The organism is Vibrio sp. TMPB1044, assembly GCF_030442075.1.
Lineage (GTDB): Bacteria > Pseudomonadota > Gammaproteobacteria > Enterobacterales > Vibrionaceae > Vibrio > Vibrio satsumensis.
The window spans coordinates 1-54,692 of sequence record NZ_JAUJED010000001.1 but is presented as its reverse complement, the minus strand read 5'-3'; the positions used below and the strand labels follow the sequence as shown (position 1 = coordinate 54,692).

Genomic DNA, 54,692 nt, shown 5'->3' with positions numbered 1-54,692 from the left:
ATGCGATACTAGCTCAGTTGGTAGAGCGCAACCTTGCCAAGGTTGAGGTCATCGGTTCGAACCCGATGTATCGCTCCAGCTTTCTTCTAAAAAGCTATTAAGACTCTTTAAACCACCGTGTTTTTCTTTAGATCACAGAGTTTAAAGGCGACCTTAAAGGTCACGCTCTTTCTTTAATGCTGCGAAGCATAATCCCCCCAAAAAGCAAATAATCCTCCATCATGGTGGATATTTTTTTGTCTTAAATTTTTCTTAGCAACTGGAATGCTAGTAAACATCAGGTCTCTGAAGCAGATACTTGAGGTTTTTCATATCTATAAACAGACTTATCCACAAAATGTTAGGTGTGGATAACTTGGTTGATAAAGTTATTTCAGGCTTAATTCTTTACCTATCCCTAAAAGATCTTTCTTGTTTTCAATATATTAGATGAATTGTGCCGATCGTAACTTGTTGTTTTTTATCAAGTTGGATGCTTGTCTTGGGTTTGATAAAAGATCGTTAACTTGTTGTTTTTTGATCTTAATCATTTATCGGTACTGTGTTTAACTTTGTGCGAGTGTCGGAAGTTTACGAGAGTTCTGAATTTTTTCCACATTGCTAGAATTGAGAACAAGGTCAAACATTGTTCTAAAATTATGTGCAACGAGTTGTCTTAAATATTGGACTGTTAGTGGGGGCTCGCTTGCCATACATTGGTATATAAAGCGTTAAGCGTCTCTTGGTAGTCCTTTTTCTACAATACGTATTAGTCGGTGCTTTTTAGTCGCGACTTTACTGTTACCTTTTGGCACCTCAATGGCACTAGGTAATTGCTGTAGTTGTTTTTCTAAAGCCCACTCAATATGGACATCTAGCATTTCGTTTTTGCCTTGATGAGATTCCAGTGTTTCAACAATGCGTTGTTGAAATGGTGCATTGCCCATCGCAACAAAGATATTGCGCAACCATTGGGTGTGGCCGATACGTCTTATTGCGGAGCCTTCCATTTTCTTTAGGAAGGTTGCTTCATCCCAACCTGAAAGTGCAACCAGATCGGCTTCTTGGAAATCTTCTCTGCGGTGAAAGTCGGTTTGTTCTGTGAGTTCGGCATGACGGTTCCATGGGCAAACTAACTGACAATCGTCGCAGCCGTAGATACGGTTACCAATCGCTTCTCTATACTCTTCAGGGATCACACCATCATATTCAATGGTTAAGTACGAGATACATTTGCGCGCATCCACCACGCCATCATCAATAATGGCACCTGTTGGGCAAGAAGTGATACATGCGGTGCATTTACCACACTCATCGACACTGGGTTCATCGACTGGAAGAGGGATGTTAACTAACAGCTCCCCTAGAAAGAACCAAGAGCCCGCGTCTTTATCAAGAATTAATGAGTGTTTACCTGTCCAGCCCAACCCTGCTTTTTGAGCGAGCGGTCTTTCCAAAATAGGTGCTGAATCGACGAAAGGGCGTGAGTCTAAACCTTCGACCTCTTTTTCAATTCTTTGTCCCAGCTTTTTCAACTGGTTACGGAACAATTTGTGATAGTCGCGGCCTAAAGAATAACGGCTGATGTAGCCTTGAGTGGTATCGCTTAGGTTAGAGGCGAACTGAGCTTCTGGTGGTAGGTAATTCATTCGAGCGCTGATCACTCGAATTGTGCCTGGGTGAAGTTCATCAGGACGTGCACGCATCATCCCATGTCGAGCCATCCAATCCATTTCGCCGTGGTGACCCGCATCTAGCCATGCTTGAAGAGGGGCTTCGTGTTCACTTAAATCAACATCGCAGATGCCAACTTTTTGAAAGCCTAACTCTTTTCCCCAAATTTTAATTTTTTCAGCAAGATGGTCTAGATTCATGGCTTCATACTTATCGATTAAAATTCGGTTAGGCAAAAATGGGGGCGGATCTTAACGGATCTTAGTGGTGTTGACCAGAACAGACGTGTTTTGAGCAGTATTTTTCATAGAACTTACACTTGAGTGCTTGTCTCCCAAAAGCATCACGGTTTACTATTCTTGTTCTTTTGATTTTTATATAGTCAACGATCGATTTTTAGAGAACGTATTCATGAGCACGAAACAATTTACTTTGAAAGATGAACAAGCAACGATTCAATTAGGAACGGAGCTTTCTAATCTTTGCTCACAGCAGACGACTATTTATCTGCATGGTGATCTTGGCGCAGGTAAAACGACCTTCAGTCGTGGCTTTGTAAAAGCACTTGGCCATCAAGGAAATGTAAAGAGCCCAACGTATACTCTAGTTGAACCTTATCAACTTGCCGATTGGCAGGTGTACCACTTTGACCTTTATCGCCTAGCCGATCCTGAAGAGTTAGAGTTCATGGGAATTCGTGACTACTTTACTCCAGATGCTATCTGCTTGGTTGAATGGCCTGAGAAAGGTTATGGGATGCTACCAGAAGCTGATTTGGATATTGATATTCGTTACCAAGACGATCACCGTATTGTTTCTTTAACCGCTAATAGTGAATACGGACAGCGCTTACTTAGTCAGTTGGAGTTATGTTGATTTCTAAACGCCTTATTTCAGCAGTGACCATGATGGCTGCTGTTTTTTCTATACTGTTTTCTTCACTTGTTTCTGCAAACTCACTGAAAAGTTTAAGGGTTTGGCCTTCTCCAGAAGAAACTCGTGTGGTTATCGACTTAAAATCAGAAGCGGATTTTAGCTATTTCACACTGAGTAGCCCGAGTCGTTTAGTGGTCGATTTAAAAAATACCAACCTTGCAACTAAGCTACCGGTCGTGGTGAAAGATAGCCCTGTTCTATCTAAGATTCGTAAGAGTTCACCGCCAGACAAAAACACCTATCGCTTGGTTTTTGAGTTAAAGAAGTCGTCTAAAGCAGAGTTGTTCAAACTGAGCCCGACTCCGGGTGGTCAGTATGGACACCGTTTGGTGATCGACTTACCTCATGGTGCGGCAAGTAAAGCGACATCGAAGCCAAGTAAACCAACGGTTAGCAAGAACATTAATCAGGTTAAACGTCAGAAAGACATTTTGATCGTGATTGACCCTGGCCACGGTGGTGAAGATCCTGGCTCAATCGGTCCATCTCGTAAATATGAGAAGAATGCGACGCTGAGTATCTCCCGCAAGCTGGCTGCACAATTAAATGCCGTACCGGGAATCAAAACGCGTTTAACGCGTAATGCTGACTACTTTGTGAACTTGAATCGACGTGTTGCGATTGCTCGAGAGAATGAAGCTCACCTGTTGATCTCTATTCACGCCGATGCATTTACCACTCCTCAACCAAGAGGTGGCTCGGTGTTTGTGCTGAATACTCGACGTGCGAATACCGAGATCTCACGCTGGATTGAGAATAAAGAGAAACAGTCAGAGCTACTTGGTGGTAGCGGTGCTGCTTTTACTGGCAATATTGATGATAAGAACGTAAATCAAACCTTGCTTGATTTGCAGTTTAGCCACTCTCAAAAAGAGGGCTACAAGCTGGCAACGGCGATTCTGTCTGAAATGGGTAAGGTTGCGAAACTGCATAACAGTAAGCCGATTAACACCAGTTTGGCGGTATTACGTTCACCACAGATCCCATCTGTATTGGTAGAAACGGGCTTTATTTCGAATCCGACGGAAGAGAAGCTGCTTTTCCAACGCTCGCATCAAGATAAATTGGCACGAGCAGTGACTAAAGCGGTCGTTAAGTATTTGAAGGCTAACCCACCTGAAGGGATTATCTTGTCTAACGCGACGTCATCAACGGGTAGCGTGAGCCAACATAAAGTCTCTCGTGGTGAGTCTCTATCTGTTATTGCGAATAAATATGGCACCTCGACACAGGCCTTGATGAAATTCAACAACCTGAAATCGAGCAGCTTAGCGATTGGCCAAGTGCTTAAGATTCCAGGCAGCGCTTCAAGCTCATCATCAAGCAGTGCTGTTAGAACTAAGACCATAACTCACACGGTTAAGTCTGGAGAGTATCTAGGCAAGATAGCCAGCCGCTATAAAGTTTCGGTGGCTGATATCAAACGTGAGAACCGCTTGAAATCAGAGACTGTGAGAGTAGGCCAAAAGTTACGTATTACAGTTGAAGTGAAAGATGTCCCTCTGCGCAAACACAAAGTCGCAAGAGGCGATTATCTTGGCAAGATAGCTTCGAAATACGGTGTGAGCGTTAACAGTATTCGCCAAGCGAACAAATTGCGCTCTGATGAATTAGCCATTGGCCAAGTGCTCATTATTCCACATAAGTAGTTGAGCCATATTTAAGTCATGTTTAGAACATAGAAGTAATCTTTAACGCGAGAAGTACTTCTATAAGTGGCAGTAAGGTAGCTATATGACGATCAAAATACTGCCAGCTCGGTTAGCGAACCAAATCGCAGCGGGTGAAGTGGTAGAAAGACCTGCTTCTGTTGTGAAAGAGTTGGTTGAGAACAGTTTGGACTCAGGTGCGACGCGTATCGATATTGATATCGAGAAAGGTGGCGCTAAGATGATCCGCGTTCGTGACAACGGTAAGGGCATCGTCAAAGATGAGCTTGCCTTGGCGCTGAGTCGTCATGCTACCTCCAAGATCCATACTCTTGACGACCTTGAGGCGATCGTCAGCCTTGGTTTCCGTGGTGAGGCGCTCGCGAGTATCAGCTCTGTTGCACGCTTAACCATGACTTCACGCCCTGCGACTCAAGATCAAGCTTGGGCAGCACACAGTGAAGGTCGTGATATGCAGGTGAAACTGCAGCCTGCAGCACATCCCATTGGTACCTCGGTTGAGGTGTTGGATCTGTTCTTCAACACACCAGCACGCCGCAAGTTCTTACGCACTGAGAAAACCGAATTCACGCATATCGATGAGTTACTCAAGCGCATTGCATTGAGTCGCTTTGATGTGACGATCAACCTTCGTCATAACGGCAAAATGATTCGTCAGTACCGCGCAGCTAAAACACAAGTTCAAGCAGAAAAGCGCATCGCTGCGGTATGTGGCAACCCTTTTGTGCGCCATATGCTTAAGATCGAGCTTGAGCATCAAGGCCTAAAACTTCATGGCTGGATCACCACGCCTGAAGGAGCAAGACAACAAAGCGATCTACAATACTGCTATGTGAACGGCCGTATGATGCGCGACAAGCTGATTAATCATGCGATTCGTCAAAGCTATGAGACCAGCCTACGCCCAGACCAATTTGCAACTTATGTGTTGTTCATTGAGCTAGACCCGCATCAAGTCGATGTGAATGTTCACCCTGCAAAGCATGAAGTACGTTTCCATCAAGCTCGCCTTGTGCACGACTTTATTTACCAAGCATTGAGTGATGGCTTAGCACAAAGCAAACAAATTGATGCAGCACCGATCAATCAATCGGCTTTTCATCAGTCAGAAGCCTCAAATTATCAGCAAGATAGTTCGATGTCTGAAACGGGGGATGTTTCGAGTTTTCCTGAGCCAGAAAGTATAACGCCGACTCATTCGGATCAAACACAGATCTCTGAGAGGCTGCGACACGCCATTGAGCAGACGCCAGCCTACCCAAGAAAAGCCGAATCTGAGCAGGTTTATGATAACCCTCAGCGCAGCGTTAATGATGGTGGGCAACATTATGGCTCAACAGCCAACCGAGGTTCATCGTCTAGCAGGGGCTCTTCAACCAACTTAGATTCGTCTACTAGCATGAGTCCAGCTAACACAGGCTCGTCGGCTCGCGAAACCAGTTTTACCGGTTCTCCTCGCCAAGAGTGGATCGAGTCTCGACCTGAACCTAAAAAAGAGAAAGAGCCAAACCAGCATCACGGTGAACCCGCGCCCTCTAAGCGAGAAGTGAAAGCCTACAAAGAGCTTCTGAAAACGCCAGATTTTGATGATCAAGTTATAGCTCCATCATCTCCTCAAGAGCATGTGGCACCAGTAGAAACCAAAGACAACATAGAAAATATAGAAGCTAAGCCTGCTCAACAGAATCCTGTTCATTCAAAGCCAAGAGTACCTGTGACGGACTTAGGCAAAGCCGTCTCGGTAGTGGAACGTCAGTATCTGGTGATGGGTAATAAGAACGGCAGTGTGTTGGTTTCTTTGGCTAAGGCTGAATTATTGCGTGTTGTTGGTCAGCTTGATACTCGAGGTGGCGCGTTAAAAAGCCAGCCACTATTGGTGCCCTTATCGATTAAGCTGGGTAGTGAACTTGTCGAAGTTGCGAAGACGCTGAGCCAAACATTGGCATTACTGGGGATTGAGCTTAAGGCGCGAAACAGTGAGGCGGTAATGGTGATGGGCGTGCCTTCTCCTTTAAGGCAGCAAAACTTACAAATTTTGATCCCAGATCTGTTATCTTACGCGGCTTCATTAAATGCTCAGATTGCTGATAATCACACGGCTAATGTTTCCAACGACCTGTTGCCATCATTGGTTAACTGGATCGGGATTCAAACGGCACAAGTAAAAAGCGACTACACTTTATCTGAAGCGGTTCAACTAGTTGGGGAACTTGAACAACTTTGGCATGGTCTACTTCCATTAGATGATCCAGAGTTTGTTAATCCTATCGACTTTTCAGCGACTATAGCCGCGTTTACGGTTTAACTTTTTCGCGACGACATTTGTCTTTTTAGCTGAATACGTCGCGACACAAAGCCCTTTGCTAAAAAGCGCTAAAACAGAGAAGCAAATACAAAATATCATGACTGAAAAATTACCTTTAGCGTTGTTTTTAATGGGCCCAACGGCATCAGGAAAAACAGATTTAGCTATCCGCTTACGTCAGAAATACCCAGTAGAGATCATCAGCGTCGATTCGGCACTTATCTACAAAGACATGGATATTGGTACCGCTAAACCGGATGCGGAAGAGCTTGCGCTCGCGCCTCATCGCTTGATTGATATTCTGGATCCAAGCGAAGCGTATTCTGCGGCAGATTTTCGTCGTGATGCGATCAATGAAATGAATAAGATTGTAGCGGAAGGCAAAATTCCGCTACTTGTTGGTGGCACAATGCTTTACTACAAAGCATTGTTGGAAGGTTTATCGCCATTACCAGCAGCGGATCAAGAGATTCGTAAGCAGATTGAAGCGGAATCTATCGAACAAGGTTGGCAGGCATTGCACGATCAATTAAGAGAGATTGATCCCGTATCCGCTGAAAGAATACACCCAAATGATCCACAAAGGCTTTCAAGGGCATTGGAAGTTTACCGAATTTCGGGTAAAACATTAACAGAGCTAACTCAAACGAAAGGCGATAGCCTGCCATTTCGTGTAAAACAATTTGCAATAGCTCCCAAGGAAAGGAAAGAACTCCATCGCCGCATTGAGCTGCGTTTCGAGAAGATGATCGAAGCGGGATTTGAAGAGGAAATGAAGGCGTTGTACGCCAGAGAAGATCTTCATCCTGAACTGCCATCGATCCGATGCGTTGGTTATAGGCAGATGTGGGATTATTTAGACGGTAATTGTGATTTAGACGAAGCGGTTTTCCGTGGTGTCTGTGCAACCCGTCAGTTGGCCAAGCGACAAATCACCTGGTTGCGCAGTTGGGATGATTTAACTTGGTTAGATAGCGAAAACATTGATCAAGCGTTAGAAACTCTTTCAGATGCAATAGCATCTGATTAGTATTGCTGTGTATAATGTGATCGCTTTTGCGTGAATATACTCTGGAAAGGATCCGTTATTGAGGCTTTTAAAAAATCACAGCCTTTCAATAACAACGGAGTTTTTTTATTCATTTAGCTCAGATGCAAAGGCCGCACCTTTTTGTGCACCACTAGCTAAATAATTACAACAAAATACAAATAAGGAAAATAAAATGGCTAAGGGGCAATCGCTACAAGACCCATTCCTAAATGCACTCCGTCGTGAGCGCATTCCAGTCTCTATCTATCTTGTTAACGGCATTAAGCTGCAAGGTCAGATCGAGTCTTTCGATCAATTCGTGATCTTATTGAAGAACACAGTAAACCAAATGGTTTACAAGCATGCGATTTCTACTGTGGTACCTGCTCGCGCAGTTAGTCACCACAGCGGCGAGCAACGCACGCCATCTGATCGTCCAGAGAAGACTGAAGATTAATCGTTCAATTGATACAGCTTGTGCTGTAATAAGGAGTTGGTTGCTTGTTTGACCGTTATGAATCCGGCGAGCGAGCCGTACTTGTTCATATCAACTTCACGCAAGAGGGAGAATGGGAAGACCTAAGCGAATGTGAAATGCTGGTCTCCTCTGCGGGGGTAGAAACGCTACAAGTGATTACTGGTAGCCGACAATCCCCACTCCCTAAATACTACGTTGGAGAAGGTAAAGCTCTAGAAATCGCACAAGCTGTTCAGCTAACCGGTGCTGAAATTGTGATTTTTAACCACTCTCTCTCTCCTGCCCAAGAGCGAAATCTCGAGCAATTGTGTAAATGTCGTGTGATTGATCGCACGGGTTTGATCTTAGATATTTTTGCACAACGTGCGCGAACTCATGAAGGTAAGCTACAAGTTGAGCTCGCTCAGCTTCGTCATATCTCTACCCGATTGATTCGTGGTTGGACTCACCTTGAAAGGCAGAAAGGTGGTATTGGTCTTCGTGGTCCAGGTGAAACTCAACTGGAAACCGATCGCCGTTTGTTGCGTGACCGTATAAAGGCAATACTGCGTCGTTTAGCGAAAGTCGCTAAGCAGCGTGAACAAGGACGACGTGCTCGTAATCGAGCTGAAATCCCAACAATTTCTTTGGTTGGTTATACCAACGCAGGGAAATCAACACTTTTCAATCGCATCACAAGTGCTGGTGTTTATGCGGCAGACCAACTGTTTGCAACCCTAGACCCAACACTGCGTAAGATTGATTTGGCAGATGTCGGGCCTGCAATTCTCGCAGATACCGTAGGTTTTATCCGTCATCTACCACACGACTTGGTCGCTGCGTTCAAGGCAACATTACAAGAGACGCAGGAAGCTGACATTTTGTTACATGTTGTTGATGCCAGTGATGACCGTTTTCGTGAGAACATTCAGGCTGTTCATGAAGTATTAGAAGAAATCGATGCTCATGAAGTGCCAACCCTTGTAGTCATGAACAAAATTGACTGCATGGAAGACCAAAAACCTCGAATTGAAAGAGACGAAGAGGGCGCACCTCGCGCTGTTTGGGTTTCTGCAATGGAAGGAGAAGGCATTGAACTGCTGTTTGAAGCTTTAACTGAGCGTTTAGCTAGCCAGATGGTTCAATTCCGGTTGTGTATTCCACATCAACATCAGGGCCGTATTCGTAGCTTATTCTTCGAGATGAAATGTATTCAACAGGAAGAGTATGATGAAAATGGTAACTTGTTGATAGATATCCGAATGCAACAAATAGATTGGTCTAAACTTGAAAAAAGAGAAGGGGCGCTCTTAGGTGACTTTATCGTTACCAAAGAGACTGCTACAGTATAACGTCATATCAAATGATGGAGCTTTCTAATGGCGTGGAATGAGCCTGGAAATAACAACAACGGCGATAATAACGGCCGCGATAATGACCCTTGGGGTAATAAAAATAATCGCGGCGGCCGAGATCAAGGACCGCCAGATCTAGACGAAGTGTTTAGTAAACTAAGTCAAAAGTTAGGTGGCAAGTTTGGTAAAAAGGGTGGCAACGGTAACGGGCCATCTATTGGTGGTGGCGGTGCAATTGGCTTTGGTGTCATTGCCGTTATTGCTGTTGCTATCTGGTTCTTCGCTGGTTTCTACACCGTTGGCGAAGCAGAAAGAGCAGTAGTACTTCGACTGGGTCAGTTCGACCGTATCGAAGAACCTGGTCTTAACTGGCACCCTCGCTTCATCGATGAAATTAAAGATGAGCAACTAGTCAACGTTCAAGCGATTCGTTCTCTGCGTGCTGCTGGCACGATGCTAACGAAAGATGAAAACGTTGTGACCGTTGAAATGGGTGTTCAATACCGTGTTTCTGACCCATACAAGTACTTGTATCGTGTAACGAATGCAGACGACAGTTTACGCCAAGCAACCGATTCTGCGCTTCGTGCAGTAATTGGTGACTCACTAATGGATAGTATCCTAACAAGTGGTCGTCAGCAGATTCGTCAAAGTACTCAAGAAACACTAAACCGCATTATCGATAGCTACGATATGGGTATTCTTATTGTTGACGTGAACTTCCAGTCAGCACGTCCACCAGAGCAAGTGAAAGATGCATTTGATGATGCTATCGCGGCTCGTGAGGATGAAGAGCGTTTCGAGCGTGAAGCTGAAGCTTACCGAAATGACATTCTTCCAAAAGCAACAGGTCGTGCTGAGCGTTTGAAGAAAGAAGCGGTGGGTTACTCAGAGCGCACAGTTAATGGTGCTCTAGGTCAAGTAGCTCAGTTCGAGAAACTGCTACCTGAATACCAAGCTGCGCCTGAAGTAACACGTAACCGTATGTACCTTGATACAATGGAAAAAGTGTACTCAAGCACATCGAAAGTCCTGATTGATTCTGAATCAAGCGGTAATTTGCTATACCTACCAATTGATAAGCTAGGCGCACAAGGTGGTTCTCAGTCGGGCACTCGCCCTGCAAAAGCATCATCAACTTACGATCAAATTGAGTTAGAAACTCAAGCTGATCCAAAGTCTAGCACTCAAACTCGTTCAGACAGTTCACGCCAAGGGAGATACTAATAATGCGTAAATTAATGATCCCTGTATTAGTTGTGACGATTGCCCTTCTATTGATGTCACTGTTTGTGATTCAAGAAGGCGAGCGTGGCATGGTAATTCGTTTTGGTCGAGTTCTCGACGACAACGGCGTATCACGAATCTATGAACCAGGCCTGCACTTTAAACTGCCACTGTTTGATCGCGTAAAAGTACTTGATGCTCGTATTCAAACGATGGATGGTCGTTCTGACCGTTTCGTAACATCAGAGAAAAAAGACGTTCTAATTGATACTTACGCAAAATGGCGTATTGCTGATTTTGGACGTTTCTATCTGAGTACTGGCGGCGGTAATATCATGACGGCAGAAGCACTTCTTGAGCGTAAGGTGACAGATGTTCTTCGTTCTGAAATTGGTTCTCGTGAAATTAAGCAGATCGTGTCAGGTCCTCGTAATAAGGACATCCTGCCAGACTCTGCTGATAGCGAAGTCGTCACAACGGTAGCGGCTGCAGAAGCACTAGAAGTTGATGGCGAACGCGATAAGATCATGGAAAACGTTTTGTCTGGAACGGCAGAAAGTGCGATGGCTGATTTAGGTGTTGAAGTTGTTGATTTCCGTATGAAGAAGATTAACCTTCCTGACGAAATTAGTGAATCTATCTACCGCCGTATGCGTGCAGAACGTGAGTCGGTTGCTCGTAGACACCGTTCTCAAGGTCGTGAGAAAGCGGAAGTTATCCGTGCTCAAGCTGAGCTAGAAGTGGCAACAGTTCTTGCTGAAGCTGACCGTACAGCTCGAATCACTCGTGGTGACGCGGATGCAGAAGCAGCGAAGATCTACTCTGATGCGTTCAGCAAAGATCCTGAGTTCTACGGCTTCATGCGTTCATTGCAAGCTTATGAGACATCATTTAGCGATAAGAGCGACATTCTAGTACTGGATCCGAAGACTGACTTCTTCCAATACATGAATCAAGCAAGCGGCGCTCCAGCGAAATAAGCTGATGCGTTAGCGAATGCTTAGCTCAATAAGCAAAATGCGTTAAAACTTAAAAGGCTCCCATTATGGGAGCCTTTTTGTTTTCTATTGTTTTCAGGTCTACGATTGGGGGCGCGAGGGAAGGCGCTCAATAGCGTTCTACTTATAGAAACCTAAACCTAGCGGTAGGTCATGAAAGCGATAACCGCTCCTGCCACCACAAGACAGCCGCCAATGCGACGCAGTTGTGTGTCTGGTTGTTCGCTCAGTTGCGCGACCATGTTTCTCCAGCCATTGGGTGCAATTAAGGGGCCGAGCCCTTCAACAATAAGTACGAGCCCAATAGCGAGCCAAATTGATTGAGACATGGTTCTGCCTTTTGTCTGTAAAAAAGCAATGATATCAGTATCTTCATACATTCGCCCTCAGTTATCACTGGTTTATTTTTGTACAGCGTTAACGTTTATGGACAAAAAGTGACTGCAAGAAGTGTGATTCAGTGCTAGACTCCATTTTTAATTAGCAACAGAAATTGGAAAGATGGGAAATAACGTAGTCGTTCTAGGCACCCAATGGGGTGATGAAGGTAAAGGTAAAATCGTTGACCTTTTAACTGAAGATGCAAAATACGTGGTTCGCTACCAAGGCGGTCACAATGCAGGTCACACACTTGTAATTGACGGTGAAAAAACCGTTCTTCACTTAATTCCATCAGGTATCCTACGCAATAACGTTAAATGTGTTATTGGTAACGGTGTAGTATTATCGCCTGACGCACTTCTAAAAGAAATGAAGCCTCTTGAAGATCGCGGTATCCCAGTACGTGAGCGTCTTTTCATCTCTGAAGCTTGTCCTCTAATTCTTCCGTACCACATTGCAATCGACAACGCGCGTGAAATCGCTCGTGGCGCTAAAGCTATCGGTACAACGGGTCGTGGTATCGGTCCAGCTTACGAAGATAAAGTTGCTCGTCGCGGTCTACGCGTTGGCGACCTTTTCGATAAAGAAGCATTTGCTGAGAAGCTAAAAGAAGTTATGGAATTCCACAACTTCCAACTAGAGCACTTCTACAAAGCTGAAACAGTAAGCTACGAAGAAGTTCTTGAGCAAGCGATGAGCTACGCAGACATGTTAACTGCGATGGTTATCGACGTAACTGACGAACTAGACGCAGCACGTAAGCGCGGCGACAAGATCATGTTCGAAGGTGCTCAAGGTACGCTACTAGATATCGACCACGGTACTTACCCATACGTAACGTCTTCTAACACGACTGCTGGTGGTGTTGCTGCAGGTTCTGGTTTCGGTCCTCGTCACATCGGTTACATCCTTGGTATTACTAAGGCTTACTGTACTCGTGTTGGTTCAGGTCCATTCCCAACTGAGCTATATGATGGCCTTGAAAAACAAGACCCAGTTGGTAAGCACCTAGGCGATGTTGGTCACGAGTTTGGCGCAACAACTGGTCGTCTACGTCGTACTGGTTGGTTCGATGCTGTTGCTATGCGTCGTGCAATCCAAATCAACTCTCTATCTGGTATGTGTCTAACTAAACTAGACGTTCTAGATGGCCTAGAAGAACTAAAAATCTGTACTGGCTACAAGATGAAAGATGGTTCTATCCTAGAAGTTTCTCCAATGGCTGCTGAGTCATTCGAAGAAGCGACGCCAATCTACGAAACAATGCCTGGTTGGTCTGAAAACACATTTGGTGCTAAATCTATCGACGCGCTTCCACAAGCTGCTCTAGATTACATTAAGCGTATCGAAGACCTAACTGGCGTTCCAATTGATATCGTATCAACTGGCCCAGATCGTAACGAAACTATCATCAAGGTTCACCCATACGGCGCGTAATGCCCGCTGAGTGATTACCACAGCACAAACATTGCTTTGATAATTAAAGTGCTCTGATAATGAAATAGTTTTCTAAAAGCCGACTTTATTAAGTCGGCTTTTTAATACCTGCAATTTAGCCACGCACTCTTTGATGGTGATCTTTTGAACGCCATCTGGCAAAATATTGCCCATTAGCGGCAAGTTTTGTCTAAAGCCGTCAGGGTTATTGCCGATACAGATATCATGGAAAGTGAAGTTCACCCTGTTTTGTGCGTGTAGAAATCCTCTGCACCCCTCAATAGATAACTTTAGCGACAGATAATAGAGTGCAGGTATGAAGCTACGAATTGTGGCAGCTTCATTAATAATGGCGCTGAGCTCACCCTTGAGTCATGCAAATTTGGCTGATGTGGGAGAGCCCGTTCCAATATATACAGAAGCTGAACTGATTAATTTAATCGAAAATAATCAACATCTAGAGCGAGTGAAAGCTGATAAGTGCCAGTTAGTTGAAGATATCGTTGCTCGTGCGACGCGTATTAGCTTGCCTTCTTATGAGTTTTTATACGGCGATATGTTGGCTTGGGGTGTGTGTGTTCCACAAGATGTAGAGCTTGGCCTTTACTATATGGAAAACGCGGCACATCAAGGTTTACCCGCTGCATTAGAGCAGTTAGGTCGTTATTACTCTCGTGGTACTTTGGTACAACAAGACAAAGAGCGTGCGATTCCGTATCTACGTGAAGCGGCCTCTATGGGTAACTTAAGTGCGAGTATCCACTTAGCTGAACTCTTGTTACGTGACTACGGTAGCCCATTAGACTATGAAGACGCTTACCGCTGGTTATACAACTCGGTGACAGCGGATCAAAGGCAGCATAAGCGTATCACCGTGCTTCGTAGCGGTCTAGAACAGAGAATGCCAGACAACATCATTGCTCGAGCAAAACGTCGAGACGTGTTCTGGTAAGATCGATTATTGAATCAGAGTAGATGATTAATGACTGCACTCGTTAATCATCTATCTTGATATAGAAATATATTGAGGTAAAAAAACTCGTATTAAAAAGGCCTCATAGATAAATTCCTATGAGGCCTTTTTTGATCTTAAGGGAAACCGTTTATCTCATTCAGTGACGTTATTGAACAACCTCACCAGACTCAATCACCGTTTCACGAACAACCTTGGTAAAATCGAGTGCTTCTTGACGAATCTTGTCTTCGTCTACCGTTAGCATGTCGCGGTCTTGCATAATGATCTTGCCATCAACGATCGTGTGGCGAACGTTACCCGAGTTAGCAGAGTAAACTAATGCTGAGTATGGGTTGTAGACCGGAACCATGTTTGGTGCCTTGGTATCGATCACTATGATGTCGGCAAGCTTACCAGCTTCAAGAGAGCCGATCTTATCTTCCATGTGGAGCGCTTTTGCTGCGCCCATTGTTGCCATGTCGATCACTTTGATCGGCGGCATCGCAGCACGATCTTTATTAACTAGCTTGTGAACCTTAGCGACTTGGTTGAACTCATCAATGGTGCTCAGTGTGTTACCAGACATTGGCCCATCTGTACCTAAACCGATACGTACGTTCTCGTCATACATCTTAAGCGCTGGTGATACGCCTTTTGCTGACTTGATATTAGCACTCATATTATGAGCTACGCCCATATCCGATTTCTTCACTAATTCGATATCGTGATCGTCTACTAGGATCATGTGTGCACCCACCAAGTTTTTGTTGAGTGCGCCAATGCTGTCCATGTATTGAACCGGGGATAACCCATCAGAACGCTCTGCGATTTTTTCTTCTTCACGATGTGATTCTGCAAGGTGAATCATTACTGGTACATCTAACTCTAGAGATAGCTTAGATATTTTCTGCAGGATCTCTGTGGTGTTGGTGTAAGGAGCATGCGGTGCAAACGCTGGTGTGATTCGCGGGTGATCTTTGTATTCTTCAATGAAGTTCAATGCGTACTTGATGCCTTCTTCGGCGTTGGCAGCATCCGCTACTGGAAACTTAATCACGGTTTCACCCAGAATGGCACGCATACCGATCTTATCGACAGTTTTCGCTACTTCATCTTCGAAGTAGTACATGTCGGCGTAAGTCGTGACACCGCCTTTTACCATTTCAACGTTACCTAGATTCGCACCAATGCGTACCATGTCTCGCGATACTAGCTTTTTCTCTAGTGGGAAGATGTAGCGGTGCAGGCGATCAGGCACATCATCGGCCAGCGAACGGAAAACCGTCATTGATACGTGAGTATGAGTATTGATGAGACCCGGCATAACGATATCGCCATCAACGTCTAACACTTGTTTCGCTTGGTACTGCTTCTCTAGTGAAGCATCACCTACCGCAATGATTTTGTTGTCTTTGACGACAACAGTACCGCTTTCATAAACCGTTTTGTCTTGGTTCATGGTTAGAACCATCGCATCGGTAATCATCAGGTCAGCTTTTTCCATTGCCGAACTCGCAAATGGAAATATAGCGAGGCTTGCCATTGCTGAAGCCAATAAAGTGCGTTTTAGTTTCATATCATACTCAGAACAGGAGTTGGTAAAGTGCGTGGATAATAGTGTATTTCATTCATGGCGCAAACGTTTGTTTTATCGTTTGCTTGAAATTTTGATGATAGTCCACGTCTATGAAGCGATGTTTCACAAAGTGAAGATATGTATCAATCTGAGGTTATTTGAGTGTTTTCCAAAGCATATCTGTAGCTTACCTCTAGCATCAGATATACTAGGGGTATATACCTTCCTTGCTTAAGCAGGCCCGCCTATGTCAAAAAACACACCAACGTCAGAAAACACGACAGCGACAACCACTGTTGATCCTTTTGCCGACCGAGAGTCGAAAAATTACGATAATCCAGTACCAAGCCGAGAGTTCATTATTTCGTTTCTAACAGACGCGAATATTCCGATGAACCGCAACGATCTATTCGAAGCTTTGGGTCTTGCTGGAGAGGAACAATATGAAGGGCTGCGTCGTCGTTTACGTGCAATGGAGCGTGATGGGCAGCTTATCTTTACTCGTCGTCAGTGCTACGCATTGCCTGAGAAGATGGAGCTGATCAAAGGCTATGTGATTGGTCATAAAGACGGTCATGGTTGGGTTCGCCCAGACGGCAGTGTGGGTAAAGACAATGATATCGTGCTGCCGCATCATCAGATGAAAACCATCATGCATGGTGATTACGTATTGGTTCAGCCTACTGATAACAGTAAGCGTGGCCGTCGTGAAGGCCGCTTGGTTCGTGTGCTTGAAGAGCGTAAAACGCCACTTGTTGGTCGCTTCTTCCTAGAGTATGGCCATTCTTACGTTGTTGCTGATGATTCGCGTATTAGTCACGACATCCAGATCCCTACTGAGCATAAAGGCGGTGCTCGAATGGGTAATGTGGTTGTGATTGAAATTACGGATCGCGGCGGTCGTTCTCGTAACATGATGGGTAAAGTGACCGAAGTTCTTGGTGAGAATATGGCGCCGGGTATGGAAACGCAGATCGCGATTCGTACTCACCAGATCCCACAAGAGTGGCCTGAAGCGGTAGATAAACAAATCGAAAACCTAGGTGAGCATGTTCCTGAAGAAGCAAAAGAAGGACGTGTAGACCTGCGTAAGCTGCCATTGGTTACGATTGATGGTGAAGATGCGCGTGACTTCGATGATGCGGTTTATTGTGAAGCGAAGAAAGGCGGCGGCTGGCGCCTATGGGTAGCGATTGCTGACGTAAGTTACTACGTTCGCCCAGATACAGCGCTAGACAAAGAGGCGATTAACCGTGGTAACTCGGTATACTTCCCGTCACAAGTTGTACCAATGCTGCCTGAAGTGCTTTCAAATGGTTTGTGTTCATTGAACCCTCAAGTAGACCGTTTATGTATGGTGTGTGAGATGACTATCTCAGACAAAGGTAAGCTGTCGGGTTACAAGCACTACGAAGCGGTAATGAACTCTCATGCTCGTCTTACTTACAACAAAGTAGGCGCGATCTTAGATGGCAATGAAGAACTTCGTGAGCGTTACGAACCAGAAGTACCGCACCTTGAAGAGCTTCATAAGATGTACAAGGTGCTTAAGAAAACGCGTGATGAGCGTGGTGCGATTGAGTTTGAAACCGTTGAAACCAAATTTATCTTCAATGCGGATCGTAAGATCGACCGTATTGAACCGGTAGTACGTAACGACGCACACAAGATCATCGAAGAGTGTATGATTCTTGCGAACATCGCATCGGCATCTTACGTAGAAAAAGCGAAAGAGCCTGCGCTGTACCGTGTTCACGAAACTCCGGGCGAAGAGCGCTTAATGGGCTTCAAGAGCTTCTTAAGTGAATTAGGTTTAACGCTGGAAGGTGGTCTTTCACCATCTCCGGTAGACTACGCGCAACTGATGCAACAGATTAACGAACGTGAAGATCGTGAGTTAATCCAAACCATGCTACTGCGCTCGATGAAGCAAGCTGTCTACAACGCGGACAACGCGGGTCACTTTGGTTTAGCTCTTAAACGCTATGCTCACTTTACCTCGCCGATTCGTCGTTACCCTGACTTGCTATTGCACCGTGCGATTAAGTACCTTATTGCGAAAGAAGGTGGTCGTAACAGCGAACGTTGGACGCCAACGGGTGGTTACCACTACACTTTCGATGATATGGATTTCTACGGCGAGCAGTGTTCAATGACTGAACGTCGTGCTGATGACGCAACGCGTGAAGTGAACGACTGGTTGAAGTGCGAATACATGCAAGACCATGTCGGTGAAGTGATGGATGGCGTGATTGCCAACGTGACTGGCTTCGGCTTCTTTGTTCGTCTAACTGAACTGCACATCGATGGCTTGGTACATATCTCAGCGCTAGCGAACGATTACTACCAATTTGATGCTGTTGGTCAGCGCCTAGTGGGTGAAAGCTCAGGTAATATCTACCGCTTGGGTGATTCGGTTAAAGTGAAGGTTTCTGCGGTTAACTTAGAAACTCGCCAAATCGACTTTGACTTAGAAGACACTGATCGTCAGCCGCGTGGTAAAGGCAAAACAGCCAAGAAGCGTGCAGCAGAAGCGATGAAAAAGGCGAAAAGCAAGAAGCGTTCAGCAGTGAAGAGCAATAAGCCGGGTGTGTCAGCGAAGCCTATGGTTGAGCCAACTAAGCGACCTGATGGCAGCAGTGAAAGCTCTGCTAAGAAGAAAAAGCCAGCGAATAAAACCGGTGCTGCTAAAGCTCGCGCAAAGAAAAAGCGTGCTGCAAGCCGTAAGCCAAAGGCAGATAAGTCTTAAGACTGATAAATCTTAAGGCTAATAAGGCGCTCTGCTAATCAGGTTTAGCGCCTAACTGATTTAATTTAATGCGAGAGTATCAGGCGCAAGACGCATACTCTCGAAATGAACAATACAGAGAGGGATGCATCGACATTGATGTTATTCTTTTCTGAGCAATAAGAGTAAGTTGAGACAATGAGTAACGAATTTATTTACGGTATTCACGCGGTGAAAGCCGTACTAGAAAAAGATCCTGCACGTTTTATTGAAGCGTATGTACTGAAAGGTCGCCAAGACGAGCGTCTTCTTCCATTACTGAACCAACTGCAACAGTTTGGTGTGTCGATTCAACAGATGGGTCGTAAGCCGCTGGATGAAAAAGCACAAGGTGCGAATCACCAAGGTCTTATTGCTAAGGTGAAGCCTGCTAAGCAGCTTAATGAAACTCACCTAGATGATATCCTAGCGCAGCACGAACAGCCTTTGCTGCTGGTTCTAGATGGCGTAACAGACCCTCATAACCTAGGCGCTTGTCTGCGTAACGCGGATGCTGCTGGTGTGGCGGCAGTTATCGTACCGAAAGACCGTTCTTCGCCGTTAACGGCAACGGTAAGCAAGGTTGCATGTGGTGCGGCTGAAACGGTTCCGCTAGTACGTGTAACTAACCTGGCTCGCACAATGCGTGCACTGCAAGAGCAGGGCGTATGGTTTGTGGGTACGGCAGGTGAAGCAACGCATGATATCTACCAAGCGAAGCTAACCGGCCCTCTTGCGGTAGTTATGGGTGCAGAAGGTGACGGTATGCGTCGTCTAACGCGTGAAACCTGTGATGACCTAATTAAGATCCCAATGGCAGGTAGCGTGTCGAGCCTAAACGTTTCGGTAGCATCAGGTATCTGTCTGTTCGAAGCGGTACGTCAGCGTTTAGCTCAGTAATCGATTGAAAAACTTCAAATATTAAACGCTCATTACTTAGGTGATGGGCGTTTGTTTTATAGACTCAAATAGGGTGGAAAATGCGATTGCTGGATGGCTAGATGGCGAAAGAGAAACTGTTTCATTATTCGCCAAATATCACTTGCTAATACCGAGCTCTTTCTATAATATTTGCCGTCCTTAAAACTCGGTCATTTATCTTTAGTTCCTTGCTTCCTCTGGACGACCGGGCCACTCGTGGAAGCTAATAATCCGTAAGGAGCAACCAAATGCGTCATTACGAAATCGTATTCATGGTTCACCCTGATCAAAGCGAGCAAGTTGCTGGCATGATCGAGCGTTACACTGGTTCTATCACTGAAGCTGGCGGTACTATCCACCGTCTAGAAGACTGGGGTCGTCGTCAAATGGCTTACCCAATCAACAAGCTTCACAAAGCTCACTACGTTCTTATGAACGTTGAAGCTGGTCAAGAAGTGATTGACGAGCTAGAAACTGCTTTCCGTTTCAACGATGCAGTTCTACGTAACATGATCATGCGCACTAAAGGCGCTGTGACTGAGCAATCTATTATGCTTAAGCAAAAAGAAGAGCGTGCAGAGCGTGCTCCTCGTCGCGAAGAGCGTACAGAAGCTAAACCAGAAGCAGCTGCTGAGTAATTCTTTTTTGGCTTAACGCCTTAAAAAATTCTCAACTTGTTTTAGGTCATTGATAGTTATTTCGATAATTGTGAAAGACCGCTTTACTAAATTTAAGATCAGGAGATAGCCCATGGCTCGTTTCTTCCGTCGTCGTAAATTCTGCCGTTTCACTGCAGAAGGCGTACAAGAGATTGACTACAAAGACGTAGCAACTCTTAAAAACTACATCACTGAAGCTGGTAAAATCGTACCTAGCCGTATCACTGGTACAAGCGCTAAGTACCAGCGTCAACTAGCTCGCGCTATCAAGCGTTCTCGTTACCTAGCTCTACTACCGTACACTGACAAGCATCAGTAATCGGTAATAGTTAATAATAGTTTAAGAGGACTAAGATAATGCAAGTTATTCTACTTGATAAGATCGGTAACCTAGGTGGCCTTGGCGACCAAGTAAACGTTAAATCTGGTTACGCTCGTAACTTCCTTATCCCACAGGGTAAAGCAGTTATGGCAACTAAAGACAACGTTGCTATGTTCGAAACTCGTCGTGCTGAACTAGAAGCTAAAGTTGCTGAGCAACTAGCTGCTGCTGAAGCTCGTGCAGAGAGCGTTAACACTCTAGAAGGCGTTACAATCGCTTCTAAAGCTGGTGACGAAGGTAAACTATTCGGTTCTATCGGTACTCGTGACATCGCTGACGCTATTACAGCGGCAGGTGTTGCAGTAGCTAAGAGCGAAGTACGCCTACCTGAAGGCGCTCTACGTAACATCGGCGAATTCGAAGTAAGCATCCAACTTCACTCTGAAGTTTTTGCTACTGCGAAAATCGCTATCGTTGCAGCTGAGTAATTTCAGTACCAAGACGAATTCTTTCTTTTGAAAGTTTTAAACACCAGCTTCGGCTGGTGTTTTTTTATGTCTGGAATATAGGAAAGTACAAGGAAGGACTCTGGTAAGTAAAAAGCTTACAGTGATCCATAAGCTGTTATTGCTGAACTGGTCGTTCTCAAGGTTAGAAGTAGTCTTAAGATTAGAATTGGAATAGCAGGTTGATAGATAGAATAGAGTCTTCTTTGCTTAATCCTTCAGGCACTTTATCGTGGTATTGGCGAGAGTGAGCGATCTTTAGTGCGATATTGTCGGTAATATCATTGATGGCTTCGAGTTCGGTATCAAACTTTAGGTTACTGTGGCCAGACACAAGCGTCACGTCTGCCTTGAGCTGTAAATTCTTCAAGACCTGCCAAGACGTATTCACGTTGCCACGAAAAATCGCTTCTTCAACAATCTCCGGAAAGATGATGTCATCGTCGTCTAGCTCATCAAGATTTGGCTCTTGGTAACGAAAACCAGGCCCAACTTCGACTTCCAGCACAAACTCTTCGGTATTCGAAAACTGGTAACCTAGACCACTAGAAACGGTGTAGTCCTTAAAGTAAGCACTGTATCGTGAGTCGACCCCCTTAAAGCTGCCGTAAAGGTAGGTTTTAGGGCTTAGCTTGTAGTCACTCTGAGCCGAGTAAGTCGATTGCCTTTTATCTTCTTCGCCATCTTTGTAAAGGTTGTAGTATTTCCATTCACCACTGGTTCTATGGCGGCCAGCCGTGTACTCACCGTTAAGGCGTGCGTTAAGCGATCGTGAATCCGAATTACCAGTATGCGACTGATATCCAAATTCGACTTCCGTTTTCAGTGGGTTCGGCAGTTCTGTGTCACTTGTATCACTCGGTGCGATATCCATATCTTTTTCTTCAGATGTCGGTGCAACGACGATCGGCTCAGCAGTAGGTTCTGGTACTACTATAGAGTCAAGGATTGCATCAACAGAGGCTTTAGTATCATCAGCTAAGGCCAACGGAGTGCTCAGGAGGCCGATGCTTAGAAGACCAGTGCTCAGAGCCAATAATTTGGACACGCATACCTCAAGTTATACAGTGAATGAATGGCAGGATCGTAATGCTACCCTTGGTTAATTCCGTCAGCAATAGGTAAATTCTTCCTGAAGAATAAAACAAACTCATAGGATCGGATTACAAACGGATGTTCTTGGGTATAATGAACGATCATTATTAGTTATTGAGTGTAGTCATAGTGGATACCAAAAGTCAGAAATCAGCCAACGATCAGGTGGACGCCATCAAGGTCCCGCCACATTCATTAGAAGCTGAGCAATCTGTTATTGGCGGTTTGTTATTGGATAACGAACGCTGGGATACGGTTGCTGAAAAGGTTGTGGCCAAAGACTTTTATAGCCGTCCTCACCGTCTGATCTTTGAAGCGGTAAAGGATATCCTTGAAGAAAGTTCTCCTCTGGATCTTATTACACTCTCTGAACATTTAGAGCTGCGTGAGCAACTTGAAGAAGTGGGTGGCTTTGCCTACCTTGCTGACCTAGCGAAAAACACCCCAAGTGCCGCAAACATCAACGCCTATGCGGATATCGTGGCGCAGCGTGCACTTGTTCGTAGCCTGATTGGTGTCGCAAATGAGATTGCTGATTCTGGTTATGATCCTCAAGGTCGTACATCGGAAGAGCTTGTTGATCTGGCTGAAAGTAAAGTCTTCGCGATTGCCGAAGGCCGTGCAAGTGAAAACGAAGGTCCACAAAACGTTGATAGCATTCTAGAGAAGACACTAGAACGTATCGAGATCTTGTATAAAACACCGCAAGATGGTGTGACCGGTGTCGATACAGGTTTCAACGACCTCAATAAGAAAACAGCAGGTCTGCAAGGTTCTGACTTAATCATCGTTGCTGCTCGTCCATCGATGGGTAAAACCACGTTTGCGATGAACTTGTGTGAAAACGCAGCGATGAAGCAAGACAAACCTGTTTTAATTTTCTCGTTAGAGATGCCAGCCGAACAGCTGATGATGCGTATGCTTGCGTCACTTTCTCGAGTTGACCAAACCAAGATTCGTACCGGTCAGTTAGACGATGAAGATTGGGCTCGTATTTCGTCGAGTATGGGTATTCTGATGGATAAGAAGAATATGTATATCGATGACAGCTCGGGCCTGACTCCAACCGAAGTACGTTCTCGTGCTCGACGTATCGCTCGTGAACACGATGGTATCTCTATGATCATGATAGATTACCTTCAATTAATGCGTGTACCTTCGTTATCTGATAACCGTACTCTTGAGATCGCCGAGATTTCTCGCTCATTGAAAGCGTTAGCAAAAGAACTGAATGTTCCGGTTGTCGCACTTTCTCAGCTTAACCGTTCCCTAGAGCAACGTGCTGATAAGCGTCCAGTAAACTCGGATTTGCGTGAATCAGGTTCGATTGAGCAAGATGCCGACTTAATCATGTTTATCTATCGTGATGAGGTTTATAACCCAGATAGTTCACTGAAAGGCATTGCTGAGATCATCCTTGGTAAGCAACGTAACGGTCCGATCGGTTCGGTTCGTCTTACGTTCCAAGGCCAACACTCCCGATTTGATAACTATGCAGGCCCTGCATTTGATGATGAGTAATCGCTAATGACTTACATGAAAGCGGCGACGGCGAGCATTGACTTAAACGCGCTCGAACATAACCTGAACCAGATAAAGTCGAAGGCTCCTCAGTGTAAGGTCATGTCTGTTGTGAAAGCCAATGGCTACGGACACGGCTTACTGCATATTGCCAAGCATTCAAAAAGCTCTGATGCATTCGGTGTGGCGCGTATTGAAGAAGCGTTACAACTTCGTGCTGGTGGCATTGTTAAACCTATTTTGTTGCTGGAAGGGTTTTACTCTTCGGGCGATTTGCCAATCTTGGTGACCAATAACATTCAAACTGTGGTGCATTGTGAAGAGCAATTAAGCGCGCTAGAGAATGCGGATTTGGAAACCCCCGTTGTGGTATGGCTAAAAGTCGACAGTGGTATGCACCGATTAGGTGTTCGCCCTGAGCAATATCAAAACTTTGTTGAGCGTTTGCATCAATGTGCGAATGTTGCCAAACCTCTACGTTACATGAGCCACTTCGGTTGTGCTGATGAACTGGATAGAGCAACCACCGTTGAACAGACCGAGCTTTTCTTGTCTCTTACCGAAGGCTGTGAAGGTGAGCGTTCACTTGCTGCCTCTGCGGGTTTACTCGCTTGGCCTGACAGCCACCTTGATTGGGTTCGTCCGGGAATCATCTCTTACGGTGTGTCACCGTTTGTGGATAAATCAGCGCAAGAGCTTGGATTTTTGCCAGTGATGACCCTGACCTCACACCTGATTGCAGTGCGCGATGTGAAAGCCGGTGAGAGTGTGGGTTATGGCGGAAACTGGACCAGTGAACGTGATACCAAAGTTGGTGTTATCGCGATTGGTTACGGTGATGGTTATCCTCGTACAGCACCTAACGGCACTCCAGTGTTCGTTAACGGTCGAAAAGTACCGATCGCAGGACGTGTTTCCATGGACATGCTAACCGTAGACCTTGGCCCTGATGCGGCAGATAAAGTCGGTGATGAAGCGACATTATGGGGTAAAGATTTGCCTTCAGAAGAAGTCGCAGAACATATCGGTACTATCGCTTACGAACTGGTCACTAAACTGACTTCACGTGTGGCGATGGAGTATGTGAAGTAGCTATGGATATTGTAAAGTAAATGATGTTCAAGCGAACGACTCGACAACTAGTGATGTCAGCAATGGCGCTACTCGGTGTCAGCTTTTCTTCTTCAGCCCTTAGCGAAGAAAAAGACTCGGCCTTTGTCCCTTTCTACTTCAGCACCGAAACCATGGGTAATACTTTTGGGGTTGCTGGTGTCGCAAAGGGTGTTTGGCAACCTCAAGCTGCCCTGTTTGGTATGGCGCTTTATTCAGATAAAGACAGTTATGTCGGTTTCTTATCTGCCTTTAACTACGCTTTGTCTGAGAATGTTTTATTCAGCACTCAGATGTATCAAGCTCGCTTCAACGACAACCCGTATTACCTTGGTTCCCAAGGCGATAATGACTCATCTATTGATGACAAAACCATTGCCGATGGCTTAGAAGAAAACTATCAGTTTGAGTTTAAGTATCTGCTGCCTTGGGGCAATGTTGCAGAGCATGGCTTGTTAGGGGCATTTCAACCCATCAAAGACGTGAGCTTTGCTTCTCCATTAGAGTCGGGTGTCAGTTCGATTGTCTTTACGCCTTTTTATACCTCCCGAGAGTTAGAAGGCTTAAACAATTCTGAAGAGGCGACAGGCTTTAGCTTAGCGTTTGATTGGGATAACCGGGATAGCACACGTAACCCAACCACGGGCTCTCATACTAACCTTGAATTCACCACTGGCGCAGAAAGCTGGTCTAACGACGATTTATGGTTGAAGTGGACGTTCCAAAACAGTCAGTACTTCGCATTAGGCCCTTTAGGTGACCTGTTCGACCAACAAGTCGTGGCGCTCGATTTCTATACTGTTGATACACCAACCTGGGATAACTGCTCTGGGCAAGATTGTGCTCGCCCACCGGAAACTGAACAAGCTCGATTGGGTGGTTTGTATCGATTACGAGGTTATACCGGAGGTCGCTACCACGGACGTTCTGCGGTTCATTACTCTGCTGAGTACCGAGTGATTCCTGACTGGCAACCTTTGGGTGATATCCCGCTGATTAACTATTACGATTTGCCTTGGTGGCAATGGGTAGCGTTTGCCGAAGCCGGGCGCGTTGCGGATGAGTACGATATAAAAACACTGCACTCGGATATGAAATGGAGCTTAGGTGGCGCGGTTCGTTTCCAAGTGGAAGGCATTGTTGTACGTGCTGAGTTGGCGCGAGGTGGTGACGAAGGGACCTTTAGGGTCATGATAAATCAGCCCTTCTAAAGCTTTCGGCCTGCAGTAGGCCAAATACTATTTTTATAAGAGTGGTTGTGGAAACACACCACTCTTTTTTATTAAGAAGATCTAGCTTTCAAACCGTCTACTCACCTTGAATCGTAGCAACAACCGTACGGCTGCCACCACAATCTCGATGCTCACCTAAGTAAATGCCCTGCCATGTTCCTAAAGCTAAACGACCATTGCTAATTGGTATTGTCACACTGGTGCCAAGTGTCGATGCTTTAATGTGGGCTGGCATGTCATCATCGCCTTCATAGGTGTGTCTGTAGTAGGGTGCTCGCTCAGGTACAAACTTATTAAAGTGTGATTCCATATCGGTACGGACGGTAGGATCAGCGTTCTCGTTTAGCGTGAGGCTGGCAGAGGTATGTTGGATAAAAAGATGTAATAAACCAACAGATAGAGAATTGATATCGTGTATCTGTTGTTCAATTTCATCAGTAATGAGATGGAATCCACGCTTTCGTGCATTTAGGTGTATAGTCTTCTGAATCCACATACGCCATCCTTTATAATGTATTTGGAAAAAAAGTGGTTTAACGCTATCTTTTGAACTTGAATTTATCAGGTATCGCTCACATTTAATTATGTTAGAGCTAGAGTCTGTACCGATTCTTCTATCAGGAAATCGAATCCTGATTTATCTCAAGGTACAGCTCTTCATATGCGGCATAATACGTCGTGAAAAAAAATTACAAAGAATCTTTCAGTGGTGACGCGGTTTGGTCATCACAGAAAAATATAAACTTTCGCCTAATCGGGGGTTCTATTCATCACCTAGGTGACGTTTAGAATAAAACCTACAGTAACATCGGGATAGATACCATGTTGAAAAATATCAACCCAACGCAAACACAAGCGTGGAAAGCTCTAACTGCACATTTTGAGTCTGCTCAAGATATGGATATGAAAGAGCTGTTTGCTCAAGATGCAAAGCGTTTCGAGAGCTTTTCTACTCGTTTCGGTTCTGACATCTTAGTAGATTACTCTAAGAACCTTATCGATGCTGAAACGATGCAGCACCTATTTGCTCTTGCAAACGAGACTGAAGTTAAGTCTGCAATCGAAGCAATGTTCGGTGGTGATGCAATCAACAAGACTGAAGGTCGTTCAGTGCTTCACACTGCTCTACGTAACCGTAGTGATAAGCCAGTAATGGTTGATGGCAAGGACGTAATGCCAGCAGTAAATGCAGTACTAGCAAAAATGGAGCTGTTCACACACCGTATCGTTTCTGGTGAGTGGAAAGGTTACACAGGTAAAGAGATCACTGATGTAGTTAACATCGGTATCGGCGGTTCGGACCTTGGTCCATACATGGTGACTGAAGCGCTAACGCCATACAAAACTCGTCTAAACATGCACTTCGTTTCTAACGTAGATGGTACGCACATCGTTGAGACACTTAAGCCTCTAAACCCAGAAACGACACTATTCTTAGTGGCATCTAAAACATTCACTACTCAAGAAACAATGACTAACGCGCACTCTGCTCGTGATTGGTTCTTGGCTGAAGCGGGTGATAACGCACACGTAGCTAAACACTTCGCAGCACTATCAACAAACGCAGCTTCAGTGGCTGAGTTTGGTATTGATACTGACAACATGTTCGAATTCTGGGACTGGGTTGGTGGTCGTTACTCACTATGGTCTGCAATCGGCCTTTCTATCTCACTATCTGTTGGCTTCGATAACTTCGTAGAGCTATTAGATGGCGCTCACGAGATGGATAACCACTTTGCTTCAACTGAGTTTGAAAGCAACATCCCAGTTATCCTTGCGCTTATCGGCATTTGGTACAACAACTTCCACGGCGCTGAGTCAGAAGCAATCCTACCTTACGATCAATACATGCACCGTTTTGCTGCTTACTTCCAGCAAGGTAACATGGAATCGAACGGTAAGTTTGTAGACCGCGAAGGCAACCCGGTAGAGTACCAAACAGGTCCTATCATCTGGGGTGAACCTGGTACAAACGGCCAGCACGCTTTCTACCAACTGATTCACCAAGGTACTAAGCTGATCCCATCAGATTTCATTGCGCCTGCTATCAGTCACAACCCAGCATCTGATCACCACCAGAAGCTGATGTCTAACTTCTTTGCTCAAACTGAAGCACTAGCATTCGGTAAGACAAAAGAAACTGTGGAAGCTGAATTCCTAGCTGCTGGCAAAACAGCTGAAGAAGTTGCTGAGCTAGTACCTTTCAAAGTGTTTGAAGGTAACCGCCCAACGAACTCTATTCTTGTTAAGCAAATTACACCTCGCTCTTTAGGTAACCTAATCGCGATGTACGAGCACAAGATCTTCGTTCAAGGTGTTATCTGGAATATCTTCAGCTTCGACCAATGGGGCGTAGAACTTGGTAAGCAACTAGCAAACCAAATTCTTCCAGAGCTTGCTGATGATGCTCAAGTAACGTCTCACGACAGCTCAACGAATGGTCTAATCAACGCATTTAAAGCGCTTAAAGCTTAATTGAGTTGATAACCTAAAAAGAAACGCCAACCTTCGGGTTGGCGTTTTTGTATCTGTAGAGTAAGCAATGGTTAAATCGCAGGTAATAAAAAAGGCTGACATATCTGTCAGCCTCTTAAATACAGCGTCAGCCTTCTAAATATTCGTAGTGGCGACTTTTATTCGAAACAGATCTCGATGAAGGCATTACCCCATTGAGATGAGAAAGGCATGATGATGATTGCCCCATCACACTTGTGACGAATAGTGTGGCCTTTACCTGAAACCACGATTGGAGTTGCCATGTCGAAGTCGAAGCCGCTTTCAGCAAGAATACGTTTTGCACCGCCAGTCACCATGTTAGTGATTTCACCCACCATATCGGTTACTTCTTCGTTGAGGCCGTTTGGTCGTTCACCGAGCATGTTTTCCATGATTTCGAGGGCGAGACCTTCATCAAAGGTGATCGACATTGAGCCACGAGATTGTGTACCCACCATACCAATTAGGCCGGATACATCACCACGAGCGATTTCATCTTTCTTAACTCTCGGTTTTTGTGGCTTCAATTCTAGAGAAGCCATCGTTTTTAATACGTTCATCAAAGAAGCTAAAAACGGGTTTACAAATTCAGCGCGCATAATGTTCTTCTATAATCTTATTCTTTCATCTCGGAGGAGCAAGATTGGCAAATGCCATGCGATTCAATGACATGATTAGTCAATTGAAAGCCATGCTTCTCAGCGTTACTGGCGAGTAGGGTGACAAGCGCATCGTCTTGCAGTTCTATCACAGTGCCACATTTATCGCAGATCAGTAGTTGGGAGAAATGTTTGTTGGCATTACAAGAACAGCAGCATATAAAGCTATTGGTTGACTCAACTCTGTGAATGAAACCTTGCTCCAACAAGAAATCCAAAGCGCGATATACTGTAGGTGGCTTGGCTTGCGGCTCACTGACTTTCAATTGCTCTAATAATTCATAAGCACTAGAGGCTTTCTTATTAGAGAGGATGAGCTCAAACACTCGCTTTCTTTGAGGCGTTAATCTCACGCCACGAGATGCGCATATCCCTTCAACTTGCTCTATTAATGTGTGGTCCAAATTCTTCACCATTCAATCGGACATCCTTAAACAAACCCTATTTTCAGGTTATTTCGGCTAAGGAGCCATTGATTTCTATTAAAGTCAGGTACAGAGCGTATTGTGACCCACGACTTTGAATAAGACAAGGTAACTCAAAATGACAGTGTGACTCAAGGCATAACTGATTAGTGAGGCTGAATTAGAGATCTGGTGAATGATTTATAAATAATGTTTGCATATTGGGAGTGCTCAAAATGGCTCGAGACACCATGTTTTGGTGGGCTCTTTATTTGAATACGTATTTATAGGTCATATGAGACTATTTTATATGAACGCATTCAACGTAGCCTACAACTAAGCAAATTTAAATCTCAAGTTATTGAGTGAAATATTTTGCAACATCATAGTTGCTAAGTTGTATATTGGTATTGTTGACTATGAGGCGTCAGATACCTACTATGCGCCCATATTTTTACAGGAGAAATATTATGGAAAACGACAGTCGAAGGTGGATTACTAGCTCAAGAGCGAGGATCCTATTGGAGTAATATGGACTAAACATTGTTTCCCCCTTCAATTCTTCTCTCCCTCTTATAATGACGTTGGTTTCTTTCTCTGAAACTCAAACGTTATCTTGTTAGTAACCACCTGAAAATGAAGTGTTTTTCTATTGCTCGAATGGGGCAAGGGATCGTCATATCTAATAAAAAGGTGCGTTATCATGACCATTATTAACACAGTAAACGAATACAACCATCATCAAACCGTTAGCTTCGAGTCTGGTGCGACTCAGGTAGATTTCACTCTTTTTAATCATTGGATTGAAATGCGTGAGATACAAAAGCTTAACCAACATTTTAACGCTGAATACATTCAGCAAGCGCTTTGTTTTACTCATCAGTTATCGGCAGAGTCGCTTCAACGTCTTTGTTCACTTGAGGGGTTCGACTATCAGCAAGATGTAGAGCTGTTTCTTCAAGCAAGGCATCCAGTTATCCATGCTGTTAATTCCGCAGCAATGACAGTGCTCTATCATGATATGTCCGTAGAGCAGGCGAAAAAAGCATTGAACAGTCTGTATGTTGAGTTTGCCTGTCTTACTATCGTCGACGATATGGGACGGTTTGCTGGCCTAATCAAACTGGATATGTTGTTTAAGTCTCAACCTAATTTAAAACTATCTGAGATTGTACAGCATGCCATTAGCTGTCATTTTAGCGCATCACAAGAACATGCGGTGGCGCTACTCAAACAAAGTCGTTTTGACGTTGTTCCAATCTTAAATAGTCAGGGACTTCCTGTCGGTTTGCTATCGGCTAAATCGGCGATAGATATCGTTACCGAAGAGCAAACTGAAGACATGGAACGATTGATGGGCATTCAGCAAGATGGTCATGTCGGCGACTATATGAGCTTGTCTGTTATGGATCATGTGAGTAAGCGTATTGTCTGGGTGATAGGCCTAGCCATATTGGGTTTGCTATCCGGTATGGTGATCCATAGTTATGAAGATGCAATTGAAGCGTTTACGGTTTTGGCCTTGTACATGCCAATGATAGCGGACTCTGGCGGCAATGCTGGTACGCAGTCTGCGACTGTTATGGTGCGCTCTCTGGCGTTAGGAAGCATCAAGCTGCGTGACTGGCTGTCTGTGTTGTGGAAGGAAACACGCATTGCCATTGTTATTGGTGGTGCACTGGCTGTTATTACCTTAGGGAAAGTGAGTTTATTGTCTTATGGTGTTGAGTTGCCGGCGAATCTGACATTAACCATGTTGGGCTGTGCAATTGGCTTAGCACTCTTCTTCCAAATAGTATCTTCTACCGTTATTGGCGCTATGCTGCCTATGATGACTAAACGACTCAACCTTGACCCTGCCGTTGTCGCTAGTCCAGCGATAACCACCATCGTTGATATTGGTGGGCTGCTAATCTATTTCTTCTGTACTACTCGATTACTCGGTTTGTCTTAACCTCAGAGTAGGAGCTGTCACCATGAATATAGAATGGAGAGTGAGCAACGCTATAGTGGTGTCCCAGATGCTACGAGGTGGTGAGGTTGGAACCATAGATATCAAGATCTATATGGATGGCCAACGTTATTCAGTTGCAGATTTCAGTGAGGAGGCAACTGATGATCTGTACCGTTCAATATTCCTTTATCACAACACTGATAGTCTATTAACTGAAGAAGCTCGACTGGAGTTCATCGCTCTGGAAATGGGTCACTGGTGTCCTGCAACTGAAAGTAGACTAGTGGAATGGTTAACGTCGTTCCATACTGCGATACGTGCACGGTGTCTTTCGGTTTGTTGTGAGCCTGGATACCCTGGCGTGCCATCTTTGTGTTGGCAGGTGGAGAGGGTAAATTATAAGTTTGCTCTTTTGTTTGAGCGTTGCCCATCGGCGCGCTCATTACATCAACGCTTATTAGTCATCGCATGCCAAGAGCTGTTAAAACTCTATGAAAGGTTGAGAGACAATCATGCAGAGTCGTCATCGCAATCTGTGTTGAGCTGTTTGTCTCGACTTTTGTTTGAACGCAACCATATTGCAGGTTGGCGTCCATACGAGCAGAGAAAGAAAGCATATCGCGGAACGGGTTACCGTGATGAAATCGAGGAGTTTGCCTCTAGTTGGCCGGCATATCGGCATGAGTACTTGTGCAGCCAGCGCCGTGCATCCGTAAACCACCTGATAACCATTGCTTTAAGCAGCATGCTCGCTATGTCAGTTGTGTTAATGTTCAATATTCATTTGATGAAACAGGATGGACATTTGACTTTGAGTCTACTTGTATTGATCTGCTTGCTTTATGGTGGGCGTGATGTGGTCAAAGAAATTCTCAAAGTAAAAATAACCAAGCAGCTTAACAAATTTAATTTCTATCGAAGATATAAATTGATTCGACCTGGAAGTTTTCGAAGTATTGGTAAACGAAAAACTCGGATGCGATCTCAATTTAGTCCGCAAAAAGCATCATCTAAGATGTGTTTGCAAAAGGCTGAGAGTATCTCTATTGCTAAAAGACTTGGTACACATGCAGTATCAGTGTATTGCGAGACTCAAATATCACTAAGCAACTTAGATAAATATCGTAAGGCACAGTATTTTAGAGTGTTGAATCAGCAAGGAGAAAGTGAACGTACACCAATACGAGATAATCGTGATTTGCATATTTGCATCCAAATCACCCAATCAAATAGAAACACCATAACAAAATCGTTTCGCTGTAATAATGAGGACCATAGTCGTTGGTTTGAAATAAAGCCGGTAAGCTAGAATGAGGTGGCTGGTGGTCTTTGAAGCGCAATTGTTGGTCCGGAGGAGTGACGGTATCCGCGTTGGTTCGATTATTAGCCACTTCGCTTTCTTTTTGAAACTCCTCCGCTCTCTGTGTATTATTGGCTGTTTTTTTGATCACGATAACCGCTTTATTACGGAGTGTGTGAAACTCCACGATATTCAAAGCGGATTTGATGGGTAAAATTATTAGGTAAAACAATGACCAAGCCAGATAACATGAGTAAATTCCAATCAAACCGCTTATCCGTTGCACCCATGCTCGATTGGATTGATTAAGCAGCCTTAGCAAGGGCTGAGCTAGTTTGAGGGGGACTATAGGAGTACTAAGCTAATACTACCTCCCAGATAGACAAAACCCCCGCCTAAGCGAGGGTTATTCAGCAGCGCCACATTGGCTTGTCATCGCCGTATTGTGGGCTGGCTACATTCCAAGAATGCAGTCTTAGTGCTCCGTTTTGGCGAACCAAAGAAGCTGTTACAGGTTGATCATATGTGGTGAGACCACAGAATGCAAATACGTTTCTGCGATATCAAAGTAATTAAAAGTAATTAAAAGTAATTATAGGTGCTCAGCCAAAAAACCAAGATTGAGGCCATGGAGGGTGCAGCTATAGACATTTCTCATGGTTTCTCTACCAAGTCGGTTTTGAAAGTAGATTCTTTTCCCTTTCTCGCTGCCCAGCGAGATATAACTTAGCCTGTCAAAGCTGACCGTATAAAGCATATCTCCTTTTACCCAAGTCGGGGCCCCTTGAAAGAATCGGTGCCTGGGAAGATTATTATCATCCAATTTTAAGTGATACGGCTGAGGAGGTTTAGGTGGCGTTGTACTTAAACCGACAATAGAAACCAGCCGGTGTCCATTGGGACGTGTATTTATGACAAGAACAGGGCGATTTTTGATCAGCTCAGGGGCTTTAAAGCCACTAAAGTCACACATGAGTATTTGCCCAATTTTGGGGGAATATCTGATGGTCAATGATGACTCCTCTTCTTTTCTTCTTTTTGTCGGGGAAGTAACCTAGAGCGCTGACACGTTAGTCGAAAAGGTGGGAGGTGATAAAATAATTGAGGGGTAATTAATGAGTCACAAGGGACATTTTGAACTTGGATGCTATTTCATACTTGAGGTGGTCTATCTTTGAACTGCTTTTTAAGCACTACAACCCGTTATTACCGTAAAAGTACGGTATTTACTGGCCTTCATTTTATCTATCATCAGATTCGACCCTTCTTAAGCCGGGGGTCACCTAGCCAACTGACGTTGTTTTGTGAACGTTTTTTGTTCACATTTATTATCTTTACCAGTTACCATATTTGGTAACTGGTTTTTTTACATCCTCTGCCCAGACCAAACCACCTCACCAATGATTTGAAAGTCTTTGTGCTCTAAATCTTTCTTGATGATTTCCCAAGTTTTATAGGTTGGGTTATCGCTTACTACTTCGATTTTTTCCGGTAAGAATTGCAGACGCTTAACCAACAGTGCACCTTCAAACCGAAAGACATAAACCCCGTCTGAAGCAAAATCATCAATTTTATTGACCATCACAATGCTCTGGTTCTTGAGCGTTGGCGCCATACTGTCACCCCGAACGGACAACAGAAAAATGTTTTCAGGTTTGTAGCCGAGATCTTTACGTAGGTACTTTTCGCTGAATAAGAGAGCGGTGGAGGGGTCTTCGTTTTCGACAAGTGATCCTGAACCAGCACTGGCTTCGACTTCATAGAGTTTGACTGATACATATCCTCTATTAGTCGGAGCAAGATTGCCGTGCAAGGAGATTTCTTCAGCTTTAGCGATGATGTGTTTAGGTATTTTTCCACGAGCACGCCAGTTCTGAATGGTAGACGTTGAAACCCCTAAGATTTCTGCCAGCTCGATATTACGAATCGTGCCGGTCATCTTTTTTAATTCTAATAATTTATCATCAATTATGGCCATGCTCCCTCCCTTTTGAGTCGATAAGGTGCTTATATAAAAATCAATATGAGCGCTTTAGTTGCCTAATGAGCTCATTGGTCGCTCATTTATGAGTGAGCAATTTTAGAGCTACTCAATTGCTCTAGATTGTCTTGAACAAACCAGAGTATCACAGGTGACCAGATGAATATGCACTTCGCATTGTTGGCTCGTTTCGCGAGTCCGACAGTTGAATTAAAGGCTGTAAGTCAGGAGTTTTTTGGGATTACGCCGAAAACCGCAGAACAGAAAGCTAAGGCGTGTGACTTTCCTGTTCCTACTTTCAAACTACGCGACTCTGAACGGAGTCCGACGCTGATCAAGGTGGAAGATCTGGCTATGTATATCGAGAAACGATATGAGCTAGCAAAAACCGATTGGCAATCAGTGAATGGGTGAGGGGGGACTTATGGAAACTCCGATGCATTCCATCAACATAGATTTTACTCATTCCAGTCAAGCTAAGCTGTTACATCGAGTAATTGAAAGTCAGTTGAACCCATCTATTGACTCCGATGAGGATAGCTATCTTGCTGTCGTCTTGGGGCAATTAGAAGAGGCCATTGAATTACTTGAAAGTCTGGAGGTGTAGATATGCAAACACCAACAGAGATTCGATTCTATGAACTGAAATTGATGATTAAACGCTATCAATATCGTCATGCAAAATCGCCGCGTCAACGCGAGTTGATTGAGCAACAAGCTAAATTGATAAGTAAGCGAGTATCGAGCTATGCAAGACACAACTCTTAATGTAGAGGAGCAGCTTAAAGAGCAGGCCAGTCGTGATGAAGCGATTCGTTTTTCTCTAGAGACATCGATTGGTCATCATTTTTTTAAGCTGCTCCCCCGTGTTGTTCAGGAGGATATTGAACATCAACTTATTAAGCGTAAACAGCGTAAGAATCCTGATAGAAAAAATCTCGAACTCTTTACTGTTGATGTGTTCAGTCATGCCCTAAAACTTTCCCCCATCATTGAAGATAAGTTTCCCTTTGCAGATGCTCGTAAAGAAGCCAAACCCAAACCAGTCGTGTGCTCAGAGCAGCGACCGTATATTCAACTTGATCACTTTACGCTGACCAATGACGAGGCGTTAGAGCGTTTGGCGCTAAACCTGACTGAAGTCTTTCACGATGAGATTCGCCAAGTGGAGTTAAAGGAAAGCTACTTATCTGCTTTAGATATGGCTTATCAAGCGATTGAAACCCAGATGAAGGAAATCCACCTTGAGCCACCGAAGTTATATATAACCGGACAGATGCCGCTTGAGGATTGTGAGCGTGAATACGAAAGTGCAATTCGTCGTTGTTTGGATGTTCGATATTTAGTGCGAAAGATCATTTATCTACGGAACCAATATCTTGAGTTCGCACAAATAGCACTTGAGCGGGTTGGGGGTGAGAAAGCGCAAAGAAGTTACGTATCGAGTCGTTCATTTGCACTGTGGCGCCGTAAACAAGTGGAAGCTGAAAATTATGTTCAGTCGATGGTTGTCGTCAGTGAAGATACCGACACCGTTTTTGATTTAAGTGAAGTGGTGAAGCGAACGACGGCGAATCATGAAAATCGTCGTATTGAGCTGGTGGTACGCTCTCGTGGTGATGAAGAAAGAGCCATCGATTTAGGTTATGAAGGGGTATTTATTACTTGGACTTTACCGGGAAAGTATCACCGAAGCTCAAAGCAGTGGATTGGGTGTACACCGAAGGAAGCCCATATAAATTTGATGGCTCAGTGGAAAAGAGCGAGAGCTCTCTTCAAAAAACATCAAGTTGATTGGTTTGGTCTTCGGGTGGCGGAACCACATAAAGATGGGACACCTCACGCACATTTGTTTTTGTATTGCCCTAAACAGCAGCTTGAGCAATTAGTGGATATATGTCGTCAGATCGCTATAGAGGAAGATAACGAAGAGCTTAAAACAAAGGAACTTCAGGAAAAACGTTTCTTGGCTAAGCAATGTGATCCGTCGAAAGGAACTGCAACAGGCTACATCATTAAATACATTTCCAAAAACATTAATGGTGCTCATATGCCAGAGAAAGAAGCGGATGAAAATGCTTTATCAGCTCGCGCATGGGCATCAATTCATAGAATTAAGCAATTTTCTCAATCGGGCTCTCCGGCCGTTGGCCTGTGGCGACAACTCCGAAGAGCTAAACCATTAGATACCGCATTCGATGAGGAACTTGATTCACTTCGTGATCACGCTGATAACTCTAGATGGAAGGGTTTTTGTGAATTAGGTGCCAAAGCCAAATTAGCTTATGAAGAGCAGTTTAATAAGTACGGGGAGAAGACTAAACGTGTGGTTGGTTTTCGTTGGTTAGGAAAACTTATTGAGACATGCAGCGAGCACTTTCGATTGGTTAAAAAATCGGATCTGAAGCAAGTGCAAGAAGCGCGGAGCGCTTTACCTTGGAGCACTGAAAATAAGTGTAACCCACCGCCGGAAATGGAGATATCCCCGCTCGAAAAAGCGTTGATGGACGTGACGGGTTGGAGCGTAAAAGGGGTTCAATGCTTGCTTAAACCGTTATCGATGGGGGCGAAAATCCCCATTGATAAGCACACCACTCTCAGCCTGATAAATGGACGGTTGGGAGTGACTTAACCCACGCCAACGATGTGAATCAGGGGCCTTTATCCAATACCAACGTCGAGAGACAGGGGGAAGACAATGAAAAGACTATCGCTTGAGGAGTGTCAACGAGATTTAGCCGCCCTCGATGCGGCTGATAAGCTGACCGCCAGCCTAAAAGTGGAAATTGACCGTTTTAAAGAAATGGACACCGGCGCACTCATGAAAAAAGCCATGGGCATGTTGATGAGCGGCAATCTTTCACTGGAGGCGTTAGGCCTTCCCGTTAACTTGTTTGAGCAGCTTGAACACCTCGAAAAGCTCAATGGGGTGGCTCGCCTGAAATACCGCTCAGTCGTAGAGGCTCAAAAGCAGCAGCTTGATGAGATTGAAAGTGCAGAGGTGGATCATGGCTGAACATAAAAACCCAACCCGTGGGTATATATCTTGTCCAGTTTGTCAGTCAGTCGCCAGCGCCCATCAAGTGGGGGAAGGGAAGCTCATCGCTACAGGGGAGCCGCCTAAAAACAGCCGCAACATTGGATTGATGTATTACCGTTGCCCGAAGTGCGGTAACAGCTCACATAGCCATGAAGTGACTAAGTTCATTAAAGCGAATCTTGTCGCTGACTCAACCGAACTTCAACCGACGGTCACCGAGAAACCGTTGGTGGTTGATCCGGTTTTGATAACCGAACCTAACCGAACAGAGGTAACCGAGCTAACCGAGGGGTTAACCGAACAGGAAGAAACACAGGAAACCAGTAAAGACGCGGTTTCCAACCGAGAGGTAACCGAAACCGCCGACGATGAAGAAGCAGAAAACATCCAAAGCACGTTTTCCTTTAAACGAGTCATAGCAGCGTTGGTGTCGGTTATCTTCCTCATCTGGGCATTTTCTCAACTGCTACCCAAACCGAAAGCCACAACCGAACAAGCGCAAGGAGGGGAGCATGGAGCAAACGAATGAGGTCTTGTTGGATGAGCCTGCGGCGGTGGATGATTGGGGGGATTTTGGGGCGGTCATTGATCAGCTTGAACAACAAGAGCAAGGTGAGGCCGATTCGGTTCACCTAACCGATTCAACTGAAACCGTCACCGAAGATAAAACCGAAGCCATGGCGGGGTTACTGGATATTGTGTTCGCCTTGACCGAACAAGCCACGTCCATTATTTCAGGAGTTGAGTTTGAATTTGACGGTAAAGGTAAACAAGCCGTCATTGATGCCGCGCAACCGGTCTTTGCAAAGCATGGTTCAACCTTGATGGGAGTGTTTGGGGACTACATCGAAGAGGCCACGCTACTGCTTGCTGTTTTGGGCTTGATCTACTCGTCTAAACAACAAATGGTCGTATTGATGCAAGCCAAGGAGGTCGAGAGTGAACAAACCAACCCCCCTAGCCCTACCGAATCCCATTAACGCTAACCCATCCTTTGATGCTGAACACACCCTTTATGTAGCGGGAACGGGAGGGGGAAAAACCTCAGCCGTTAAGTATTTAGGGTTAATCCCTAAAACCGCACAAGCGGTCTTTTTTGACCCCTACACCAACTACGCGGGGAGTAAATTTCAAGGGCAAATGTGCCACGGCACGAAGTCACGTCTAGCGTTTGTGAAATCGCTGGTGATGGCGCGTCGTCGTGGCGGCTCGTTTAAGTTGGCGTACATTCCAGCCAATGGGGCAACCTATGAAGAGTTGGAATTTTTCGCGTCAGTGGTGTGGTCGGTCGGTAACGGCCGCGGAAGCCGGCTCTATACGGTGATTGAAGAGTTAGCCTCCTGCGTAGAAACCTCTGGCAAACTTCGAGGTCGTGCGGGTGAGCTGTTGCGTGGCGGGCGTCAGTATGGCCTTGTGGTGCACTCCATATTTCAACGAGGTCAAGAGGTACCGAAAACCGTGACCGAGCAATCCAGCGTTTGGTGGGTGGGCGCGGTGAATTCTATGAGTGATGCTCAATGGATCGCGGATAAACGCGGGTTGGATGTGAATACCATTGCGACGTTGAAATCCGCTAAGGTCAACAAGCAACGTATTGGAAAACCGATCGCGGAATACCTCTTGATCCGTGATGGTATCGGTAATATTGAGCATAAGGCGCTGAACTGTCAGTCAGGCTCAAGACTCAATTTGAACTATCGATAATCAGCCTTTTTAACCTATAGGTTACCCGTCCAACCTATAGGTTAACTCCCCTTTCTTTTTAAACGCAACTCCACTTCTATTAAAGACTCAATGTATCTGTTCGAAATCCAACGTCGAGAGACAGGGGAGTTTATGAAAGCTCAGCATAAAAACATCTTGATTGCTGTTGTACTGACCTTACTGATGATTGCCATCATTAATAACGTCTCAACGTTAGAAGCAGTCAAACAACTCATCAACGGCAAACGTGGCTGGTTTTAAGGGGAGACAAACATGTCAGTAAAACCAATCAAACTGAATTCAATGGTCGGGGCCGCTTGGGGACAAAAAGGCACGCTGCCTATTCCTGTTGGGCCGACTTACCATGAGTTAGTGCTAGAGACGAATGCCGAGGCCGCCGAGATTGAACGCTTGTCGATTACGCTGAATGCAGAGGAAATCTATGTCTTAACGGGCAGTGAAATCCTGATGTTAGAGCGCTACAAGCAACGTGCTCATACGAATGGCCATTACGTGATCCCATTCAGTGACATTACCGCTCGCACTAAAAATGGGGTTCGCTACACAGGACTCGTGACGGAGGCGGGCGATAACATTCATTTGGATGTTCAGTTCAAAGCGAAAGCCAGCGGTGAGCCATTGTCTATCCAGGTTCATGCTTGGGTCACCAATGCGCAACCTGCCCGTATCTTGGTTCCAATGATAAAGCGTGAAACCATGCCAGCGAACGCCGCAGGGGTAAACGAGTTTACGAGCTTAGTATCAAGTCCGTTAATCAGTTTGCGCCGTGCACACTTTATGCACGCGGGGATCACCAAGCTCGAAATTGAACGTGACTTTGTGAAAGAGTACGAAGCCAACAAGTTCATCAATAATGCGAACGCCAAACGGAACGAACGTACGCCACAAGCGGGCTATTTTCATTTTGATCCGATTGTGCGTGGCTTTTCTATTGATGAGCTCTTCCCAACACAGCACAGCTCTAATCTGAAGTTTTCAGTGACCACGAGTGACGTCGCCGGCTCAATTCCTATTTTGGTTGAATCGGTCAAAGTGGTTCGCCCTGAAATGCTCGCAGGTAAATACTAAGGAGCACGCATGAGCTTTTTTGATGACCTGTTGGAGTTTGGTGAAGGGGCACTCGATAGCGTGGGAGAAAATGCCGATTGGTTATTTGGTCACAACGCGAATTCGTCCAATCCCAACACCACGCAGCAGCCAAACACCCCAGTGGTCGACAATAACGGCAATGCCGTGACGAGCCCACAAGGTAGCTCTGCCGTAGTGAAAGATAACACCTTGCTTTATGTCGGTGGCGGGATAGCGGCGCTCTTGGTGGTGGTTCTTCTCATTGTTCTCTTCAAGGATTAGCGCATGCCATTACTTTTTATCGGTTTAGGCGGTCTTGGGCTTGGAACAGCACTCGGGTTTGGTGTGAGCCAGGGGCTTAACAAAACCCTAACCGCGACTGCGGTGATGGCTTTGCTCTACCTTGCCTATAAATTGGGAGTATTTCGCTAATGCTAGGCTCACTCACCTCTTTAACGGGGGGCGGAGGCTTGACGGGTGGGTCATCGGGACCTGCAACGTCTGGGAACACCTCCAATACCACCAATAACAGCGGCTTTACGGCCGGCGCAATGAACTTTGGCAGTCATAACGGCATACCGTGGTGGGGGATCGCACTCGTCGCGCTTTTTGCGCTGTATGTTTTTACTCGAAAGTAACTTAATTCCTGAAACGTGGGGAAACGCCAAGCCGAAGTTAAGTAAAGCGCTTGGTGACTACCTCAAGCAAGCTGAAATTGAAGTGAAAGCGGGGCGAGAGTCTCTCTATCGAGTCGAAGACACGTTCATGTTGTTACGCGGAGAGCAATCCCCCTCTGGCGCTAAGGAGTTGGTTGTGGTGGCTTTAGCGGGTGACATGGCCATCGGGACGCTCAGTGCTCTCAATCACGGAGTGGCGAATGGGTTTGATTCTATTCGCGCTCACTTTAATCAGCGCGGCGCTTATCGCTATATTCAGCGTAAATTGCAATTGCCCGTGCGAGAGATTGAGACCTACAAGAATGAGCACGTATTACAAATAAGGTTTGATGACATGGGTGGACGGAGTAAATCAAATAGCAATGCGAAAACCATCACCACGACCACCAACAAGAACAACAGTCTGGGTATTGGTGGTGATAACAACGGCTTTGCTCTGTCAGGGATAGAAAACTCTGACATTAATTTAAGCATGACTGACCACGGTGCCATGGCGGTGGCGGGTAAGACCGCAGAAGAGGCGTTTAACTTTGGCAATAACGCCTTAGATTTGGCGTCAGATAGCGTGGATGCGTCGCTAAATTTTGGTGAAAGCGCACTGGATGGAGCGTTTAGTTTTGGTGAGAGTGCATTAGGGGCCAACGCTGATCTTAGTGAATACGCGATAGGGGCAAACTCGAACCTGAGTGAGCACGCGATAGATTCGATTAAATCCATGGCAGGTCAACAAACGGAAACCACCAAAGCTGCCATTGCCATGGCGAATGCATCCAAAGCAAGAGAGCAGACGGGTGAGAACGAAAGCAATAATGAGCTGTTGAAAAACGTGTCTCTTATAGTGGGGATCCTCTGCACGTTAATGACCATGGCCTATTTAGTATCGGGGCGTAAGAAATGAAACAACTCCATACCTTAAGCGCTGGCGAAAGCATTCAGTTTAACGCGGGTCAGGCAGGTAAATACCTCATCCTTCGTGAAGCCAGTCATTCCCTGATGCTTCGCGGAGACGCGTTACGTCCTACAGAAATCGGGCGGGGCGATACGGTGGATATCACTCGTTTTGATGAGCTTGAACTTTTTAACCATCAAGAGGAATCGGTCACGGTTGAATATCAAGTGGCAGACATTCCCATCAGCACCAAATCTCAAAACATCGATATTAATAATTCCGTCGCGATTAGCGAAATCTTAACCCCCATCACTGTCAGTGCCGTTCAAGCAGAAGTGAAGACGCGCATTCAAAATGACACGCTAACTGTGGAGAAGCTCGCTGACCTTTACACCTTGCAAAAGGTCGATACGGGCCATCTGGATTTAACGGGAGATGAGCAAAACATTGCGGGAAATGAAGAGCGAAAAGGACTCTTTATTCAAGCCTCTCAAGATAATGAGTGCTCTGTTTTGGTTCAAGGGTTTATTGAGGTTGTCGCCGGTGGTCATGTGCTGATTAAAAGTAACAAGGCCCTGATGCTAGAAGGTGTTGCTGGTGACAAGGTTCGCGTAGGTGAGTTCGTATGATTGACATTTATAACCCATCTTACAGCCCTCGATTAGGCGGCGAAGGTTTGTCTGTTGATGTAGATAGCACTCTTTCAGTCGCATACACAGACAGTGCTTTGAGTATCTATAGTGTGGAATTTCCTTTGCAACCCTGTGAGCTCTCATTGGTGACTTTAAACGTTGCGCCTTCAAGACGATCTACGATTGAAGCGTTTAGAGCCTATCTAAGGTATAGCATTGAGGCTCTCAATGATGAGAATGACATTCTAATGTATCAGCAATGCACTTATCAGTTAGGCGAATCGACCACCAGAACCTCCCCAATACACACGATTGTTGTCCCCAAGGGAGCAACAAAAATGCAAGTTCGAATGGGCTCAGGAGTCGATTTAAGGGTAAGCAAAGAGAATGAGGCTTCATTCAATGAAAGTACAAGTTAATCGCATGGGACTCATTGTCTCCGTTAATGCACCGCAGCCTAGAGAGGATTGTGAGACGCTTGATATTGAGTTAACCGACGACGTATTAAGCAATTTGGGTGGCTACCTTGTTCAAGACGGAGAGGTGGTGCTTAACGAGACGATGGTGCGGGAAAGCATGAGCTACGCTCGACGACAGCTCGCTAAGCAATACCTTGAAGCCACAGATTTTTACTTAGTACGCCAAGTAGAAACCGGTGCTGACGTCCCTCAAGAGGTTCTCTCCAAGCGAGCAACAGCCAGAGCGTTACTGGTGACTCAGTTACCGGACTTCGAATAATGGTCATTCAAAAGTTGAGTGCGCTCGTTGTGCTCTTCACTTTACTAGGAGTGTATTTCATGAACAAAAAAACCGTGGATAAGGCACTTAGTCAGTTTGCGTTATCAGCAAGAAGTGAGTCACGCATGATTGGGGTTCATGGCGATCTCAAGCGCGTGGTTCGCAGGGCGATTGAGTTAACCCCTTTTGATTTTGGGATTACCTCGGGAAAGCGAACGGCCAAAGAGCAAAATGCACTCTTCAAAAAAGGCGCCAGCCAATTGGACGGCTACAGCAAAAAAAGCCGGCACCAAACGGGGCATGCCATCGACTTTGTCGTGTATGACGAAAACAGCAAAGTCACATGGGGTTTTAGTTATTACGAACAAGTGAGTTGGGCGTTTAAACAAGCAGCGCAAGAGTTGAATGTGCCTATTGTCTGGGGTGGGGATTGGGTCAGCTTTAAAGATGGGCCTCATGTGGAGCTCGATAAACGGGTTTATGCATGATAGGCGCCATCGCAAACCTCATCACTGGCGGCATTGATGCCTATAAGCAGCACGGCCTCAATAAAGCGAATGCCCTCAAGCGACAAGATGAGCTTGAGCAAGAGCGTCACCGAGCTCAAGTGAAGCGTTTACAGTCTGGAGATGAAAAGGCCGCCGATTTAGATAGGGTGAGTCTCAAAGATCGCGGTCTGAAAGACGAGTTCATTCTCTTGGTGGTGTTTGTTCCTCTAATCTTATCGTTTATTCCAGACTATGCCGAGTATGTGCAAGAAGGATTCAAAGCGTTGGAATTTGTGCCCGAGTACTATTGGTACATAGTGGGCGCAGTGGTCATCGACACGTTTGGGTTTCGCTCTATGGTGCGTTACTTACTGGAGTTCTTTTCATTTAAATTCAGGGGTAAGTAATGGAGCTACTCATCTCACTGAACAGCATGGGCTTATCGCCGACCTGGATAGCGTTACTCGTTGTGTTATGGAAGCAAGATAAACGCTTGACCATCATTGAAACAATTTTAGAAGGTAAAAAGAATGACTAAGACAGAGGGCAAAAGAAACGGTACGTTAAAAAGGGGTATCGCTTCGCCAAAGGTGGGCGTGTTGTGAAAGCAAAACTCACCTCATAAATCACACTGAAATTATAATTATTTATTATTTTATCTTATTTACGCTTGCTAGTTTTTGCTCGAGCTTTTGTAAATAAGGATAATTGAGATGAAAGGATCAACAGTATTTTTAGTTACGTCTGTATTACTTTTAGTAGGAGGTTGTGGCGGCGGCGGTGAGGACAGTTCGACCTCAGCAAGCAATGATTCATTTTCAAGCAATGGAATTTATTTTAATAGTACAGATTTTGCGGTGCTGTTAGTTGATTCTTCACGTTCTGAAAATAATTTGATTGTGGGGGATTTCGGAAGTGATAGCGTCTATTTTACCGATAGCGCGACTACAACCAAGAATCAGATGAAGACCGTAGGTGTAACGTATGCTGACGAGGTTGATTTCTTGAAAGATAGCAGCCAAGAAATAACAGCAGACTTTAATGACACCTCTGTGGAGCTAAAAGCTACTTTTAACGGTAGGAACTTAGCGTACTCGATGAACAAAGTTTCAGATTCTTTGCCGTTGCCTGAAATTGTAGGAACGCATACTGATACTGATGGTACTACTTGGGAAATCTTTGCTGACGGTTCATTTATTGTTAATGGTATTTGTACTGTTACTGGAAATTTAGTGCGTAAGGGAGCGTATTTCAATGTAGAAAAAGCAAGTGCTACATCATGTGCTTTAACGCAAATGAATGGGGCATATAGTGGGGTACTCCTCACTGTGCAGCATCAGGGAATTGACTACCTTGCAGGACTTTTAGGAAGTGAGACAGCTTTACTTTGGGGGAGTGCTCCAAAGAGTTGATAGAAAGATAATAAAAAGCCATTTTACTACTTGATATAGTGTTTAATTAGCAAAATCGATACCAATAGACCATTCAGGTGCTCACATCTATTTTGTTTTTGGGTGTGAGACCCATAATAGCTTTACGGGTTTAAATTTTATTTATTATGCAGTTTATGTGGAAATAGCTGAGTATAAACCTGCCATAGTATATTCAAGTTCCTATGCCCTGTTACTTGAGCGACCTCTTCTATTGAATAGCCCTTTTCAAACAACCGACTTGCACCTTCTCTTCGTAAGTCGTGATATCTCAAGTCCTCAATACCCAATTCGTTCCTTACTCGCTGAAAGCCTGCGCTCACACTTCGTGAGTTGTACGGGAAAATAAGATCACCTTTGTTTGGTTGCTTTAGTGCGATCTCAAATGACTCGCCAAGCAACGGCACAATCATGTGGTTACCTTCTTTCTTCCTTGGGTCTTTTCTATCTCTAACCAGTATCGTCTTATGTTCTTGGTTGAGGTCTTCCCAACGCAGTTTGCAGACTTCGCCAATTCGCATACAAGTAAGAATGCTGAACTCTAGAATGTCAGTGAATGGGATTCGAGTTGTGCCATTTGGCCGGAAAGACTCTCGTTGTTCTAATCCAAGCTTTAATAGTTTCAGCTCTTCAGAAGTCGGGCGGCGTGTTCGTTTCTGACTCTTACCGACTAACCCCATATCAATTAGAACGGGTACGGCTTCATCAAATATCTGGTGATTGGTGTTGATGTTGAAGACAGGCTTAGACTTTTTCATTACAGAACGCAGGTAAGCAATATCATGATAAATCGTTGCGGGTTTGGCTCCTGCGCCTCTTCTATTTTTACAGTGCTCGATTAAGTCGCTAGTTCGTAGCTGATTACTTTCAACTTGGGCGATGTCGCAATCCCTAAGCATTTTAATAACGTAGCGTTTTGTTCGGCCTGTATTGTCCCAGAGATCTCGTTCTGCCATGAACAAATCGAGGAGTACCGAAAGGGGGACTGTTTTTGGCTGATTGAGTACCCCTTGAGCTTCTAGTTCAGCTACCCTTTTTTTACCGAAAGCTTTAGCGAGTGCTTTCTTTTTTAGAGTTTTGCTTTCCCTGTGTATAATGCGCGAATTCTTTTTAACGATGATTGTTACCTTGAACCTTGGTTCACCGCTTTTTAGCTTTCTGGTCTCGATGGTATAACTTGCCATTGTCCAACTCCTAAAGGGGTACTTGAGGGGTACTACAGGAAGTAATTCCGTTTAATTCTAGGTAATTCACTGTATGTTTGTACAGTATTAATTGAGACTGAATCATGACAAACACTAATAAAACCAGTAAATACGCTAGTAACCGACTTTCTGTTGCACCCATGCTCGATTGGACTGACCGCCACTGTCGTTACTTTCACCGTTTGCTATCTCAGCAGACTCTTCTGTACACGGAAATGGTAACAACAGGCGCGATCTTACACGGTAAGGGCGACTTCCTAGAATACAGTGAGCAAGAGCACCCACTGGCTCTTCAACTTGGTGGTTCAAATCCAGTCGATCTTGCTGCTTGTGCCAAACTGGCTGGTGAGCGCGGATATGATGAAGTTAACCTTAACGTAGGTTGCCCTTCAGACCGAGTTCAAAACGGTCGCTTTGGTGCGTGCTTAATGGCTGAACCAGAGCTGGTAGCAGACTGTGTATCAGCGATGAAAGAAGTCACTGATATTCCAATCACGGTGAAAACTCGCATTGGTATCGATGACCAAGACTCATATGAGTTTCTGACGAAGTTCATCTCAACGGTTTCTGAAAAGGGCGGCTGTGAACAATTCACTATTCACGCACGTAAAGCGTGGTTGAGTGGTCTTAGCCCGAAAGAGAACCGTGAGATCCCACCTCTAGACTACGATCGTGCATACCAAATCAAGAAAGATTTCTCTGATCTTGTGATTGCCGTGAATGGTGGCGTGACTACTCTTGAGCAAACTAAAGAGCACTTGCAACACCTTGATGGTGTGATGATCGGTCGTGAGGCTTACCATAGCCCGTTTATCTTGGCTGAAGTTGATCTGCAGATCTTTGGTTTAGACACGCCAATCAAGAAGCGCTCACAAGTGGTTGAAGAAATGTACCCGTACATTGAGCGTGAGCTTTCAAATGGTGCAAGCTTAGGACACATCTCTCGTCATATGCTTGGTTTGTTCCAAAGCATGCCGGGCGCAAGACAATGGCGTCGTTACATCAGTGAAAACGCACATAAGAAAGGTGCAGGTATCGAAGTGATGCAGACAGCATTGGCTAAGATCCCTAAAGAGCTAAACGTATAACCTCCCTCGAGGTTAAAGTTCGAGCTTAAAAGCCCAAGGTTAGAAACTTAAGCTTAAAAACCTAAGCTTAAAACTTAAGGTTAAATTCGCCACTAGAGGCTAAATTTGCCATTGATAGTTTCTTTAAAAGCCACGCATTTAGATGTGTGGCTTTTATTTGCCTGATAAGTAAGGGTTTTATTGTTTTTACTAACTTGGTATGGAAGCTGCAATGTTAGAAATTAGGAAAGATAGGTCATTAACTCATTAGGGAGACCATTATGTTTGAATTAATCTTTGTTCTTATTTTCGTCGCAACTCTACTTGTCACTGGTATCACGTTTATGACGGTATTGGCTGCAACCGGAATCGCGTTAGCAGTTATGTTGGTCTTGGGTATGATGGGGGTTGTGTTTAAGTTGCTGCCTTGGTTGATCGTGATTGCAATCGGTGTGTGGTTTTTCAAAAACTTTGTACACAGTTCTAACCAGAGACGTTACTAAGGTCATAGTGCCGTCAAATCTTTGATCGTCAGCGGTTTATCGTTTGAGAATTTAAGATGTGTGATAGAATTTTCCCCAATAATCTATGAATGTGCATACAATTAGCACAACGATATGGAATTGGAGCTATCTCAAATGAATAAAATGCCATTAATTGCTTTAGTGGGAATGCTATCTTTAAGCTCGGCAGTGTCTGCTGAAGAAGAGTTTTCTTACACGGCTAAAGTCGGTGCCGATATGTGGTGGGGAAGTACAAAGCTAAACGAAGTTAGACAAGATGATGACTCTAACTCACCTTCGTTGTATTTCGCATTTGAGCATAATGCCCCGATGCTACCAAACGCTAGCTTTCGCTATACTTCTGTTGATGCAGATTCATTGGCTTTCGATAAGTACGATTACACCTTCTATTACACGTTGTTAGATCACAAGCTGATGAACTTCGATGCGGGTGTGACGTTTACTCAGTATTCAAACTCGAATTACATCGAACCGAAAACGGGGGGCGCTCAAACAAGCTTTGATGAATTCACTTGGAGCTTCTACGGCAACGCAGAGATCAACGTTCCTGAGACCAATTTCGATATTATCGGTACGATGGAGTTCGGTGATAGCAGTGGTATTAAGAGCACTGATTTGATGGCGGGTGTTCAGTACCGAATTCCTGTAGCAGAAACTGAAGTAGCACTACGTGGTGGTTACCGCGTGATCGACCTTGATTCGGAAGAGTTCTTCTCTTCAGAGGTTGGCAAAGAGTTTGTCATGGTTGATGGCTGGTTTGCTGGCGCTGAAGTGCGCTTCTAGGCCATATAAAGCAAATTTAGAACGAATTTTGAGAACGCCACTTTATTAAGTGGCGTTTTTTTATATCTATTGGTTATATCCTTCTGGAATTAGTTAGCACATTCATCACTTTCGACCATCCTTTATACAGAGAGCTAATTAGCGTCTATTCTTATAAGGTCTATGTTGTGAGGTCAAAGCAAGGGATGGAATATGACACTCAATGAATTACGAAATTTATATAGAGAAAACCTGTTAGTTGAAGCGATCATAGAGCCCTCAATTCAAGAAGGGTCTTGGGTTGTGGAGTTTCGCCATATGAGAGGCGGCTTCGTTCTGCTTACTGATGTCCATGGTGAGGAGTGCCATTATGCGGATTTAGACCTAGCATCTAAGTCGGCAATGGCGGTTGGCTTTCAGCAAGTGCGTATTGAAAACCAGTAAGTCAATTTACGTTTCAATCGGTTTTTACTTCCAAAAAGTTATAAAACATACTTTTCTATTCTTTCTTGTTATTAAAAGGAGTGGTTAATCTATCGTCACGCAATGATTAGGGATGTCGTGACCATGTCTTTAAATAAGAAAGAGTCTTCACAAAATAATAATGCACAGTCTGGGGTTAATGAACTACCTGGGCTAGCAGCACCACTTAATGACCAACAATTGGGTCATCTTCAACACACTGTTTCTGAGTTATCTTCACAACAACTGGCATGGGTCAGTGGTTACCTTTGGGGTGTGAGCCAAGCTCAGCCTGTAGGTGCAGCTGCGCCAATCGCTCAAGCGGCTGCTGCAGTCGCGGCTAAACCGGCGGGTAAGCTCAGCATTATCTTCGCATCTCAAACAGGTAATGCTAAAGGCGTCGCTGAATCGCTTGAGGCAGAAGCTAAAGCCTTGGGTATTGCTGTCGAGCTTTTCGATGCCAGTGATTATAAAGGTAAGAATCTAGCCAAAGAGACACACGTCATTTTTGTGGCTTCAACCAATGGTGAGGGCGAAGCCCCTGATAACGCGATTGAGTTGCATGAATTCCTACAATCGAAGAAAGCGCCAAAATTATCAAACCTACAATACGGTGTGATTGGTTTAGGTGACTCAAGCTATGAGTTCTTCTGCCAAACGGCTAAAGACTTCGATAACTTCCTCGCTAAGCTTGGTGCTAAATCGTTTGTCGACCGTCTTGATTGTGATGTTGATTACGAAGAATCAGCAACGGAATGGCGCGCTAAAGCATTAGAGCAAGTAAAAGAGACACTATCGACAGGCACTGAAGCCGATGTGGTTCAATTACCAGTAGGTCAAGCGGCCGCTGGTCATTCGCAATACACCAAACAAAACCCATACACCGCGACACTATTGACGAGCCAAAAGATCACCGGTCGTGATTCGGGTAAAGATGTTCGTCATATCGAGATTGATCTTGATGAGTCGGGTATTACTTACCAACCGGGTGATGCGCTAGGCGTATGGTTTGAAAACAGTTCAGAACTCGCAAATCAGATCCTTTCTAAGGTTGGGTTATCTGGTATCGAAAGTGTTGATGTCGATGGTGACAACTTATCTATCCACAGCGCACTCGTCAGTAAATTCGAAATTACATCTTCAAATCCTCAACTAGTGACTAAGTTTGCTGAGCTTTCGGGCAGCAAGAAGTTAATCAAGCTGGTGGAAGATAAAGACAAGCTTCGTGAATATGCAGGCAACACTCAAATTGTTGATGTACTAGCTGAAAAGAAAACCAAGCTATCGGCTGATGAGTTAATTGGCCTACTACGTAAGCTGACTCCACGCCTCTATTCTATTGCATCAAGCCAAGCAGAAGTAGATGAAGAAGTTCACTTAACGGTTGGCCTCGTTGAATATCAAAAAGGCGAAGAGTCTCGTTTAGGCGGAGCTTCTAGCTTCTTAGCTCAACGACTTGAAGAAGGTGGTGAAGTGAAGGTGTTTGTTGAGAACAACAATAACTTCAAATTACCACAAGACGATAATACACCAATCATCATGGTTGGCCCGGGTACCGGTATCGCACCGTTCCGCAGTTTTGTTCAAGAGCGTGAAAACAATGATGCTGAAGGTAAGAGTTGGTTGTTCTTCGGTGACCGTACCTTTACTCAAGATTTCTTATACCAAGTTGAATGGCAGAAATACCTCAAATCTGGTGCGCTAACCAAATTGGATGTTGCCTTTAGTCGTGACCAAAAAGAAAAGGTTTATGTTCAAGATCGCTTAATCGAACAAGCAGCTCAGGTTTGGCAATGGCTGCAAGAGGGCGCGTACCTCTATGTTTGTGGTGACGCGACTCGAATGGCGAAAGATGTCCATGAAGCGTTAGTAACGATAGCGGAAAAACATGGCAACCAGAGCCGTGAGCAAGCTGAACAATATATTAATGATTTACGTAAAGCGAAACGTTACCAAAGGGATGTGTACTAATGAGCAAGCAAGTAATAGAGCAAGAAGTGCTAGGTCAAGTACTTGGACCTTTGGCTGACAATGAGCGTTTGAAGCGTGAAAGTAAGAATCTACGCGGTACGATTGAACAAGATCTTCAAGACCGTATCACTGGTGGTTTTACCGCAGACAACTTTCAGCTGATCCGCTTCCATGGTATGTATCAACAAGATGACCGTGATATCCGCAACGAGCGTGCAAAACAAAAGTTAGAACCTTTACATAATGTCATGCTTCGTGCGCGTATGCCTGGTGGCATCATCACTCCTAAACAATGGTTAGCGATTGATAAGTTCGCAGATGAAAGCACCTCTTATGGTTCTATCCGTCTAACAACACGTCAAACTTTCCAATTCCATGGTGTGTTGAAACCGAACATTAAATTGATGCACCAAACGCTAAACAGTATTGGCATTGATTCAATCGCTACTGCAGGTGACGTCAACCGAAATGTTTTGTGTACGACAAACCCGGTTGAGTCCGAGCTTCATCAAGAAGCATATGAGTGGGCGAAAAAGATCAGTGAACACCTATTACCTAAGACTCGCGCTTATGCAGAAATCTGGTTAGATGGTGAGAAACTAGAAACAACCGATGAAGAACCTATTCTAGGTAGTAACTACCTACCGCGTAAGTTCAAGACGACGGTTGTGATTCCTCCACAGAATGACGTAGACGTTCATGCCAATGACCTTAACTTTGTTGCGATTGCAAAAGACGGAAAACTGGTGGGCTTTAACGTGTTAGTGGGTGGCGGCTTAGCAATGACGCACGGCGATACTTCTACTTATGCACGTAAAGCTGACGACTTTGGTTTTGTACCACTAGACAAGACATTAGATGTAGCAGCAGCCGTTGTGACTACACAGCGTGATTGGGGTAACCGTTCGAACCGTAAGAACGCAAAAACCAAATACACACTAGACCGTGTTGGTATTGATGTATTCAAAGCGGAAGTAGAAAAACGTGCAGGCGTTGAGTTTTCTGAAAGCCGTCCTTATGAGTTTACTGGCCGTGGCGATCGTATCGGTTGGGCGGAAGGCATTGATGGTAAGTACCACTTAGCGTTATTCATCGAAAATGGTCGTTTACTTGATTTCCCAGGTAAAGCGCTGAAAACAGGCGTTGCTGAAATTGCGAAGATCCACAAAGGTGACTTCCGCATGACTGCAAACCAAAACTTAATTGTTGCAGGTGTCTCTAAAAGTCAGAAGGCCAAAATTGAGAAACTGGCGCGTCAATATGGTTTGATGGATGATGCGGTAAGTGAGCAACGTAAAAACTCAATGGCGTGTGTGGCATTCCCAACATGTCCTCTAGCAATGGCAGAAGCTGAGCGCTTTCTTCCTGAGTTTGTTACGGATGTTGAAGACATTCTGAAAACACATGGATTACCAGAAGAAGATAACATCATCCTTCGAATCACTGGTTGTCCAAACGGTTGTGGTCGTGCCATGTTGGCTGAACTGGGGTTAGTCGGTAAGGCTCCGGGGCGTTACAACATGCACTTAGGTGGCAACAAAGCCGGAACTCGTATCCCGAAGATGTATAAAGAGAACATCACTTCAGTTCAGATTTTAGAAGAGATTGATTTGCTGGTGGGACGTTGGGCTACGGAACGACAGGACAATGAAGGTTTTGGCGATTTCACTATCCGAGCCGGCATCATCGAAGAGGTGATCATTTCAAAGAGGGATCTGCATGCATAATTCTGTCGCTTCAAAATTGAAGTTAGCAGAGCTACTCGCATTGACTAAGACGGAGCAAATACTTCGTCTTGGACAAATCAACGCAGAGTTAGAGCGGCTAACCGCATTAGAAAGAGTTAGTTGGGCTTTAGATAATTTAGAAGGGACACATGTTGTGTCTTCTAGTTTCGGAATCCAAGCGGCGTTGATGCTGCACTTAGTGACTCAAGCGAAACCAGACATTCCGGTTATTCTGACGGACACCGGGTACCTATTCCCGGAAACATATCGTTTTATAGATGAGTTAAGTAAGAAGTTGACTCTAAACCTTCAAGTATTTCGTGCGCAACAGAGCCCAAATTGGCAAGAAGCGCAATATGGTAAACTTTGGGAACAAGGCATAGAAGGGATAGAGAAGTACAACAAGCTTAATAAAGTTGAACCGATGAGAAGAGCGCTTGATGAGCTCGAGGTTGGGACATGGTTTTCCGGTTTAAGAAGAGAGCAATCTCAATCGCGCGCAAACCTACCAATTTTATCCATCCAAAATGGTGTGTTTAAATTCTTGCCGGTAATCGACTGGACGAATAAAGATGTTCACTATTACTTAGAAGAGCATGGTCTCGGTTATCACCCGCTTCGAGAGCAGGGTTACCTTTCTGTTGGAGATACACATACAACTAAGAAGTGGGAGCCGGGTATGACTGAAGAGGAAACTCGTTTTAATGGGCTGAAACGCGAATGTGGTCTCCATGAAGATGATGGAGAGCAATATGGTTCTGGGATTTAGAGTCATTGCTATTTAAAAAGCTGCCATTAGGCAGTTTTTTAGTTTCTAGGGGATAAAATCAGAGTGATTGTGGATAAGTCTGTGGTTATTGTGTAGTTACTTTGTAGTTAAAGTTGCATAAATAAGGCTTTGAGTGTTTATTCGTCATGTAATCGTTATTTTTACATTTTTCTTTAATAAACACTTGCCAATGTGATGAACATCTCTATAATGCCGCCTCACTGACACGGCAGACGCCGCAAGGCTTCAGCGCAGAATGTTAGTTAGGCAACTAGTTTTAAGTGATAATTCGCTCCTACTTTTAGAAAGTGGAAATTAATTTTCAAAAGTGTTTGACACTGAGAATTAAATCGCTAGAATGGCCGCCTCTTCCGAAGTGATGCAAGTCACAACGAAGAGAAGCTCTTTAACAATTTAAACCTATCAATCTGTGTGGGCACTCGTTGATGAATATCAAAACGTTATTGGTTCTTTTTTCGAAAGAGCGTAATAACAGTTACTTCGGTAACAAACTTGATTTCAATGAACTGAGTGACCAATACGAATAATTACTTTCTATATAGAGAGGGGTTATTTGGCACAGTCAATTCATTACCATTCTGTTGGAATGG

59 protein-coding genes and 1 tRNA gene are annotated in these 54,692 nt (G+C 44.7%); 50 read left to right on the top strand and 10 right to left on the bottom strand.

The features are described 5' to 3' along the window. Positions 1-2: 2 nt before the first annotated feature. Positions 3-78: transfer RNA gene (locus tag QQ041_RS00300), tRNA-Gly, on the top strand. Positions 79-710: 632 nt separating this feature from the next. Here QQ041_RS00300 and queG read toward each other — a convergent pair. After that, positions 711-1,853, bottom strand: coding sequence for a tRNA epoxyqueuosine(34) reductase QueG (gene queG, locus QQ041_RS00295; RefSeq protein ID WP_285952834.1), 1,143 nt, complete (start codon positions 1,851-1,853; stop codon positions 711-713). Between the two features lie 211 nt (positions 1,854-2,064). Between queG and tsaE the strand changes: the two genes are divergently transcribed. The 8 genes from tsaE to hflC all read left to right on the top strand — a co-directional run bounded on the left by tsaE (position 2,065) and on the right by hflC (position 11,613). Beyond that, entirely contained in the window at positions 2,065-2,529 is a 465-nt protein-coding gene (tsaE, locus tag QQ041_RS00290) for a tRNA (adenosine(37)-N6)-threonylcarbamoyltransferase complex ATPase subunit type 1 TsaE (RefSeq protein ID WP_004735870.1), read from the top strand. Continuing rightward, positions 2,523-4,238, top strand: coding sequence for an N-acetylmuramoyl-L-alanine amidase (locus tag QQ041_RS00285; protein WP_285952833.1), 1,716 nt, complete (start codon positions 2,523-2,525; stop codon positions 4,236-4,238). Before tsaE ends, QQ041_RS00285 begins: the two co-directional genes overlap by 7 nt. Before the next feature lie 85 nt (positions 4,239-4,323). Then, positions 4,324-6,564 carry a DNA mismatch repair endonuclease MutL gene (gene mutL / locus QQ041_RS00280; protein ID WP_285952832.1) on the top strand — a complete coding sequence of 747 codons (2,241 nt, stop codon included), beginning with the start codon at positions 4,324-4,326 and terminating at the stop codon, positions 6,562-6,564. A gap of 97 nt (positions 6,565-6,661) precedes the next feature. Beyond that, positions 6,662-7,594 carry a tRNA (adenosine(37)-N6)-dimethylallyltransferase MiaA gene (gene miaA, locus QQ041_RS00275; protein ID WP_060983120.1) on the top strand — a complete coding sequence of 311 codons (933 nt, stop codon included), beginning with the start codon at positions 6,662-6,664 and terminating at the stop codon, positions 7,592-7,594. 193 nt (positions 7,595-7,787) lie between these two features. Beyond that, the gene (gene hfq / locus QQ041_RS00270) at positions 7,788-8,051 is read left to right on the top strand and encodes an RNA chaperone Hfq (RefSeq protein ID WP_017059927.1); all 264 of its coding nucleotides are present in this window, start codon (positions 7,788-7,790) and stop codon (positions 8,049-8,051) included. 44 nt (positions 8,052-8,095) lie between these two features. Beyond that, positions 8,096-9,403, top strand: a complete 1,308-nt coding sequence (gene hflX, locus QQ041_RS00265) for a ribosome rescue GTPase HflX (RefSeq protein WP_017059928.1) — start codon at positions 8,096-8,098, stop codon at positions 9,401-9,403. A 27-nt stretch (positions 9,404-9,430) separates the two neighbouring features. After that, positions 9,431-10,633: an FtsH protease activity modulator HflK gene (gene hflK, locus QQ041_RS00260; RefSeq protein ID WP_285952831.1), complete on the top strand. Its 1,203-nt coding sequence runs from the start codon at positions 9,431-9,433 to the stop codon at positions 10,631-10,633. A gap of 2 nt (positions 10,634-10,635) precedes the next feature. Beyond that, positions 10,636-11,613 (top strand): protease modulator HflC, encoded by a 978-nt coding sequence (hflC, locus tag QQ041_RS00255; protein WP_102478974.1) that lies wholly within the window; start codon positions 10,636-10,638, stop codon positions 11,611-11,613. Between the two features lie 158 nt (positions 11,614-11,771). Here the strand turns inward: hflC and QQ041_RS00250 are convergent, their stop codons facing one another. Next, positions 11,772-11,960, bottom strand: a complete 189-nt coding sequence (locus tag QQ041_RS00250; protein WP_010434105.1) for a DUF2065 domain-containing protein — start codon at positions 11,958-11,960, stop codon at positions 11,772-11,774. A gap of 172 nt (positions 11,961-12,132) precedes the next feature. On the opposite strand from QQ041_RS00250, the gene QQ041_RS00245 reads away from it, so the two are divergent. Further along, positions 12,133-13,449 (top strand): adenylosuccinate synthase, encoded by a 1,317-nt coding sequence (locus QQ041_RS00245; RefSeq protein ID WP_010434108.1) that lies wholly within the window; start codon positions 12,133-12,135, stop codon positions 13,447-13,449. Between the two features lie 316 nt (positions 13,450-13,765). Continuing rightward, positions 13,766-14,401, top strand: coding sequence for a tetratricopeptide repeat protein (locus tag QQ041_RS00240; protein ID WP_061019827.1), 636 nt, complete (start codon positions 13,766-13,768; stop codon positions 14,399-14,401). A 169-nt stretch (positions 14,402-14,570) separates the two neighbouring features. On the opposite strand, the gene QQ041_RS00235 is transcribed toward QQ041_RS00240, so the two are convergent. Then, positions 14,571-15,980 carry an amidohydrolase gene (locus QQ041_RS00235; protein WP_146491333.1) on the bottom strand — a complete coding sequence of 470 codons (1,410 nt, stop codon included), beginning with the start codon at positions 15,978-15,980 and terminating at the stop codon, positions 14,571-14,573. Positions 15,981-16,227: 247 nt separating this feature from the next. Here QQ041_RS00235 and rnr point away from each other — a divergent pair, with 247 nt between their 5' ends. The 5 genes from rnr (at position 16,228) to rplI (ending at position 21,137) form a co-directional block, all read left to right on the top strand. Next, positions 16,228-18,729, top strand: a complete 2,502-nt coding sequence (rnr, locus tag QQ041_RS00230; RefSeq protein WP_132982594.1) for a ribonuclease R — start codon at positions 16,228-16,230, stop codon at positions 18,727-18,729. 177 nt (positions 18,730-18,906) lie between these two features. After that, on the top strand, positions 18,907-19,647 hold the full coding sequence (gene rlmB, locus QQ041_RS00225; protein ID WP_017063180.1) for a 23S rRNA (guanosine(2251)-2'-O)-methyltransferase RlmB: 741 nt from the start codon (positions 18,907-18,909) through the stop codon (positions 19,645-19,647). Positions 19,648-19,916: 269 nt separating this feature from the next. Continuing rightward, positions 19,917-20,306 (top strand): 30S ribosomal protein S6, encoded by a 390-nt coding sequence (rpsF, locus tag QQ041_RS00220; RefSeq protein ID WP_004741278.1) that lies wholly within the window; start codon positions 19,917-19,919, stop codon positions 20,304-20,306. Between the two features lie 112 nt (positions 20,307-20,418). Then, complete coding sequence (gene rpsR, locus QQ041_RS00215; protein WP_000090472.1) at positions 20,419-20,646, top strand: 30S ribosomal protein S18; 228 nt, start codon at positions 20,419-20,421, stop codon at positions 20,644-20,646. A gap of 38 nt (positions 20,647-20,684) precedes the next feature. Continuing rightward, positions 20,685-21,137 (top strand): 50S ribosomal protein L9, encoded by a 453-nt coding sequence (rplI, locus tag QQ041_RS00210; protein WP_010434182.1) that lies wholly within the window; start codon positions 20,685-20,687, stop codon positions 21,135-21,137. Between the two features lie 181 nt (positions 21,138-21,318). Here the strand turns inward: rplI and QQ041_RS00205 are convergent, their stop codons facing one another. Continuing rightward, positions 21,319-22,203, bottom strand: a complete 885-nt coding sequence (locus QQ041_RS00205; protein ID WP_285952830.1) for a DUF481 domain-containing protein — start codon at positions 22,201-22,203, stop codon at positions 21,319-21,321. A gap of 176 nt (positions 22,204-22,379) precedes the next feature. Here QQ041_RS00205 and QQ041_RS00200 point away from each other — a divergent pair, with 176 nt between their 5' ends. From QQ041_RS00200 to QQ041_RS00190, 3 genes are read left to right on the top strand one after another with little or no spacing between them, the layout of a single operon-like run. After that, on the top strand, positions 22,380-23,771 hold the full coding sequence (locus tag QQ041_RS00200; RefSeq protein WP_016767560.1) for a replicative DNA helicase: 1,392 nt from the start codon (positions 22,380-22,382) through the stop codon (positions 23,769-23,771). A 6-nt stretch (positions 23,772-23,777) separates the two neighbouring features. Then, on the top strand, positions 23,778-24,863 hold the full coding sequence (gene alr, locus QQ041_RS00195) for an alanine racemase (protein ID WP_017065624.1): 1,086 nt from the start codon (positions 23,778-23,780) through the stop codon (positions 24,861-24,863). 23 nt (positions 24,864-24,886) lie between these two features. Next, positions 24,887-26,092: a BamA/TamA family outer membrane protein gene (locus QQ041_RS00190; RefSeq protein ID WP_285952835.1), complete on the top strand. Its 1,206-nt coding sequence runs from the start codon at positions 24,887-24,889 to the stop codon at positions 26,090-26,092. Between the two features lie 97 nt (positions 26,093-26,189). Here the strand turns inward: QQ041_RS00190 and QQ041_RS00185 are convergent, their stop codons facing one another. Next, a complete protein-coding gene (locus QQ041_RS00185) occupies positions 26,190-26,609 on the bottom strand; it encodes a secondary thiamine-phosphate synthase enzyme YjbQ (protein WP_146491335.1) in 420 nt (139 codons plus the stop codon). A gap of 326 nt (positions 26,610-26,935) precedes the next feature. On the opposite strand from QQ041_RS00185, the gene pgi reads away from it, so the two are divergent. Continuing rightward, the gene (gene pgi / locus QQ041_RS00180; RefSeq protein ID WP_285952829.1) at positions 26,936-28,588 is read left to right on the top strand and encodes a glucose-6-phosphate isomerase; all 1,653 of its coding nucleotides are present in this window, start codon (positions 26,936-26,938) and stop codon (positions 28,586-28,588) included. A gap of 158 nt (positions 28,589-28,746) precedes the next feature. On the opposite strand, the gene QQ041_RS00175 is transcribed toward pgi, so the two are convergent. Together QQ041_RS00175 and zur are read right to left on the bottom strand one after the other, a co-directional pair. After that, positions 28,747-29,208 (bottom strand): chemotaxis protein CheX, encoded by a 462-nt coding sequence (locus QQ041_RS00175; protein WP_017059940.1) that lies wholly within the window; start codon positions 29,206-29,208, stop codon positions 28,747-28,749. A gap of 17 nt (positions 29,209-29,225) precedes the next feature. Continuing rightward, positions 29,226-29,684, bottom strand: a complete 459-nt coding sequence (gene zur / locus QQ041_RS00170) for a zinc uptake transcriptional repressor Zur (protein WP_017059941.1) — start codon at positions 29,682-29,684, stop codon at positions 29,226-29,228. Between the two features lie 691 nt (positions 29,685-30,375). On the opposite strand from zur, the gene QQ041_RS00165 reads away from it, so the two are divergent. Beyond that, on the top strand, positions 30,376-31,626 hold the full coding sequence (locus QQ041_RS00165; protein WP_285952828.1) for a magnesium transporter: 1,251 nt from the start codon (positions 30,376-30,378) through the stop codon (positions 31,624-31,626). Positions 31,627-31,648: 22 nt separating this feature from the next. Continuing rightward, positions 31,649-32,935 (top strand): hypothetical protein, encoded by a 1,287-nt coding sequence (locus tag QQ041_RS00160; RefSeq protein ID WP_285952827.1) that lies wholly within the window; start codon positions 31,649-31,651, stop codon positions 32,933-32,935. A 583-nt stretch (positions 32,936-33,518) separates the two neighbouring features. Here the strand turns inward: QQ041_RS00160 and QQ041_RS00155 are convergent. Together QQ041_RS00155 and QQ041_RS00150 are read right to left on the bottom strand one after the other, a co-directional pair. Next, positions 33,519-33,938 (bottom strand): type II toxin-antitoxin system PemK/MazF family toxin, encoded by a 420-nt coding sequence (locus tag QQ041_RS00155; protein WP_285952826.1) that lies wholly within the window; start codon positions 33,936-33,938, stop codon positions 33,519-33,521. A gap of 354 nt (positions 33,939-34,292) precedes the next feature. After that, the gene (locus QQ041_RS00150; RefSeq protein WP_285952825.1) at positions 34,293-34,904 is read right to left on the bottom strand and encodes a S24 family peptidase; all 612 of its coding nucleotides are present in this window, start codon (positions 34,902-34,904) and stop codon (positions 34,293-34,295) included. Between the two features lie 162 nt (positions 34,905-35,066). Between QQ041_RS00150 and QQ041_RS00145 the strand changes: the two genes are divergently transcribed. The 21 genes from QQ041_RS00145 (at position 35,067) to QQ041_RS00045 (ending at position 45,576) form a co-directional block, all read left to right on the top strand. After that, positions 35,067-35,321 carry a pyocin activator PrtN family protein gene (locus tag QQ041_RS00145; protein ID WP_285952824.1) on the top strand — a complete coding sequence of 85 codons (255 nt, stop codon included), beginning with the start codon at positions 35,067-35,069 and terminating at the stop codon, positions 35,319-35,321. Between the two features lie 10 nt (positions 35,322-35,331). Beyond that, positions 35,332-35,514: a hypothetical protein gene (locus QQ041_RS00140; protein WP_057620428.1), complete on the top strand. Its 183-nt coding sequence runs from the start codon at positions 35,332-35,334 to the stop codon at positions 35,512-35,514. A 2-nt stretch (positions 35,515-35,516) separates the two neighbouring features. Continuing rightward, positions 35,517-35,675 (top strand): hypothetical protein, encoded by a 159-nt coding sequence (locus tag QQ041_RS00135; protein ID WP_285952823.1) that lies wholly within the window; start codon positions 35,517-35,519, stop codon positions 35,673-35,675. After that, complete coding sequence (locus tag QQ041_RS00130; RefSeq protein WP_285952822.1) at positions 35,656-37,539, top strand: replication endonuclease; 1,884 nt, start codon at positions 35,656-35,658, stop codon at positions 37,537-37,539. The genes QQ041_RS00135 and QQ041_RS00130 overlap by 20 nt, the downstream gene beginning before the upstream one ends. A gap of 66 nt (positions 37,540-37,605) precedes the next feature. Beyond that, on the top strand, positions 37,606-37,923 hold the full coding sequence (locus QQ041_RS00125; protein WP_132715526.1) for a hypothetical protein: 318 nt from the start codon (positions 37,606-37,608) through the stop codon (positions 37,921-37,923). Then, positions 37,916-38,476: a hypothetical protein gene (locus QQ041_RS00120; protein ID WP_285952821.1), complete on the top strand. Its 561-nt coding sequence runs from the start codon at positions 37,916-37,918 to the stop codon at positions 38,474-38,476. The genes QQ041_RS00125 and QQ041_RS00120 overlap by 8 nt, the downstream gene beginning before the upstream one ends. Beyond that, a complete protein-coding gene (locus QQ041_RS00115; protein ID WP_285952820.1) occupies positions 38,460-38,927 on the top strand; it encodes a hypothetical protein in 468 nt (155 codons plus the stop codon). Before QQ041_RS00120 ends, QQ041_RS00115 begins: the two co-directional genes overlap by 17 nt. After that, complete coding sequence (locus QQ041_RS00110) at positions 38,887-39,651, top strand: hypothetical protein (protein WP_285952819.1); 765 nt, start codon at positions 38,887-38,889, stop codon at positions 39,649-39,651. Before QQ041_RS00115 ends, QQ041_RS00110 begins: the two co-directional genes overlap by 41 nt. A gap of 132 nt (positions 39,652-39,783) precedes the next feature. After that, complete coding sequence (locus tag QQ041_RS00105) at positions 39,784-39,912, top strand: hypothetical protein (protein WP_017081565.1); 129 nt, start codon at positions 39,784-39,786, stop codon at positions 39,910-39,912. A gap of 12 nt (positions 39,913-39,924) precedes the next feature. Beyond that, on the top strand, positions 39,925-40,740 hold the full coding sequence (locus QQ041_RS00100; RefSeq protein ID WP_132715529.1) for a major capsid protein P2: 816 nt from the start codon (positions 39,925-39,927) through the stop codon (positions 40,738-40,740). A 9-nt stretch (positions 40,741-40,749) separates the two neighbouring features. Further along, on the top strand, positions 40,750-41,022 hold the full coding sequence (locus QQ041_RS00095) for a hypothetical protein (protein WP_285952818.1): 273 nt from the start codon (positions 40,750-40,752) through the stop codon (positions 41,020-41,022). A gap of 3 nt (positions 41,023-41,025) precedes the next feature. Beyond that, on the top strand, positions 41,026-41,172 hold the full coding sequence (locus tag QQ041_RS00090) for a hypothetical protein (protein WP_165919940.1): 147 nt from the start codon (positions 41,026-41,028) through the stop codon (positions 41,170-41,172). After that, the gene (locus QQ041_RS00085) at positions 41,172-41,378 is read left to right on the top strand and encodes a hypothetical protein (protein WP_048658788.1); all 207 of its coding nucleotides are present in this window, start codon (positions 41,172-41,174) and stop codon (positions 41,376-41,378) included. Before QQ041_RS00090 ends, QQ041_RS00085 begins: the two co-directional genes overlap by 1 nt. Next, positions 41,359-42,315 (top strand): hypothetical protein, encoded by a 957-nt coding sequence (locus tag QQ041_RS00080; RefSeq protein ID WP_285952817.1) that lies wholly within the window; start codon positions 41,359-41,361, stop codon positions 42,313-42,315. The genes QQ041_RS00085 and QQ041_RS00080 overlap by 20 nt, the downstream gene beginning before the upstream one ends. Next, positions 42,312-42,935 carry a hypothetical protein gene (locus QQ041_RS00075; RefSeq protein WP_285952816.1) on the top strand — a complete coding sequence of 208 codons (624 nt, stop codon included), beginning with the start codon at positions 42,312-42,314 and terminating at the stop codon, positions 42,933-42,935. The genes QQ041_RS00080 and QQ041_RS00075 overlap by 4 nt, the downstream gene beginning before the upstream one ends. Further along, positions 42,932-43,357, top strand: coding sequence for a hypothetical protein (locus QQ041_RS00070; protein ID WP_285952815.1), 426 nt, complete (start codon positions 42,932-42,934; stop codon positions 43,355-43,357). The genes QQ041_RS00075 and QQ041_RS00070 overlap by 4 nt, the downstream gene beginning before the upstream one ends. Then, a complete protein-coding gene (locus QQ041_RS00065; protein ID WP_057620404.1) occupies positions 43,341-43,676 on the top strand; it encodes a hypothetical protein in 336 nt (111 codons plus the stop codon). The genes QQ041_RS00070 and QQ041_RS00065 overlap by 17 nt, the downstream gene beginning before the upstream one ends. A 59-nt stretch (positions 43,677-43,735) precedes the next feature. Beyond that, on the top strand, positions 43,736-44,164 hold the full coding sequence (locus QQ041_RS00060; RefSeq protein WP_285952814.1) for a M15 family metallopeptidase: 429 nt from the start codon (positions 43,736-43,738) through the stop codon (positions 44,162-44,164). Continuing rightward, complete coding sequence (locus tag QQ041_RS00055) at positions 44,161-44,571, top strand: hypothetical protein (protein ID WP_048666340.1); 411 nt, start codon at positions 44,161-44,163, stop codon at positions 44,569-44,571. The genes QQ041_RS00060 and QQ041_RS00055 overlap by 4 nt, the downstream gene beginning before the upstream one ends. Then, entirely contained in the window at positions 44,571-44,702 is a 132-nt protein-coding gene (locus QQ041_RS00050) for a hypothetical protein (protein WP_269058238.1), read from the top strand. Before QQ041_RS00055 ends, QQ041_RS00050 begins: the two co-directional genes overlap by 1 nt. Before the next feature lie 175 nt (positions 44,703-44,877). Beyond that, on the top strand, positions 44,878-45,576 hold the full coding sequence (locus QQ041_RS00045) for a hypothetical protein (protein ID WP_285952813.1): 699 nt from the start codon (positions 44,878-44,880) through the stop codon (positions 45,574-45,576). A 137-nt stretch (positions 45,577-45,713) separates the two neighbouring features. On the opposite strand, the gene QQ041_RS00040 is transcribed toward QQ041_RS00045, so the two are convergent. Then, positions 45,714-46,778, bottom strand: coding sequence for a site-specific integrase (locus QQ041_RS00040; protein WP_285952812.1), 1,065 nt, complete (start codon positions 46,776-46,778; stop codon positions 45,714-45,716). Between the two features lie 104 nt (positions 46,779-46,882). Between QQ041_RS00040 and dusA the strand changes: the two genes are divergently transcribed. The 7 genes from dusA to QQ041_RS00005 all read left to right on the top strand — a co-directional run bounded on the left by dusA (position 46,883) and on the right by QQ041_RS00005 (position 54,081). Then, positions 46,883-47,887, top strand: a complete 1,005-nt coding sequence (gene dusA / locus QQ041_RS00035) for a tRNA dihydrouridine(20/20a) synthase DusA (RefSeq protein WP_285952811.1) — start codon at positions 46,883-46,885, stop codon at positions 47,885-47,887. A 260-nt stretch (positions 47,888-48,147) separates the two neighbouring features. Further along, on the top strand, positions 48,148-48,369 hold the full coding sequence (gene pspG / locus QQ041_RS00030) for an envelope stress response protein PspG (protein WP_285952810.1): 222 nt from the start codon (positions 48,148-48,150) through the stop codon (positions 48,367-48,369). A 135-nt stretch (positions 48,370-48,504) separates the two neighbouring features. Further along, positions 48,505-49,173, top strand: coding sequence for a TIGR04219 family outer membrane beta-barrel protein (locus tag QQ041_RS00025; RefSeq protein WP_102472905.1), 669 nt, complete (start codon positions 48,505-48,507; stop codon positions 49,171-49,173). Between the two features lie 192 nt (positions 49,174-49,365). Beyond that, complete coding sequence (locus QQ041_RS00020) at positions 49,366-49,596, top strand: hypothetical protein (protein ID WP_146491339.1); 231 nt, start codon at positions 49,366-49,368, stop codon at positions 49,594-49,596. A gap of 123 nt (positions 49,597-49,719) precedes the next feature. After that, positions 49,720-51,585, top strand: coding sequence for an assimilatory sulfite reductase (NADPH) flavoprotein subunit (locus QQ041_RS00015; protein ID WP_285952809.1), 1,866 nt, complete (start codon positions 49,720-49,722; stop codon positions 51,583-51,585). After that, the gene (gene cysI / locus QQ041_RS00010; protein WP_285952808.1) at positions 51,585-53,312 is read left to right on the top strand and encodes an assimilatory sulfite reductase (NADPH) hemoprotein subunit; all 1,728 of its coding nucleotides are present in this window, start codon (positions 51,585-51,587) and stop codon (positions 53,310-53,312) included. The genes QQ041_RS00015 and cysI overlap by 1 nt, the downstream gene beginning before the upstream one ends. Further along, the gene (locus tag QQ041_RS00005; RefSeq protein ID WP_285952807.1) at positions 53,305-54,081 is read left to right on the top strand and encodes a phosphoadenylyl-sulfate reductase; all 777 of its coding nucleotides are present in this window, start codon (positions 53,305-53,307) and stop codon (positions 54,079-54,081) included. Before cysI ends, QQ041_RS00005 begins: the two co-directional genes overlap by 8 nt. Positions 54,082-54,692 lie beyond the last annotated feature (611 nt).

What these genes read in the sequence shown, in the direction of transcription:
- queG (WP_285952834.1), bottom strand. Translation starts at nt 1,853, where the DNA reads ATGAATCTAGACCATCTTGCTGAAAAAATTAAAATTTGGGGAAAAGAG.
- tsaE (WP_004735870.1), top strand. Translation starts at nt 2,065, where the DNA reads ATGAGCACGAAACAATTTACTTTGAAAGATGAACAAGCAACGATTCAA.
- QQ041_RS00285 (WP_285952833.1), top strand. Translation starts at nt 2,523, where the DNA reads ATGTTGATTTCTAAACGCCTTATTTCAGCAGTGACCATGATGGCTGCT.
- mutL (WP_285952832.1), top strand. Translation starts at nt 4,324, where the DNA reads ATGACGATCAAAATACTGCCAGCTCGGTTAGCGAACCAAATCGCAGCG.
- miaA (WP_060983120.1), top strand. Translation starts at nt 6,662, where the DNA reads ATGACTGAAAAATTACCTTTAGCGTTGTTTTTAATGGGCCCAACGGCA.
- hfq (WP_017059927.1), top strand. Translation starts at nt 7,788, where the DNA reads ATGGCTAAGGGGCAATCGCTACAAGACCCATTCCTAAATGCACTCCGT.
- hflK (WP_285952831.1), top strand. Translation starts at nt 9,431, where the DNA reads ATGGCGTGGAATGAGCCTGGAAATAACAACAACGGCGATAATAACGGC.
- hflC (WP_102478974.1), top strand. Translation starts at nt 10,636, where the DNA reads ATGCGTAAATTAATGATCCCTGTATTAGTTGTGACGATTGCCCTTCTA.
- QQ041_RS00250 (WP_010434105.1), bottom strand. Translation starts at nt 11,960, where the DNA reads ATGTCTCAATCAATTTGGCTCGCTATTGGGCTCGTACTTATTGTTGAA.
- QQ041_RS00245 (WP_010434108.1), top strand. Translation starts at nt 12,133, where the DNA reads ATGGGAAATAACGTAGTCGTTCTAGGCACCCAATGGGGTGATGAAGGT.
- QQ041_RS00240 (WP_061019827.1), top strand. Translation starts at nt 13,766, where the DNA reads ATGAAGCTACGAATTGTGGCAGCTTCATTAATAATGGCGCTGAGCTCA.
- QQ041_RS00235 (WP_146491333.1), bottom strand. Translation starts at nt 15,980, where the DNA reads ATGAAACTAAAACGCACTTTATTGGCTTCAGCAATGGCAAGCCTCGCT.
- rnr (WP_132982594.1), top strand. Translation starts at nt 16,228, where the DNA reads ATGTCAAAAAACACACCAACGTCAGAAAACACGACAGCGACAACCACT.
- rlmB (WP_017063180.1), top strand. Translation starts at nt 18,907, where the DNA reads ATGAGTAACGAATTTATTTACGGTATTCACGCGGTGAAAGCCGTACTA.
- rpsF (WP_004741278.1), top strand. Translation starts at nt 19,917, where the DNA reads ATGCGTCATTACGAAATCGTATTCATGGTTCACCCTGATCAAAGCGAG.
- rpsR (WP_000090472.1), top strand. Translation starts at nt 20,419, where the DNA reads ATGGCTCGTTTCTTCCGTCGTCGTAAATTCTGCCGTTTCACTGCAGAA.
- rplI (WP_010434182.1), top strand. Translation starts at nt 20,685, where the DNA reads ATGCAAGTTATTCTACTTGATAAGATCGGTAACCTAGGTGGCCTTGGC.
- alr (WP_017065624.1), top strand. Translation starts at nt 23,778, where the DNA reads ATGACTTACATGAAAGCGGCGACGGCGAGCATTGACTTAAACGCGCTC.
- QQ041_RS00190 (WP_285952835.1), top strand. Translation starts at nt 24,887, where the DNA reads ATGTTCAAGCGAACGACTCGACAACTAGTGATGTCAGCAATGGCGCTA.
- QQ041_RS00185 (WP_146491335.1), bottom strand. Translation starts at nt 26,609, where the DNA reads ATGTGGATTCAGAAGACTATACACCTAAATGCACGAAAGCGTGGATTC.
- pgi (WP_285952829.1), top strand. Translation starts at nt 26,936, where the DNA reads ATGTTGAAAAATATCAACCCAACGCAAACACAAGCGTGGAAAGCTCTA.
- QQ041_RS00175 (WP_017059940.1), bottom strand. Translation starts at nt 29,208, where the DNA reads ATGCGCGCTGAATTTGTAAACCCGTTTTTAGCTTCTTTGATGAACGTA.
- zur (WP_017059941.1), bottom strand. Translation starts at nt 29,684, where the DNA reads ATGGTGAAGAATTTGGACCACACATTAATAGAGCAAGTTGAAGGGATA.
- QQ041_RS00165 (WP_285952828.1), top strand. Translation starts at nt 30,376, where the DNA reads ATGACCATTATTAACACAGTAAACGAATACAACCATCATCAAACCGTT.
- QQ041_RS00160 (WP_285952827.1), top strand. Translation starts at nt 31,649, where the DNA reads ATGAATATAGAATGGAGAGTGAGCAACGCTATAGTGGTGTCCCAGATG.
- QQ041_RS00150 (WP_285952825.1), bottom strand. Translation starts at nt 34,904, where the DNA reads ATGGCCATAATTGATGATAAATTATTAGAATTAAAAAAGATGACCGGC.
- QQ041_RS00145 (WP_285952824.1), top strand. Translation starts at nt 35,067, where the DNA reads ATGAATATGCACTTCGCATTGTTGGCTCGTTTCGCGAGTCCGACAGTT.
- QQ041_RS00140 (WP_057620428.1), top strand. Translation starts at nt 35,332, where the DNA reads ATGGAAACTCCGATGCATTCCATCAACATAGATTTTACTCATTCCAGT.
- QQ041_RS00135 (WP_285952823.1), top strand. Translation starts at nt 35,517, where the DNA reads ATGCAAACACCAACAGAGATTCGATTCTATGAACTGAAATTGATGATT.
- QQ041_RS00130 (WP_285952822.1), top strand. Translation starts at nt 35,656, where the DNA reads ATGCAAGACACAACTCTTAATGTAGAGGAGCAGCTTAAAGAGCAGGCC.
- QQ041_RS00125 (WP_132715526.1), top strand. Translation starts at nt 37,606, where the DNA reads ATGAAAAGACTATCGCTTGAGGAGTGTCAACGAGATTTAGCCGCCCTC.
- QQ041_RS00120 (WP_285952821.1), top strand. Translation starts at nt 37,916, where the DNA reads ATGGCTGAACATAAAAACCCAACCCGTGGGTATATATCTTGTCCAGTT.
- QQ041_RS00115 (WP_285952820.1), top strand. Translation starts at nt 38,460, where the DNA reads ATGGAGCAAACGAATGAGGTCTTGTTGGATGAGCCTGCGGCGGTGGAT.
- QQ041_RS00105 (WP_017081565.1), top strand. Translation starts at nt 39,784, where the DNA reads ATGAAAGCTCAGCATAAAAACATCTTGATTGCTGTTGTACTGACCTTA.
- QQ041_RS00100 (WP_132715529.1), top strand. Translation starts at nt 39,925, where the DNA reads ATGTCAGTAAAACCAATCAAACTGAATTCAATGGTCGGGGCCGCTTGG.
- QQ041_RS00095 (WP_285952818.1), top strand. Translation starts at nt 40,750, where the DNA reads ATGAGCTTTTTTGATGACCTGTTGGAGTTTGGTGAAGGGGCACTCGAT.
- QQ041_RS00090 (WP_165919940.1), top strand. Translation starts at nt 41,026, where the DNA reads ATGCCATTACTTTTTATCGGTTTAGGCGGTCTTGGGCTTGGAACAGCA.
- QQ041_RS00085 (WP_048658788.1), top strand. Translation starts at nt 41,172, where the DNA reads ATGCTAGGCTCACTCACCTCTTTAACGGGGGGCGGAGGCTTGACGGGT.
- QQ041_RS00080 (WP_285952817.1), top strand. Translation starts at nt 41,359, where the DNA reads ATGTTTTTACTCGAAAGTAACTTAATTCCTGAAACGTGGGGAAACGCC.
- QQ041_RS00075 (WP_285952816.1), top strand. Translation starts at nt 42,312, where the DNA reads ATGAAACAACTCCATACCTTAAGCGCTGGCGAAAGCATTCAGTTTAAC.
- QQ041_RS00070 (WP_285952815.1), top strand. Translation starts at nt 42,932, where the DNA reads ATGATTGACATTTATAACCCATCTTACAGCCCTCGATTAGGCGGCGAA.
- QQ041_RS00065 (WP_057620404.1), top strand. Translation starts at nt 43,341, where the DNA reads ATGAAAGTACAAGTTAATCGCATGGGACTCATTGTCTCCGTTAATGCA.
- QQ041_RS00060 (WP_285952814.1), top strand. Translation starts at nt 43,736, where the DNA reads ATGAACAAAAAAACCGTGGATAAGGCACTTAGTCAGTTTGCGTTATCA.
- QQ041_RS00055 (WP_048666340.1), top strand. Translation starts at nt 44,161, where the DNA reads ATGATAGGCGCCATCGCAAACCTCATCACTGGCGGCATTGATGCCTAT.
- QQ041_RS00050 (WP_269058238.1), top strand. Translation starts at nt 44,571, where the DNA reads ATGGAGCTACTCATCTCACTGAACAGCATGGGCTTATCGCCGACCTGG.
- QQ041_RS00045 (WP_285952813.1), top strand. Translation starts at nt 44,878, where the DNA reads ATGAAAGGATCAACAGTATTTTTAGTTACGTCTGTATTACTTTTAGTA.
- QQ041_RS00040 (WP_285952812.1), bottom strand. Translation starts at nt 46,778, where the DNA reads ATGGCAAGTTATACCATCGAGACCAGAAAGCTAAAAAGCGGTGAACCA.
- dusA (WP_285952811.1), top strand. Translation starts at nt 46,883, where the DNA reads ATGACAAACACTAATAAAACCAGTAAATACGCTAGTAACCGACTTTCT.
- pspG (WP_285952810.1), top strand. Translation starts at nt 48,148, where the DNA reads ATGTTTGAATTAATCTTTGTTCTTATTTTCGTCGCAACTCTACTTGTC.
- QQ041_RS00025 (WP_102472905.1), top strand. Translation starts at nt 48,505, where the DNA reads ATGAATAAAATGCCATTAATTGCTTTAGTGGGAATGCTATCTTTAAGC.
- QQ041_RS00020 (WP_146491339.1), top strand. Translation starts at nt 49,366, where the DNA reads ATGACACTCAATGAATTACGAAATTTATATAGAGAAAACCTGTTAGTT.
- QQ041_RS00015 (WP_285952809.1), top strand. Translation starts at nt 49,720, where the DNA reads ATGTCTTTAAATAAGAAAGAGTCTTCACAAAATAATAATGCACAGTCT.
- cysI (WP_285952808.1), top strand. Translation starts at nt 51,585, where the DNA reads ATGAGCAAGCAAGTAATAGAGCAAGAAGTGCTAGGTCAAGTACTTGGA.
- QQ041_RS00005 (WP_285952807.1), top strand. Translation starts at nt 53,305, where the DNA reads ATGCATAATTCTGTCGCTTCAAAATTGAAGTTAGCAGAGCTACTCGCA.